Source organism: Candidatus Galacturonatibacter soehngenii (assembly GCF_008830185.1).
Lineage (GTDB): Bacteria > Bacillota > Clostridia > Lachnospirales > Lachnospiraceae > Lachnotalea > Lachnotalea soehngenii.
The window spans coordinates 403,700-461,370 of sequence record NZ_WAGX01000005.1; the positions used below are offsets into that span (position 1 = coordinate 403,700).

The 57,671-nt window shown below is 34.4% G+C and carries 58 protein-coding genes and 3 riboswitches (2 of these 61 running past the window's edge); of the genes, 12 read left to right on the forward strand and 46 right to left on the reverse strand.

What is annotated here, in order from left to right:
- The 3 genes in view from F7O84_RS09370 to F7O84_RS09380 are tightly spaced (at most 18 nt apart) and all read left to right on the forward strand, a layout consistent with a single transcriptional unit that may run on beyond the window.
- Positions 1-201: the 3' portion of a sensor histidine kinase gene (locus F7O84_RS09370; protein WP_151144329.1), read on the forward strand. The gene continues 1,578 nt to the left of window position 1, outside the view; the window shows 201 of its 1,779 coding nt (coding positions 1,579-1,779); its start codon lies beyond the left edge, outside the window; it ends in the stop codon at positions 199-201.
- An 18-nt stretch (positions 202-219) separates the two neighbouring features.
- Positions 220-1,782 carry a response regulator transcription factor gene (locus tag F7O84_RS09375; protein ID WP_151144330.1) on the forward strand — a complete coding sequence of 521 codons (1,563 nt, stop codon included), beginning with the start codon at positions 220-222 and terminating at the stop codon, positions 1,780-1,782.
- Positions 1,783-1,790: 8 nt separating this feature from the next.
- Positions 1,791-2,540 carry a Fic family protein gene (locus F7O84_RS09380; RefSeq protein ID WP_151144331.1) on the forward strand — a complete coding sequence of 250 codons (750 nt, stop codon included), beginning with the start codon at positions 1,791-1,793 and terminating at the stop codon, positions 2,538-2,540.
- Positions 2,541-2,616: 76 nt separating this feature from the next.
- On the opposite strand, the gene F7O84_RS09385 is transcribed toward F7O84_RS09380, so the two are convergent.
- Positions 2,617-4,758 (reverse strand): glycosyl hydrolase, encoded by a 2,142-nt coding sequence (locus tag F7O84_RS09385; protein ID WP_151144332.1) that lies wholly within the window; start codon positions 4,756-4,758, stop codon positions 2,617-2,619.
- Between the two features lie 139 nt (positions 4,759-4,897).
- On the opposite strand from F7O84_RS09385, the gene F7O84_RS09390 reads away from it, so the two are divergent.
- A complete protein-coding gene (locus F7O84_RS09390; RefSeq protein ID WP_151144333.1) occupies positions 4,898-5,953 on the forward strand; it encodes an AraC family transcriptional regulator in 1,056 nt (351 codons plus the stop codon).
- Between the two features lie 22 nt (positions 5,954-5,975).
- Here the strand turns inward: F7O84_RS09390 and F7O84_RS09395 are convergent, their stop codons facing one another.
- Positions 5,976-7,682 (reverse strand): ribonuclease J, encoded by a 1,707-nt coding sequence (locus tag F7O84_RS09395; RefSeq protein ID WP_243140853.1) that lies wholly within the window; start codon positions 7,680-7,682, stop codon positions 5,976-5,978.
- A 149-nt stretch (positions 7,683-7,831) separates the two neighbouring features.
- Between F7O84_RS09395 and F7O84_RS09400 the strand changes: the two genes are divergently transcribed.
- Complete coding sequence (locus F7O84_RS09400; RefSeq protein ID WP_151144334.1) at positions 7,832-8,506, forward strand: Crp/Fnr family transcriptional regulator; 675 nt, start codon at positions 7,832-7,834, stop codon at positions 8,504-8,506.
- A gap of 65 nt (positions 8,507-8,571) precedes the next feature.
- Here the strand turns inward: F7O84_RS09400 and F7O84_RS09405 are convergent, their stop codons facing one another.
- The 15 genes from F7O84_RS09405 to F7O84_RS09480 form a co-directional block, all read right to left on the reverse strand.
- Entirely contained in the window at positions 8,572-9,879 is a 1,308-nt protein-coding gene (locus F7O84_RS09405; protein WP_151144335.1) for a redoxin domain-containing protein, read from the reverse strand.
- A 301-nt stretch (positions 9,880-10,180) separates the two neighbouring features.
- Entirely contained in the window at positions 10,181-10,492 is a 312-nt protein-coding gene (gene trxA / locus F7O84_RS09415; protein WP_151144336.1) for a thioredoxin, read from the reverse strand.
- 128 nt (positions 10,493-10,620) lie between these two features.
- Complete coding sequence (locus F7O84_RS09420; protein WP_151144337.1) at positions 10,621-11,169, reverse strand: folate family ECF transporter S component; 549 nt, start codon at positions 11,167-11,169, stop codon at positions 10,621-10,623.
- A 68-nt stretch (positions 11,170-11,237) separates the two neighbouring features.
- Positions 11,238-11,336: riboswitch (THF riboswitch) on the reverse strand.
- A gap of 63 nt (positions 11,337-11,399) precedes the next feature.
- Positions 11,400-11,756, reverse strand: a complete 357-nt coding sequence (locus F7O84_RS09425; RefSeq protein ID WP_151144338.1) for a metal-sensing transcriptional repressor — start codon at positions 11,754-11,756, stop codon at positions 11,400-11,402.
- Positions 11,757-11,894: 138 nt separating this feature from the next.
- Entirely contained in the window at positions 11,895-12,398 is a 504-nt protein-coding gene (locus F7O84_RS09430) for an HD domain-containing protein (protein ID WP_151144339.1), read from the reverse strand.
- 130 nt (positions 12,399-12,528) lie between these two features.
- Entirely contained in the window at positions 12,529-13,077 is a 549-nt protein-coding gene (locus F7O84_RS09435; protein WP_151144337.1) for a folate family ECF transporter S component, read from the reverse strand.
- Between the two features lie 68 nt (positions 13,078-13,145).
- Positions 13,146-13,244: riboswitch (THF riboswitch) on the reverse strand.
- A 63-nt stretch (positions 13,245-13,307) separates the two neighbouring features.
- Positions 13,308-13,664 (reverse strand): metal-sensing transcriptional repressor, encoded by a 357-nt coding sequence (locus F7O84_RS09440; RefSeq protein WP_151144338.1) that lies wholly within the window; start codon positions 13,662-13,664, stop codon positions 13,308-13,310.
- A gap of 138 nt (positions 13,665-13,802) precedes the next feature.
- Positions 13,803-14,306, reverse strand: coding sequence for an HD domain-containing protein (locus tag F7O84_RS09445; protein ID WP_151144339.1), 504 nt, complete (start codon positions 14,304-14,306; stop codon positions 13,803-13,805).
- Between the two features lie 131 nt (positions 14,307-14,437).
- On the reverse strand, positions 14,438-14,995 hold the full coding sequence (locus F7O84_RS09450) for a chromate transporter (protein WP_151144340.1): 558 nt from the start codon (positions 14,993-14,995) through the stop codon (positions 14,438-14,440).
- Positions 14,992-15,573: a chromate transporter gene (locus F7O84_RS09455; protein WP_151144341.1), complete on the reverse strand. Its 582-nt coding sequence runs from the start codon at positions 15,571-15,573 to the stop codon at positions 14,992-14,994. The genes F7O84_RS09450 and F7O84_RS09455 overlap by 4 nt, the downstream gene beginning before the upstream one ends.
- 206 nt (positions 15,574-15,779) lie before the next feature.
- The gene (locus tag F7O84_RS09460; RefSeq protein ID WP_151144342.1) at positions 15,780-17,981 is read right to left on the reverse strand and encodes a transglycosylase domain-containing protein; all 2,202 of its coding nucleotides are present in this window, start codon (positions 17,979-17,981) and stop codon (positions 15,780-15,782) included.
- Positions 17,982-18,159: 178 nt separating this feature from the next.
- Positions 18,160-18,933, reverse strand: coding sequence for an EFR1 family ferrodoxin (locus F7O84_RS09465; protein WP_151144343.1), 774 nt, complete (start codon positions 18,931-18,933; stop codon positions 18,160-18,162).
- A gap of 106 nt (positions 18,934-19,039) precedes the next feature.
- A complete protein-coding gene (locus F7O84_RS09470) occupies positions 19,040-20,323 on the reverse strand; it encodes a glutamate-5-semialdehyde dehydrogenase (protein WP_151144344.1) in 1,284 nt (427 codons plus the stop codon).
- Between the two features lie 26 nt (positions 20,324-20,349).
- On the reverse strand, positions 20,350-21,477 hold the full coding sequence (locus F7O84_RS09475; RefSeq protein WP_151144345.1) for a tocopherol cyclase family protein: 1,128 nt from the start codon (positions 21,475-21,477) through the stop codon (positions 20,350-20,352).
- Between the two features lie 37 nt (positions 21,478-21,514).
- Positions 21,515-22,459, reverse strand: a complete 945-nt coding sequence (locus F7O84_RS09480; RefSeq protein WP_151144346.1) for a tRNA dihydrouridine synthase — start codon at positions 22,457-22,459, stop codon at positions 21,515-21,517.
- A 141-nt stretch (positions 22,460-22,600) separates the two neighbouring features.
- On the opposite strand from F7O84_RS09480, the gene F7O84_RS09485 reads away from it, so the two are divergent.
- The gene (locus tag F7O84_RS09485) at positions 22,601-22,963 is read left to right on the forward strand and encodes a NifB/NifX family molybdenum-iron cluster-binding protein (RefSeq protein ID WP_151144347.1); all 363 of its coding nucleotides are present in this window, start codon (positions 22,601-22,603) and stop codon (positions 22,961-22,963) included.
- A gap of 117 nt (positions 22,964-23,080) precedes the next feature.
- Here the strand turns inward: F7O84_RS09485 and F7O84_RS09490 are convergent, their stop codons facing one another.
- The 3 genes from F7O84_RS09490 to F7O84_RS09500 form a co-directional block, all read right to left on the reverse strand.
- A complete protein-coding gene (locus tag F7O84_RS09490; RefSeq protein WP_151144348.1) occupies positions 23,081-23,542 on the reverse strand; it encodes a DUF134 domain-containing protein in 462 nt (153 codons plus the stop codon).
- On the reverse strand, positions 23,512-24,015 hold the full coding sequence (locus F7O84_RS09495) for a C-GCAxxG-C-C family protein (protein WP_151144349.1): 504 nt from the start codon (positions 24,013-24,015) through the stop codon (positions 23,512-23,514). The genes F7O84_RS09490 and F7O84_RS09495 overlap by 31 nt, the downstream gene beginning before the upstream one ends.
- A gap of 326 nt (positions 24,016-24,341) precedes the next feature.
- Complete coding sequence (locus F7O84_RS09500; RefSeq protein ID WP_151144350.1) at positions 24,342-25,586, reverse strand: cation:proton antiporter; 1,245 nt, start codon at positions 25,584-25,586, stop codon at positions 24,342-24,344.
- Between the two features lie 147 nt (positions 25,587-25,733).
- Positions 25,734-25,862, reverse strand: a riboswitch (cyclic di-AMP (ydaO/yuaA leader).
- 310 nt (positions 25,863-26,172) lie between these two features.
- Between F7O84_RS09500 and F7O84_RS09505 the strand changes: the two genes are divergently transcribed.
- Complete coding sequence (locus F7O84_RS09505; protein WP_151144351.1) at positions 26,173-27,474, forward strand: IS3 family transposase; 1,302 nt, start codon at positions 26,173-26,175, stop codon at positions 27,472-27,474.
- 90 nt (positions 27,475-27,564) lie between these two features.
- Here F7O84_RS09505 and F7O84_RS09510 read toward each other — a convergent pair whose 3' ends face one another.
- The gene (locus tag F7O84_RS09510; protein WP_151144352.1) at positions 27,565-28,911 is read right to left on the reverse strand and encodes an alanine/glycine:cation symporter family protein; all 1,347 of its coding nucleotides are present in this window, start codon (positions 28,909-28,911) and stop codon (positions 27,565-27,567) included.
- A gap of 227 nt (positions 28,912-29,138) precedes the next feature.
- On the opposite strand from F7O84_RS09510, the gene F7O84_RS09515 reads away from it, so the two are divergent.
- Together F7O84_RS09515 and F7O84_RS09520 are read left to right on the forward strand one after the other, a co-directional pair.
- On the forward strand, positions 29,139-29,555 hold the full coding sequence (locus F7O84_RS09515; RefSeq protein ID WP_243140855.1) for a cytochrome b5 domain-containing protein: 417 nt from the start codon (positions 29,139-29,141) through the stop codon (positions 29,553-29,555).
- 90 nt (positions 29,556-29,645) lie between these two features.
- Positions 29,646-31,211, forward strand: coding sequence for a glycosyl hydrolase family 18 protein (locus tag F7O84_RS09520; RefSeq protein ID WP_151144353.1), 1,566 nt, complete (start codon positions 29,646-29,648; stop codon positions 31,209-31,211).
- A 121-nt stretch (positions 31,212-31,332) separates the two neighbouring features.
- On the opposite strand, the gene F7O84_RS09525 is transcribed toward F7O84_RS09520, so the two are convergent.
- The 11 genes from F7O84_RS09525 to F7O84_RS09575 all read right to left on the reverse strand — a co-directional run bounded on the left by F7O84_RS09525 (position 31,333) and on the right by F7O84_RS09575 (position 42,716).
- Complete coding sequence (locus F7O84_RS09525) at positions 31,333-32,181, reverse strand: AraC family transcriptional regulator (protein WP_151144354.1); 849 nt, start codon at positions 32,179-32,181, stop codon at positions 31,333-31,335.
- A gap of 98 nt (positions 32,182-32,279) precedes the next feature.
- Entirely contained in the window at positions 32,280-33,941 is a 1,662-nt protein-coding gene (locus F7O84_RS09530; RefSeq protein ID WP_151144355.1) for an ABC transporter permease, read from the reverse strand.
- Position 33,942: 1 nt separating this feature from the next.
- Positions 33,943-34,731, reverse strand: a complete 789-nt coding sequence (locus tag F7O84_RS09535; protein WP_151144356.1) for an ABC transporter ATP-binding protein — start codon at positions 34,729-34,731, stop codon at positions 33,943-33,945.
- Positions 34,732-34,979: 248 nt separating this feature from the next.
- Entirely contained in the window at positions 34,980-36,674 is a 1,695-nt protein-coding gene (locus tag F7O84_RS09540) for a [FeFe] hydrogenase, group A (protein ID WP_151144357.1), read from the reverse strand.
- A gap of 14 nt (positions 36,675-36,688) precedes the next feature.
- The gene (locus F7O84_RS09545) at positions 36,689-38,560 is read right to left on the reverse strand and encodes an NADH-quinone oxidoreductase subunit NuoF (protein WP_151144358.1); all 1,872 of its coding nucleotides are present in this window, start codon (positions 38,558-38,560) and stop codon (positions 36,689-36,691) included.
- Positions 38,557-39,036, reverse strand: a complete 480-nt coding sequence (locus tag F7O84_RS09550) for a complex I 24 kDa subunit family protein (protein ID WP_151144359.1) — start codon at positions 39,034-39,036, stop codon at positions 38,557-38,559. Before F7O84_RS09550 ends, F7O84_RS09545 begins: the two co-directional genes overlap by 4 nt.
- Before the next feature lie 276 nt (positions 39,037-39,312).
- Positions 39,313-40,287, reverse strand: a complete 975-nt coding sequence (locus tag F7O84_RS09555; RefSeq protein ID WP_151144360.1) for a serine hydrolase domain-containing protein — start codon at positions 40,285-40,287, stop codon at positions 39,313-39,315.
- A 10-nt stretch (positions 40,288-40,297) separates the two neighbouring features.
- Complete coding sequence (locus F7O84_RS09560) at positions 40,298-41,131, reverse strand: MerR family transcriptional regulator (RefSeq protein WP_151144361.1); 834 nt, start codon at positions 41,129-41,131, stop codon at positions 40,298-40,300.
- Positions 41,132-41,297: 166 nt separating this feature from the next.
- Positions 41,298-41,582: a DUF2325 domain-containing protein gene (locus F7O84_RS09565; protein ID WP_151144362.1), complete on the reverse strand. Its 285-nt coding sequence runs from the start codon at positions 41,580-41,582 to the stop codon at positions 41,298-41,300.
- A 72-nt stretch (positions 41,583-41,654) separates the two neighbouring features.
- Complete coding sequence (locus F7O84_RS09570; RefSeq protein ID WP_151144363.1) at positions 41,655-42,086, reverse strand: flavodoxin; 432 nt, start codon at positions 42,084-42,086, stop codon at positions 41,655-41,657.
- A 12-nt stretch (positions 42,087-42,098) separates the two neighbouring features.
- On the reverse strand, positions 42,099-42,716 hold the full coding sequence (locus F7O84_RS09575; RefSeq protein ID WP_151144364.1) for a DUF3793 family protein: 618 nt from the start codon (positions 42,714-42,716) through the stop codon (positions 42,099-42,101).
- A 256-nt stretch (positions 42,717-42,972) separates the two neighbouring features.
- Between F7O84_RS09575 and F7O84_RS09580 the strand changes: the two genes are divergently transcribed.
- Both F7O84_RS09580 and F7O84_RS09585 read left to right on the forward strand, forming a co-directional pair.
- Complete coding sequence (locus F7O84_RS09580) at positions 42,973-43,356, forward strand: BlaI/MecI/CopY family transcriptional regulator (protein ID WP_151144365.1); 384 nt, start codon at positions 42,973-42,975, stop codon at positions 43,354-43,356.
- 16 nt (positions 43,357-43,372) lie between these two features.
- The gene (locus tag F7O84_RS09585; RefSeq protein WP_151144366.1) at positions 43,373-44,938 is read left to right on the forward strand and encodes a M56 family metallopeptidase; all 1,566 of its coding nucleotides are present in this window, start codon (positions 43,373-43,375) and stop codon (positions 44,936-44,938) included.
- A 67-nt stretch (positions 44,939-45,005) separates the two neighbouring features.
- Here the strand turns inward: F7O84_RS09585 and F7O84_RS09590 are convergent, their stop codons facing one another.
- The 4 genes from F7O84_RS09590 to F7O84_RS09605 form a co-directional block, all read right to left on the reverse strand.
- A complete protein-coding gene (locus tag F7O84_RS09590) occupies positions 45,006-45,497 on the reverse strand; it encodes a Fur family transcriptional regulator (protein ID WP_151144367.1) in 492 nt (163 codons plus the stop codon).
- A gap of 50 nt (positions 45,498-45,547) precedes the next feature.
- Complete coding sequence (feoB, locus tag F7O84_RS09595; RefSeq protein ID WP_151144368.1) at positions 45,548-47,740, reverse strand: ferrous iron transport protein B; 2,193 nt, start codon at positions 47,738-47,740, stop codon at positions 45,548-45,550.
- A 97-nt stretch (positions 47,741-47,837) separates the two neighbouring features.
- Positions 47,838-48,059, reverse strand: a complete 222-nt coding sequence (locus F7O84_RS09600) for a FeoA family protein (RefSeq protein WP_151144369.1) — start codon at positions 48,057-48,059, stop codon at positions 47,838-47,840.
- Positions 48,060-48,105: 46 nt separating this feature from the next.
- The gene (locus F7O84_RS09605) at positions 48,106-48,315 is read right to left on the reverse strand and encodes a FeoA family protein (protein WP_151146631.1); all 210 of its coding nucleotides are present in this window, start codon (positions 48,313-48,315) and stop codon (positions 48,106-48,108) included.
- 213 nt (positions 48,316-48,528) lie between these two features.
- On the opposite strand from F7O84_RS09605, the gene F7O84_RS09610 reads away from it, so the two are divergent.
- Positions 48,529-48,894, forward strand: a complete 366-nt coding sequence (locus F7O84_RS09610; RefSeq protein ID WP_151144370.1) for a metal-dependent transcriptional regulator — start codon at positions 48,529-48,531, stop codon at positions 48,892-48,894.
- Between the two features lie 41 nt (positions 48,895-48,935).
- On the opposite strand, the gene F7O84_RS09615 is transcribed toward F7O84_RS09610, so the two are convergent.
- The 10 genes from F7O84_RS09615 to F7O84_RS09660 form a co-directional block, all read right to left on the reverse strand.
- Positions 48,936-49,700 carry a DODA-type extradiol aromatic ring-opening family dioxygenase gene (locus tag F7O84_RS09615; RefSeq protein ID WP_151144371.1) on the reverse strand — a complete coding sequence of 255 codons (765 nt, stop codon included), beginning with the start codon at positions 49,698-49,700 and terminating at the stop codon, positions 48,936-48,938.
- 18 nt (positions 49,701-49,718) lie between these two features.
- Positions 49,719-50,882, reverse strand: coding sequence for a class I SAM-dependent methyltransferase (locus tag F7O84_RS09620; protein ID WP_279237994.1), 1,164 nt, complete (start codon positions 50,880-50,882; stop codon positions 49,719-49,721).
- 175 nt (positions 50,883-51,057) lie between these two features.
- Positions 51,058-52,350, reverse strand: coding sequence for a phosphopyruvate hydratase (eno, locus tag F7O84_RS09625; RefSeq protein ID WP_151144372.1), 1,293 nt, complete (start codon positions 52,348-52,350; stop codon positions 51,058-51,060).
- A 217-nt stretch (positions 52,351-52,567) separates the two neighbouring features.
- On the reverse strand, positions 52,568-53,080 hold the full coding sequence (locus F7O84_RS09630; protein WP_151144373.1) for a ferritin: 513 nt from the start codon (positions 53,078-53,080) through the stop codon (positions 52,568-52,570).
- A 36-nt stretch (positions 53,081-53,116) separates the two neighbouring features.
- On the reverse strand, positions 53,117-53,656 hold the full coding sequence (rbr, locus tag F7O84_RS09635; protein WP_151144374.1) for a rubrerythrin: 540 nt from the start codon (positions 53,654-53,656) through the stop codon (positions 53,117-53,119).
- A 128-nt stretch (positions 53,657-53,784) separates the two neighbouring features.
- A complete protein-coding gene (locus tag F7O84_RS09640; RefSeq protein ID WP_151144375.1) occupies positions 53,785-54,189 on the reverse strand; it encodes a hypothetical protein in 405 nt (134 codons plus the stop codon).
- 183 nt (positions 54,190-54,372) lie between these two features.
- Positions 54,373-55,539, reverse strand: coding sequence for an endo-1,4-beta-xylanase (locus F7O84_RS09645; protein WP_151144376.1), 1,167 nt, complete (start codon positions 55,537-55,539; stop codon positions 54,373-54,375).
- Between the two features lie 185 nt (positions 55,540-55,724).
- Positions 55,725-56,525 (reverse strand): ABC transporter ATP-binding protein, encoded by an 801-nt coding sequence (locus F7O84_RS09650; protein ID WP_151144377.1) that lies wholly within the window; start codon positions 56,523-56,525, stop codon positions 55,725-55,727.
- Positions 56,526-56,566: 41 nt separating this feature from the next.
- Positions 56,567-57,580, reverse strand: a complete 1,014-nt coding sequence (locus F7O84_RS09655) for a FecCD family ABC transporter permease (protein WP_151144378.1) — start codon at positions 57,578-57,580, stop codon at positions 56,567-56,569.
- Positions 57,577-57,671: the 3' end of a FecCD family ABC transporter permease gene (locus F7O84_RS09660; protein ID WP_151144379.1), read on the reverse strand. Its footprint extends 934 nt past the window's final position; 95 of the gene's 1,029 nt are visible here — the last part of the coding sequence; its start codon lies beyond the right edge, outside the window; its stop codon occupies positions 57,577-57,579. The genes F7O84_RS09655 and F7O84_RS09660 overlap by 4 nt, the downstream gene beginning before the upstream one ends.

Consider the following 57,671-nt stretch of genomic DNA (forward strand, 5'->3'; position numbering starts at 1 on the left):
ATCCTTACGTTAGAAAAGAGTTTTCAAGAAACCGCTCACTTTACAGAGCTTGGGCATCGAAACAAACATAGCATCGGACTTAAGAACATCCATACAAGGATTGCCCTTTATTATGGACAAGGCTATGGCCTATCCGTACAAAGCTCATTGCAAGAAGGAACCATTATTACAATAAAACTTCCGCTATTATTTCAAGCGTAGAATTTAAGGAGGTCGCACATGTATACTTATATTGTTGTAGACGATGAAAGTCTCATACGAAAAGGAACGATTAAAAAATTAGAAGCGCTAAAGGATTGCATTACTTGTATCGGAGAAGCCGCTAATGGAAATGAAGCGCTTGCGCTAATTGCCAACAAAAATCCTGATATTATCATAACAGACATGAATATGCCTATCATGGATGGGACACAATTTCTTCCTCTCCTTGCAGAGAACTATCCTGATAAGCGACTGATTGTCATAAGTGGATATAAAGACTTTGAATACACCAGACATGCAATTTCTGCGAAAGCCATTGATTATATCTTAAAGCCATTTAGCAAAGAGGAAATCCAGGCAACCGTAAAAAAAGCAATTAAGCAAATTGAAGACAAAGATGCCTTACTAAACAAAATTGATTTGAGCGAATCGGAAAAAGAGCGTGCACGTTATGAATATGACATTCAGATGTTAAAGAATATGATTCTTGGTTATCACATCGCCTCTACTTCCATTACCTCAAAGAGACTTAAATTTATTGAAACCACACATGATTTCGTGTTAATTACGATTCGTTCCTCATCTCCTTTGATGGAAGAATCCATGCAAAACTTTCTTTTGGAAAATGGATTTGGTGATTTGGCGATTTACTTACAACATATTCATTGCAATAATCTAGGATTTTTTATTCTTTTTATCCCAGAGCAAGCTGCAATCTCTGTTGAGGATTTGTGTAAACAAGTAGTAAATAGCCTCTACTCCCATCTAAGCACGCAAAACATTGATTCGTTTTTTGGCATCAGCAATACACACTCGGACCTTAATTCGTTAAACAAAGCCTTTTCAGAGGATGTTGTAGCGTTAAATTCAAGAGAAATTGTCTCGAGTCAGCGATATACCTTCTATCATTATGTCACAAACGAGCCTTTGACTATCAACTGGGAAAAATACGAAGAGTTTTTATTTCGAATTGAGTCTGGAATGACCATGCAAATAATTGAATTATTAGAGGATTTATTTTTATATGTAAAAAGCTTAAAGCATGCTACCTTATCTGATGTGAAATACTATTGCTTTCAATTAGCGGATAATGCTAAACTAATTATGTCAGAGTATTTAGAACAAGTTAATACCAATACGGTATCTGCCAGTATGCAAAACATATTAAATACCATGTTTTCGCTTGATGAACTTAAGCAATATTACGAGCAGTTTTTTACAAACATCTCTGAGATATTAAAATCAAAAAGTATTTATGCCTCCAATGATGTTATTGAAAAAATGCAAATTTATGCCAAACGAAACTATTATAAGAATTTAAATGTTGAATTTTTATCCTCTTTGTTTTACATGAATCGTAGTTATTGCTCACATCTTTTTAAAGAGAAAACAGGAATTAACTTTGTAGATTTTGTTAATCAAATTCGCATTGAAAAAGCCAAAGAGCTTCTAAAAAATACCGATAAAAAGATGTATCAAGTAAGTAAAGCAGTCGGATATGATAATGTAAAATATTTCTTTCGGATTTTTAAAAAAATAGAAGGAATTACACCCGAACAATATAGAAAGAATCAACAGTGAGGTGCAACATGCAAGAATTAAAAGAACTGATACAAAAAGCGGATTCCTATAAAGAAAAACGGTTGGCAAATACGTTTTCTTTGGAAGAACAAAACAAAATAAACGAATTATTAAAGATTAAATTTATCTACAACAGCAATGCGATAAATGAGAATTCACTTACTCTTTTTGAAACAACAAAAATATTAACTACAAACTCCTTAACCATTCCATCACACAAAGATTATAAGGAGGTACTAGGGCATAGCGCTGCTTATGATTACATGCTTTCTTTATCACAGCAAGAGGAATTGATTATAACAAGAGAAAACATACTAAAATTACATGTTCTCTTATACGGTCAAATAAAAGCTCAAAGTGCCGGAACCATTAGAACAACTATGGTAGTTCCAAAAGAAAGTAACTATGTAGTGCCAAGTCCAGATGAACTAGACCATCTTATGAATCATCTGGCAGATCAGCTAGACTCCTCAAAATATGCACTTCATCCAATTGAACTTGCCGCACTTGCGCATAAGCGCTTACTCGATATCTATCCGTTTCTCTATGGTAACGGGCAAGTTGCAAGGTTACTTATGAATCTAATTCTAATTCATGCAGGCTATGGAATTACAATCATTCCTTGTGAGAAAAAAGAAGATTATTTCAAAGCTTTGGCTACATCAAGAAAGCTATATAATCCTGACCCTATCACAAAACTCATTGCAGAATGTATCGTAAATACAAACGCTACTTACTTTGAACAATTAAACCAGTAAGTTCAAACCTTTTGTTTTTTGTGTGATATCATAACAATTGCAAAGCAACTTTATGATATCACACTTTCCAAACTTCTTATTTGTCTGTAACTACAAAAAGTGTACGATTCTTTGGTATTGTTAATTTGAATTCATAGCCGTCCTTGACCTTCTTTGCGTCACTTAAGGTTATTATCTCTCCATTTTCTGGATTGCATAGGATTGGCACACAATGTGACACTACATAAATGATTAAATCCTCATCTTTTTCATTGTAATTAGTGAAATTAAAGATTCGTTCTTCGCCTTTAACATATCTGTTTACTCCCACTCCGTATAAGCTCTCCCCATCATGTATATAAGGGTCGATAAGCCTTGCTTCATAGCTTGACTTTGTATGAGCCACCTCATCTACTCCACAAAGAATTTCATAATGTGGGTTGATATTCTCTTCGCAGTATCTAACTACCTCTACTATTTTTTTCTTAACAATATGGTTATGCTGTTTTAATTTCTCGCATGGGTAATTCCTCATATGAGCGCCGTCTTTTCTTACTACTGTTTTGACATCACTTTGATAGCTGACAATAATTCCCCCTGCCTCACTAAATTCATTCAAAAGTAAAACCAAATCTTCGGTCAAAACTTCGGTTAAAGGTAATACAAATATTTCATAGCTTGCTTTTGTTTTTACATTTACCAAACGTCTTCCTTCTACTTTAAAATTCTTAGCAACGTCTGCTCCAAAGATATGAAAGTCAAGGTTACGATCAATTAGCTTATTGCATAAAAGCTGAAACTGATTGTCAATGAATTTGGCATTTTCATCTGTAATCCAAGGCCCTTCATTCCAAAAGCCTGTTTTTACCTCTAAATCTGGCTCAAAATAATTCCAAAAGGTTTCCATTGGGGCATATACTAAAACTTCACACTCTTGCCTTCCATTACTAAGCATCTCCATCATGCGATTTGCCATTTTTACATACATTGGCATATGATCCCAGTACTTCCATTGATAAAAATAGGAAGGTGGAAAATCCTTGCTACGCTCTTCTCTTATGGAATAGTAGAATCCATGCATAATAATTAGATTGATTCCTTGTTGAAACAGCCAATTTGATATCTTAACCATCTCTTCAAAATTGATATCCCAACCAGATGCACCAAATGCTTCACAGGCAATTCTTGTTTTCCCGTAATGATGCGAAGCACTTACTGCAAATTTGGCATCTAAACTTCCGATTCCATTTCCAAGGTGATCGATTCCAGGAACATGAAAATATTGATATCCTCTCATCATATCTCCTCCAAAATAAGATTGGGTAGCAAGCGTCTCTTCCCCTAGAAAATGACCAATGGTAAGCAGATTATTCTTTTCACACCAATCATATACCTGTAAAAAGGTAGCCTCTGTATAAAGGTCTGATACCACATCATAATAATCATAACGTACATAAGCGGATTGCTTTGTTTTTTTCACTAATAAAGGAAGATATTTCGTAATGTCATAGCCCTTTCTTTTCTCAAACTCTTCCACAAATGTTTTCGTCCAAGGCATGGCATTACAAAATCTTGTTTCATCCATAAAGATTCCAGTTATAAATTTTCCAAATTCTTTGCTAAAATGCTCTTTGTATTTTTCGTGTGTGCTTTCTAAGAATTTTTGAATGGCTTCTTTGCTTAAGTAATCGACGCAAAGTTTTCCTATCGGCTCATATGCATCGACATCAACATACACTGCATAAACTTCTGCTTTTTGTTCGGAAGAAAAAACTAGGGTATCCTCTTCATCCCTTAACAATTCTATTTGCGTTCCATCTTCTAAGTAAGCGGTAATGGTCAGGTAATTTTTCTCATTTTTATTTATCTTAAGTTCTTCTTTTTCTTGTAGCTTTACTATATCAAATTGTAAAAAATGTTCTCTATACTCTTCATCCATTGTAATGGTCCAAGAACAATTTCCGCTTGGCCAGTTATTTTCATCATATAACCATATTTTTTGATTGTTTTGTTTGCACACATCAATTACACTTTGAATACGTTCAAACCAATCATTGCTTAAATACTCGTTCGTTAATCCAAAACGAGAATGTACAACTGGTTGATTTGCTCCAATTCGCTTCATCATATTCATCTGTTCTGTTGTTTTATCGTCTGTGATGGTATCATTCCAAAACCAAAATCCCGAAACACTGTAATCTGGATCTGTAAGTGGATTCTTAAAAAATTCCTGATTCATAAAAACACCCTTCCTTTGTTACTAACGTATTTTATAATGTTAGGTTACCTTGTTTTTCTTTTAGTTTCAATTCTTAAATTTAAGATATTATATTGATGTTTTTAAAGATTTGGGGCATACTGTTTGTAGAGGTGATTCTATGACAAAACAAGAGCTTATGACAAAGCTTCATCAATATACAAAACATGAACAAATATATCGGACATATTACGAATTGAATTCTGAAGATGAAAAACAAGAGTATCTTAAGGATTTACAAGCTTCTGATTTTGCAAAAGAAAATCTTTGGCTTCCTGGATTTTTTGAAAATCAAAATCGAATGCTTTCTGAACAAGTCTTATTTCAAGAAAATCAAGACGTAAGCAAAAATATTGTACTTCAAAAACATAATCGTTTTACGCCTGCCTTTCAACATGAACATGAGTTTTTTGAAATGATTTATGTATATTCTGGATGTGCCAAACATGAAATTCAAAATACAAGCCAATCCATTATAGAGGGTGATGTCCTTATCATCGCACCTGGTGTCAAACATGCTTTGTCGGTTTTTGATGATAGTATTATAATTGATGCCTTGATACGAAAAGGTACCTTTTTAAACCAGTTTTTTGAATTTCTAAAAAAGGATAATATTTTATCCTCTTTTTTTCAACGTGATTTGTATTCCAGACAACATCAGCCTTGTATTACGTTTCATACCAATAAGGATCTTGAATTAGAAAACCTTTTATTTGATATGTTTTTAGAGCATTATAAGGATGATGAATTTAGCACTGATATTTTAAGTAATTTATGCCGCGTATATTTTGCAAAGCTCGTAAGGCTTCATCAATCACACGTAGAAATCTTTTCACCCATCGCAAAGGAAAACGAACAGCTTTTTCGTATCCTTACCTATATTCAAAATCATTATGACCAGGTGACGCTGACAAGTGTAGCAAAGCATTTTCATTATGCTCCTGCTTATTTTAGTAATTATCTAAAAGAGCATACTGGTACTTCGTTTATCAGTTTGGTAAAAGAGGCTAAATTAAGTCGTGCCGAGTATTTATTAAGAAGCAGCAACTTGTCCATTCAAGAAATATGTCAGACAATTGGTTATGAAAGCCCTGCTCACTTTATTCGCTTGTTTAAAGATAAATATCAAGAATCTCCTGCAAAATATAGAAAGAAGTATAGCAGTCCTTTTTCCTAAGGACTGCTTTTTTGTTGATACTTTATGAGTCTATTTCTATGATGATAGGTAAGATTAATGGCGCTCGTTTCATTTCCTTCCATAAAAAGTCGTTCAAATCTTCTTTGATTGCTGTCTTTATTTTTCCCCAATCAGAAATATTTTTACTCAAACACCGATCCACACTTTTAAATGCTAATTGCTTTATTTTCCCCATTAACTCATCCGCCTCTCTTACATAGACAAAACCTCTTGATATAATATCTGGGCCTGATAGGATTTGATTGGTTGTTTTTTGTAATCCAATTATGATTATAATAAGTCCATTTTCTGCTAATATCTGTCTGTCCTTGATAACGATATTTCCCACATCACCAATTCCCAGCCCGTCTACGTAGATTTCTCGTGCTTTTACCTGACCTGCTATGTTTGCTTCTTTTTCTGATAGCTCTAATACATTACCTGATTGCAAAAGAAAGATATTCTTACTCTCAATCCCCATGGCTTGGGCCAAATTTTGTTGTGCTTTTAGATGTTTAAATTCTCCATGTAATGGAATCGCATATTGAGGTCTAACTAATGCATAGATTAGTTTGATTTCCTCTTCACATGCGTGTCCCGATACATGAGTATCTTGGTATATCACTTCTGCGCCTTTCATGGCAAGTTCATTGATAACTCTAGATACCGCCTTTTCGTTACCAGGTATCGGTGTGGAACTAAATATAATCTGATCTCCTGGTTTAATGGATATCGTTCGATGAGTTGAATCCGCCATGCGAGAAAGTCCTGCCATAGACTCCCCTTGACTTCCTGTTGTAATGATGACTAGCTGTTCATCTGTATAACTTTTCATCTGATCCACATCGATAATCGTTTGATCTGGAATCGTAAGGTATCCAAGCTCTGATGCTACTTGGATTACATTTACCATACTTCTGCCTTGGATGACAACTTTTCTATTAAACTCATAGGCCGTATAAATAATTTGTTGTACACGGTCTATGTTCGATGCAAAGGTTGCTACAATTATCCGATTTTTCTTATTTTCAGAAAAAATATTGCGAAAGGTTTTAGCTACTAGTTTTTCAGAAATTGTAAATCCTGGTCTTTGTGCATTGGTGCTATCGCAAAGAAGTGCCAAGACGCCCTTTTTTCCAAGTTCTGCAAAACGTTGCAAGTTTATCGTATCCCCAAACAATGGTGTATAGTCAATCTTAAAATCCCCCGTATGAACGATAATACCAGCAGGTGAAAAAATTGCTAGTGCTGAAGCATCTGCAATACTATGATTTGTCTTAATAAACTCAACGCGGAAAATACCTAGATTTATCGATTGTCCATGCTTTACTACTTTTCTTTTGGTTGAATGTATGAGATTATGTTCCTTTAACTTTAAATCAATTAATCCTAGCGTTAATTTTGTTGCGTAAACTGGAACATTTAAATCCTTCAATACATATGGTAAGGCTCCAATGTGATCTTCATGCCCATGCGTAATAAAAATTCCCTTAACTTTATCTTTGTTTTCAATCAAAAATGTAACATCTGGAATGACCAAATCTATTCCAAGCATTCCTTCTTCTGGGAATGAAATACCACAATCCACAACAATAATCTGATTGTCACATTCAAAAGCAGTGATATTCATTCCTATTTTCCCAAGACCTCCAAGAGGTATTAACTTTACTTTCTTTTCATTGGCTTGTTTTAATTCCTTCATATTTCCCCTGTCTTTCTTATCTTTCATACATACAAATCTATTAGATTTTAACTGCAACGCTTAGCCATGCCACCTCTGGCTGAACTGTTACATATTATTCCCTTAAACACTTAGAATGATACTGTTTTTTTATCTAATATTTGTTATAATAAAAGGAAAAAGATAGGAGGGTTACTATGCTTGACAAAGAGGCTCTGGATTATGTGACATCTCGCTTAAGCTTTTGGGATAAACTTGACAGTGATGAAAAAAATATACTTTCAAACAATATAACAAAGATTAACTACCGTAAAGGTAGTAAACTATATAGTAAAAATGGAGAGTGCTTAGGTGTACTTCTCGTTCATACGGGTGAGTTACGTGTTTATATCTTATCAGAGGATGGTCGTGACGTTACTTTATATCGAATACTAGAGGGGGATTTATGTGTTTTATCTGCTTCTTGTGTTTTAAATAGCATTACTTTTGATGTAGAAATTGAAGCAGAGGTTGATACCGAAGTTTATTTATTAAATATTCAAGCTTTTAGTAAGCTTGCTAGCCAGAATATATATGTAGAAAATTTTGCATATAAGAATGCAATTGAACGTTTTTCTGATGTAATGTGGTCAATGGAACAAATATTGTTTATGCGCTTTGATAAGCGACTTGCCATTTTTTTGCTGGATGAAATGGCAAAAAATAATTCTTATGACTTAAACTTAACACAAGAACAAATTGCCAAATATGTGGGAAGTGCAAGAGAAGTGGTTTCAAGAATGTTAAAGGTATTTCAATCACAAGGAATACTAGAGCAATCCAGAGGGGCAATTCATATCATTGATCGAGATAAATTAATGGCACTTATATAACATAGGGTTAAAAATACTGATTTATAAAAGCGATTGCTTTCATAAATCAGCATTTTTTTATTCTTCTAATTCGTTGATTCAAGTACCTGATTAATTACATTTTGCATAATGTCCTTTGTCATCATACCTGGTACATAACCAGCCACATTACCGTTTTTATCAATCATAAATGTAGTTGGGAATGCGGATATATAATAGGACTGAAATAATTCTCCACTTTCATCAAATACCGTTGGGAATGTGTATCCATTTTCTTGTAAAAAATCAGTGATTTCTTCTTTGGTAACATCCTGATTATTTGGATAAGTGTCACTTTTGGGATTGGTGACTCCAAGAAATACCACGTCCTCCTCATTTAAATTATAATCTTGATATAACTCTTCAATATGAGGCATTTCTTCTTTACATGGCGGACACCAAGTAGCCCAGAAATTAAGGAAAACCACTTTACCTTTGTAATCTGATAAGGTATGCTCGTTTCCATATTGATCGGTCAATGTAAAATCAATCGCAGGTAATGTCTCATTTTTACTCTCTTCTTCTTCTGCCGTTTCGCTTTCTTGTTTTGTTTCCTTTGTTTGCGATTCCTTTGTGGTATTTTCTTTAGCAACTTCTTTTTCAACGTTTTGCTGCTTTAAAGTTATCGAATTTAAATAACTAGATATTCCATTCATCCAACCAGTAAAAGTCATAATTCCCATAATAAGTAAAATGACTCCACCCGCTTTTATCGCATACTTAAGCAGACGTTGTTTTCGCTTTAAGAAATTAAGTGCTTGCGTTGTAAATAAACCAAGTATCAAGAATGGAATTAAGAAACCTAATGCATATACGAAAACAAGTAAATTACCTGTTGCTGCAGTTTTGGCTCCTGATGCCATAATTAATACTGACGAAAGTGCAGGGCCAATACAAGGAGTCCAGGCAAAGCTAAAGGTAAATCCCATCAAAAGTGCCATGATAGGGTTCATTGTTTTATTCGCAAAATTAATATTTATTTTTCTCTCTTTTTGTAAGAAGGCAAAATCAAAAATACCAAGTTGAAAAAGTCCAAGAAATATAATTAAAATTCCACCTATTCTAGTAAACAACAATTTGTGACTACTAAAAAAATTACCGAGTACTGAAAAAGACATACCTAATATAAAGAAGGCAAATGAAATTCCTAGAACAAAAAATAAAGTATGTGCAAAAACCTTTTTTCTTTCGTATGTAACAGTCCCAAACTCATCTGTTCTTTTTGCATTACCAGCTAATACACTCATATAAACTGGAATTAACGGAATGACACAAGGTGAAAAAAAAGATAAAACTCCTTCTAAAAAAACAAGTATAAGACTAATGCTATTCGTTGTTACGATATCTGCGATCATTCAAAACTCCTTTCATACTATGAAAAAGATAATACGACTCCAATTACTGTTGTTACAACGATAAGTCGATAGAAAACCATTCCTATACCATATGGATGAATTAAAATTGCCATATAACATTCTCCTCTTATTTTTTTCACAACCTAAGTAAGTTGATATTTGACAACTTTAATTATAAAGATAATTTCATTTATCTCTGTGACTATATCACAAACGATAATATAATATACTATTTTATGATATAAAATACTCCTCCTTGTAATAACTACAAGGGGGAGCATCCCTTAACACAGATTGAATTTTATTGAATCATTGCTAAAATATTTTGTTTGGATTGAACTCCAACTGCACTTTGTACTACTTTTCCATCTTTGATTACAACCAAAGTAGGAATACTCATTACGTTGTATTTTTGAGCCAAATCACGCTCTTCGTCCACATTCACTTTACCAACTTTTGCCGAATCTCCTAATTCCTCTGCTACCTCATCTACCACTGGACCAACCATTCTACATGGTCCACACCAATCTGCCCAAAAATCTAATAAAACTGGTTTATCGGATTGCATTACTTCTGAATCGAAATTATTTTTTGTTATTTTTAGTACACTCATATGAATTCTCCTTTGTCAATCATTTTATTTAATTTGTCCTACTTATATTTTAATATATTTCAGTACGTTTTTCTGTGATTTAGTCACATAAAATTCAATTGTATGATTACGATTTAAACCTTTAGACACTACTTCATGTGGGGTTTTATTAATTTAACGGTATAGGTTAGTATAATAAACAAAATGATTGTATCAATTGGCCACATAATCAGATTCTTAATTACTCTGGCTGAAATCAATATCATAAATCCTTTGCCATAAAGTATACTTAGCCAAATTGTATTAAGAATACAGTTTACGATTACTTTATCAACCAAACCTGCAATTGCTATACGTGTCAATTTTACTGGTTTCTTATAAAGAAAGATACCATAAATGATTCCACTTGCAATTTCACTGATTGTAAATCCTACAAAAAAAGGTCCAGTCGGTCTTACGAAATAACGGATGATATCAAGTGTACCACCAAAAATCCCTCCGACAATAGGTCCAAACAGTAATTCAATTACTCTGTTAGGAATTCCCCAAAATCCAATTTTTATGTACGGTCCAATTTGAATGGTTGTAATAAAGGTTAGAATAACAGCAATTGCAGCCATTAACCCACAAAAAATGACATTTCTTGTTTGTTTAAACTCGTACAAGGTTTCTTTGCTTACTCTTAGTAGCTTATTCATAAATTGCCTCCTTTGTTGCAGTAATTTCCTAATACTACATAAAAAAGGCAATATAAGCCTCACTATGTAGCAGCGGGATGCGAACTTCGTACCGCAAGTTTTCACTTTTCGTCCAAATGACAACTCCCTGTTCACTTGGCACTTAACGCACAAAATTCTACTCTGCTTTGTTGTATTGTTTTACCATAGTTGTTCTTGTCCTATGGATTTATACATTTCATTACTTTTGATTATTTAATGAAGCTATCAATCGCTTTATTAAGATTATCAATGGCTTCTTTATCTCCTGATTCCACAGCATCTACGATACAGTGTTCCAAATGGTCTTTTAAGATCACCTTACCTGTATTATTAAGAGCTGCAATAACCGCCGAAAGTTGAATCAAAACTTCACTACAATCTTTTCCTTCTTCTACCATACGACGAACTGATTCCAGATGTCCACTGGCACGAGCCAATCGGTTGATAACAGCCTTTGTATGCCTGTGATTATGATTATGCCCTTTGTTTTCCTTATCCATATGACTATGCTCATATGTAGTACCATCCAATCTTTTATGAATATGTACTTGTTCTCTTTCTTGCATAATCTTAATCCCCTCTTATTTGTTGTAGGTAAGCCTTGTGACTTCTTTCAGTACAAAAATAATGAAATATATATCATTTTAACTAATTTACAAAAAAATAGCAAGAAAAGGTTTGTTAATAGATTTGCTTTGTTATTACTACAAAGGTTTGATATACATTTGTTCTAATAATTTTTTTCCAGTTTCCGTTCGAAAAAGTTTATTTTTTACCTTTTCAATCGCTACATCATCCATATTATCTTCATACGCATTTACTAGAAAATCTGCTTCCACCAATATCTGATAATCCATTTCCACTATATTGTGATACGTATGATGGTGTGCAATCAAATAGCACACTCTCTCAATTATTTCACTCTCAATATTCAATGAAGATAATAGTTCTTTTGCCTCTGGAGGGCCCTCAATCTGCTGGTAATTTCCAGCACAACTGTTATACTTTTGTTCGCTTATTTTAATACCGATGTCGTGTGTAACTGCTGCTATTTCTAAAATGTTTTGTGTTTCTTCTGTTAGATTTTCCATCTCTCCAATGGTTTTTGCAAAGCTATAAACCTTTAAAAAATGATTGATTCGACGAACATCACCGCTATAATAAGAAATCATAGCATTTATTACTTCACCAATTTTACTTTTTGTCATCCTTGCCCTCTACTTTCTATCACAAAACAACTAATTTGTCCTACTTATATTTTAATATATTTCAGTACGTTTTTCTGTGATTTAGTCACATAAAATTCAATTGTATGATTACGATTTAAACCTTTAGACACTACTTCATGTGGGGTTTTATTAATTTAACGGTATAGGTTAGTATAATAAACAAAATGATTGTATCAATTGGCCACATAATCAGATTCTTAATTACTCTGGCTGAAATCAATATCATAAATCCTTTGCCATAAAGTATACTTAGCCAAATTGTATTAAGAATACAGTTTACGATTACTTTATCAACCAAACCTGCAATTGCTATACGTGTCAATTTTACTGGTTTCTTATAAAGAAAGATACCATAAATGATTCCACTTGCAATTTCACTGATTGTAAATCCTACAAAAAAAGGTCCAGTCGGTCTTACGAAATAACGGATGATATCAAGTGTACCACCAAAAATCCCTCCGACAATAGGTCCAAACAGTAATTCAATTACTCTGTTAGGAATTCCCCAAAATCCAATTTTTATGTACGGTCCAATTTGAATGGTTGTAATAAAGGTTAGAATAACAGCAATTGCAGCCATTAACCCACAAAAAATGACATTTCTTGTTTGTTTAAACTCGTACAAGGTTTCTTTGCTTACTCTTAGTAGCTTATTCATAAATTGCCTCCTTTGTTGCAGTAATTTCCTAATACTACATAAAAAAGGCAATATAAGCCTCACTATGTAGCAGCGGGATGCGAACTTCGTACCGCAAGTTTTCACTTTTCGTCCAAATGACAACTCCCTGTTCACTTGGCACTTAACGCACAAAATTCTACTCTGCTTTGTTGTATTGTTTTACCATAGTTGTTCTTGTCCTATGGATTTATACATTTCATTACTTTTGATTATTTAATGAAGCTATCAATCGCTTTATTAAGATTATCAATGGCTTCTTTATCTCCTGATTCCACAGCATCTACGATACAGTGTTCCAAATGGTCTTTTAAGATCACCTTACCTGTATTATTAAGAGCTGCAATAACCGCCGAAAGTTGAATCAAAACTTCACTACAATCTTTTCCTTCTTCTACCATACGACGAACTGATTCCAGATGTCCACTGGCACGAGCCAATCGGTTGATAACAGCCTTTGTATGCCTGTGATTATGATTATGCCCTTTGTTTTCCTTATCCATATGACTATGCTCATATGTAGTACCATCCAATCTTTTATGAATATGTACTTGTTCTCTTTCTTGCATAATCTTAATCCCCTCTTATTTGTTGTAGGTAAGCCTTGTGACTTCTTTCAGTACAAAAATAATGAAATATATATCATTTTAACTAATTTACAAAAAAATAGCAAGAAAAGGTTTGTTAATAGATTTGCTTTGTTATTACTACAAAGGTTTGATATACATTTGTTCTAATAATTTTTTTCCAGTTTCCGTTCGAAAAAGTTTATTTTTTACCTTTTCAATCGCTACATCATCCATATTATCTTCATACGCATTTACTAGAAAATCTGCTTCCACCAATATCTGATAATCCATTTCCACTATATTGTGATACGTATGATGGTGTGCAATCAAATAGCACACTCTCTCAATTATTTCACTCTCAATATTCAATGAAGATAATAGTTCTTTTGCCTCTGGAGGGCCCTCAATCTGCTGGTAATTTCCAGCACAACTGTTATACTTTTGTTCGCTTATTTTAATACCGATGTCGTGTGTAACTGCTGCTATTTCTAAAATGTTTTGTGTTTCTTCTGTTAGATTTTCCATCTCTCCAATGGTTTTTGCAAAGCTATAAACCTTTAAAAAATGATTGATTCGACGAACATCACCGCTATAATAAGAAATCATAGCATTTATTACTTCACCAATTTTACTTTTTGTCATCCTTGCCCTCTACTTTCTATCACAAAACAACTATTTTAACTGATAACTATTACTATTATACATACCGTACATACAGATGGCAAGAGTGAAGAAATAGAGAAACTTTAATTACCACGACACTTTTGTTCCAATTAGGAAAATACTAACATACCAACCAAACCTGATAACAGCATAATGAAGATTGGATTTGCCTTGTATCTTCTTAGGCCTATCAATGCAAAGGTAAAAATGACGATAGATGCATAATCGATTGAATGAAACCGAAGTAAATCCTGTCTTTCAAGACCAAATGAAGCTTGGCATAGAGAAAGTCCTGCTGATAAAACAAGAGCAATTACAGCTGGCCTTAATCCTTTTAATATCCCTTGTATCATGGAAAGTCCACGATATCTATAATACAAAGTAGACAATATCATAATTATGATACAGGAAGGCAAGATACAGCCAGCGGTTGCAACAACGGCTCCCAAAACACCTGCAACACGAAGCCCTACAAAGGTAGCACTATTTATGGCAATCGGACCTGGTGTCATCTGAGATACTGTTATAACATCTGCAAACTCCTTCATACTTAACCACCCATGAAGGTCAACGATTTGGTTTTGAATAAGGGGCATCGATGCATACCCTCCACCAAAACTAAATAAACCAATTTGAAAAAAACTCCAAAATATCTTTATATAAATCATAATCTTTTACCACTTCTTTTTCTCTTCTTTTGATATTCATTTATTCCTCCAGTGAAAGCTGCTCCAATAATGATAAAGGCTACATTTATCTGAAAAAGAAAGGACGCTAAAAAAGCAGCTACCAAGACAATATAAAATGTGTTATTTCTTTCTTCCTTGCCTTCTTTTACCATGTCGAGTACAACCGATAAAATCACCGCAGCAACTCCTGCCTGCATGCCTTTTAACATACCATTGATATAAGTGTTTTTTATGAAAGAAGAGTATATCGTAGAAATTATGGATAATATGAAAAATGGTGGTAAAATAGTCGCAAGAATTGTTACAATTGAACCAACTACCCCTTTTAATCGATACCCAACTAATATAGCAACATTTACTGCCAACGGTCCTGGTGATGCTTGAGCAATCGCTATCAAATCAATCATTTCCTCCTCATCAATCCAGTGATACCTATCTACAAATCTTTTTCTTAGTAAGGGTACAATCACATATCCCCCTCCAAAGGTAAATAAGCTGATATAAAAGGTCGACCAAAATAACGTTGCATAAAATTTCAAATTTTCTCTCACAATCATTACCTCCAAATATCTCTATTATAATACTTGTCGATTCATAAGTAAAATTGTATACGTTAATTACATGATAGTCTTCTTTTCTTAAAACTCTACAGGCATTACTACTTCTTCCTCCAGACTGGCACATAAGGACAAAGTTATTTGTGACTGAATCACAAAAATAATCGGTTACAAAACATTCGTTTTGTAACCGATATTGGTCTATCTTATTCGGAAAGAGAGCCAAATGCTTCGCTAACCTTTTGACTCATCTCAGCTCTTAAGGTATCGCTAGAAATTTGATTTACCTTTATCATTGCATTGTCATACATTGAATTTGCATAAGCTGGCCAGTTTGGATCGGCCGTATTAATGGCATACATATTATTTATAATCTCTTGAACGGATTCGGCAACAGCTAAATCGCTATCTGTTGCATCATCATAATTAGACAACTCTTCTTCATTTTGCTCAAAAGTACCATCAAAGCTTTTAGCCGGTAAATCTTTGATATACTCACTCATTGCTTTGTTCCAGATTTTTAATGGGTAGGAGGCTCCGTATAGTCCTGTCATAGCCTTTGGATTGTCATATCCAACCCACACTGAAATCGTATAATACGGTGTCACACCACTAAACCAACCATCTTTATTGTCATTTGTTGTTCCTGTTTTACCTGCTGCTTGTGTCTTACTTGACCATCCAGCTGACCTAGCAGTACCTTTGGTAATAACACCTTTTAAAACATCAATCATTCCAATCGCTGCATTTTCTGTATAAACCTGTCTGGTCTGTCTTTTGTCTTCATACACTTCTTTTCCGTCTTTATCTATGATTGATACAATGCAATCTGGTTGTGTATACACTCCTTTGTTCACGAGTGTATTATAAGCGCTTGCCATTTCAACGGTAGATACACCATAAGTAAGTCCTCCAAGGGATGCAGATTCATAAAAATCATTTGGTACTATTTTTGCAAAATTCATACTCTGTAAATAGCTTAATGCCTTTTTCGGTGTGATTTCTAGCATTAGTCCCCATGCCGCACCATTTTTTGATTGTTCGACGGCGTTACGAAACTCAATCGGACTTCCTGTCACTTCTTTTGATGCTTTCCATGTGTCAATATTAATGTCCGTAATTGTACTGTCTGGATTATAACCCATCTCTAAAGCAGGCGCATAAACTATAAGCGGCTTTATTGCACTTCCTGGCTGTCGATAACTTTGGTAAGCTCGATTTAAATATGTTGTAATCTCTTGAGACCTACCACCTATGATTGCAACTACTTTATTGGTCTCATTGTCAATACAAGTTGCACTACTTTGCAACGAATAGATTCCATTCTCATTCACATCCTCACTAAAGCTTAAAGCCGAGTCAATGGATTCTTGCAAAATTTCTTGCATATTCGAGTTGAGTGAAGTATGGATTTGATATCCACTCTTATACCATTCATTTCTTGCCTCTTCATAACTTACATTATAATTTTCAAGATATGTATTGTAAGCATCCATGCTATCAAATACATATTGGAATTCAAATCCATTGCGTTCCATAAAGTATCTGGTCACACAATCGATCGCGTAGCTTGCTGCATAAGGATTGGATTCAATGTTTTTAGCACTCATATCTAAAACAATATCTTCTGTAGTTGCAGCTTGATAATCCGATTCCTTAATATAACCCATTTCCTTCATGTCTTTTAAAATTTTATCTCTTCTTGTTAAAGCATTATCTGGGTTCTTAATCGGGTCATAGTAGGTCGGCGAATTAGGAATTGCACATAAATAGGCCATTTGACTCAAACTTAATTCTGATGCGGACTTATTAAAATATCCTTTTGCTGCAGCTTCAATTCCATAATAACCATTCATGTAATAAATATTATTCACATAATATTCCATAATCTGCTTTTTTGTGTAATGCTTTGTTAATTCCATTGCATAACACATTTCTTTTAATTTTCTCTCCAATGTAACTTCACTGGTAATATAGACTTTACGAACCAACTGTTGGGTAATCGTACTTGCACCATGCATTTGTTCTCCGCCAGTACGAACGTAATTATAAATAACACGTAGAATTCCTTTTAAATCCACACCACTGTTCGTCCAAAAAGTCCTATCCTCAATGGCTATGAATGCATTGATGACCTCTTTTGGTATTTCATCGTAGCTTAAATAATTCGTATCTTTTTCGTTCTTAATTTTCTTAATGATATTACCTTCATCATCATATATATATCCCGTTAAAGAAGAATAAAAAGCTTCATCTCCCATGGATTCGATATCTTGCTTTGCTTTTGTTGTATATTCTTGATATTTTGGAAAAAGTGCAAAGAATGGTACTAATATAAACACTATAATTAAAATAGTACCAATTATAAACCCTCTTCTAAAAGCACGTATGTATGTTTTTTTCTTCATATCTTATACCCTTTCGTTATACTATTTTTTTATTATAATACATTTCCACTCATTAATCTGCAAGTTTTATAAAATGTAAATAAATATTAAAATATTTAATAGTAATAACATATTTGTTTTTAATCGTTTCTGGCTATATAACGAAAGGAAGCCTTGTGGCTCCCCTCCTGCAATCTGGCTAATACTCACTTTTTATTGCTTGATATTGCTTACATGATTTACGGTTGTAAAGAATAGCGTTTTTGGGACAACTATTAATACATCTCATACAAAAAATACACTTTTTATCAAATTTAGGTATTTTTTTACACATTTTTATATTGCCAACAGGACATTTCTTTGCGCATAGACCACAGCCGTTGCACGATTGAGACGTAGAATATTTTACTCCAAACCATGCAAATAATTTCGTAAACAGATATCCCGATGCAAAGGTTACTTGGCTATACAATGGTTTCATTGTTTCTTTTGATTCTTTCCCCGTCAAAAGACAAGTAATCAGATGCTTCATTTCGCTTTCAAGCTTCTCTAGATTCTGTTTTACTTTCTCAGGTTTTGTTACGGGAAAGGAGTCAAAAATAACCATATTATTTGCTATGGGAATGCTTTTTGTTACAAGCAATCGATAGTTTTTTCTCTTTAGAATCTTTTCTATCTCATTAAAATTAGTTTCTAAGTGCGCTACCTGCGTACAAAACATCATAACTGGCACTCTTTTGTGATTCGTTGGCAGATAATCTTTTATGTATTTAATAAACTCGACTACTGGATATTCATAATACTTGGGGCAGCCAAGTATCAAAATATCAAAAGAATTTGCGTTAATTGGTGATTTCTCTTCAATGGAATGTATTTCGGTTGAACAATTCTTTTTGTTTAACATATCACTAATCTTTTTTACTACATAAAATGTATTCCCTGTACCACTAAAGTACAGTAGATATGCCTTCATTTAATCTTCATTACTCCTTTTAAGAATATTAACACAATCTGTTATTTTTATACATATGATTTATTAACAAATTATACGCCTATTTAAAAAGCTTTCCTTTATCTAACTATATCGTAATATCTTTAAAATGAAATGTCTTATTTCCACTCGCATAATCTGTTACGGTCTGCCCTGAGCCAAAAATCTTATACTTATAGCTTAATAGCCCTTCTAATCCAACAGGCCCTCTCGCATGAAGTTTGCTAGTACTAATCCCTACTTCTGCTCCAAAGCCGTAGCGGTAACCATCTGCAAATCTCGTAGAACAGTTATGATAGACATTGGCAGAATCAACCATCTTCATAAAAACATCAACAGCCTGCATATCTTCTGTGATAATGCAATCGGTGTGATGTGAACCATAATAATTAATATGATGAATGGCCTCCTCTACAGATTCTACCGTCTTAATCGCCAAAATGTAATCTAGATATTCCGTTTCATAATCTTGATCACTTAATTCATTGCATTCAATGAGTTCACATATATCCTTGCTTGCTCTGATTTCTACCTTCTTTTCCTCCAAAGCTATCTTCAAATCTTTTATAACCTCATGCATGATATCTTTGTGAATTAATAGTGTCTCTACTGTATTACAAGCAGATACATATTGAGTCTTAGCATCTACAACAATTGGGATTACCTTACTAATATCTGCTTTCTTATCCACATAAATGTGGCAAATTCCATCTGCATGCCCCATAACAGGTATCTTGGTATTGTTCATAATATATTGTACAAAGGAATTAGAGCCTCGTGGTATCAATAAATCAACGGATTCATGGCAAGTTAGAAGTTCATTAATCTCACTTCTTGCTTCTAACAACATCATACTGTCTTTAGGCAAATTAGCCAAACATATTGCATTTTGAATTATTTGAAACAAGATCTTATTTGTCTTCATTGCCTCGCTTCCACCCTTTAAGATAATGCAGTTTCCGCTCTTTATACATAAGGTAGAAATCTGAATCAAGGCATCAGGGCGCGCCTCAAAGATAACACCAATTACCCCAATTGGACAAGTCTCTTTATAAAGCTTTAATCCTTCATCCAATTCTCGTGCCAACTGTGTCTGAAACAATGGATCTTTCATTTTAATCAAGTCCTGAATTCCTGTTATGACATCTTGTAACTTTTTTTCATCAAATTTTAGTCGTCCTAAAACTGCCTTTTCAATGTTATTTTCAATGGCAAGTTCCATATCCTTATGATTTTCTTCTAAAATTTCTTCCTTGTGTTCTAATAACGCTTTTATAATTTCTTCCAATGCCTTATTTCGATTCTCTATCGACGTTCCTTGCAATTGTATGCTAGCTTGTTTTACCTTTTTAATATCCTCTTTTAAATTCAAGTTAACTCATCTCCTTAATCTTTGACTTACTTATCATATTCTCCATATTCACAACCAGTGTTTCGAAACTCTATCTCATCAATTAATACTTTAAAATCATTTGTTTTCTCATACAACTTAATTCTACCAAAACCCGTTCCACCATTCCACAAACGATTGTGACGTTTCTTACCGTTTGGTGCTTCATAATTAATCTTTAACATCTCATCTTTTTTACACTTTAGCACCAAATGCATGACTGAATGATGATTCTGGGCAATTAATTTCCAAGTGTGATAGATTTCACCTTCTTCAAAGCTAAAATCAATGCGAGAACCCGTCCAGAATTTCGAGAAATTATAGTCATACATTTTTCCTTCGTAGTACAATCCACCAAGTAATCTTCTATTTAATGTAATACCAAATACCTTTGGTCTACCACCGCCAAATTCAACCGCTGAATTGGCAAGAACCTTTCCAGTAAGTAAACTTTTCATATTACAGCTACTGATCCAAAGCCAAGGGGAAGTAAAATCAGCTCCCCAGTTTTTGTCTGCATATCCAAAGGATTTATCTGGTATGATATCATAAACTTCATTGTCATATTCGACAACTCCACTATATTTTGTCTTAATTCCCTCTGCATGCCAAAACATTTCAAACGCATTTAATTTTCGAAATAGCTTAGAAGCACCATATCCTACATGATACGATATTTGTTTGTCTATTTTTAAATCCCATTTCATGCTTCCTGCATCACACATATATTCTGGATGAAGGATTGCTTCTTCTTTTGATACCTCACAATAACCTTCCATATGCTTTTCTGTTAGGATGCAATCACCAATTTGAATGGAAAGGTTTTTTTTCTCAAAAGTAAAATCCGAAATGGGATAAAAATTATGAATTTGCTTTGGGTTTTCTCCCCAGCTTCCAACCTTTATCATAGCATAAGAAGGCTTCTTTCCAAGCTTTTGATTGTTTTTCTCTTGTCCAAGTACAGGAATCTCTTCTCCTAATGCAGGATTACATATAAAATACTCAATAAAAAACGCCTTTTCTTTTCCCGTTTTTCTATGATACCCAGTAAAATTATGCCACCACCAGTCATATCCTTTTTTTCTTAAGGGACCATTTAACATATAAAAATTACGGCTTATATCACTCTTGTTCATTTTGTCATCCTTTCAAAAAATCTATTGTCCCATGCACTTATAAACAACTTATTGTCTCCTCTTTAAAAATACTTTTGACAACCGCATCATATTCATATAACTTTTGCGCTTTTTTTATCTTTTTTACGTATTTATCAGGGTTAGAAAACATGTGACCAAAATAATGCCAAAACTCTTTCATTTTAAACAATACATTTTTTTCACCAAATAAAACACTTTGATAATCGGTGTAAATCTTATTATGAAACTCCCATAACTGATTCTTATCGAGATCTTCTTTTCCATTTATCTGACAAATCAAAAAAGGATTATATAGCAAACCTCTTCCAAGCATAACGGTATTTATGGTAGGAAACCTCTCTATTAATTTTTGATAATCTATCAATGTATGAATATCCCCATTGTAACATATAGGATTCTTGCTTAATTTTAGTGCATCTTCAAATATGAAAAGATTCGGTTTGTTATTGTAATAATCTGCTTGAAGCCTTGGATGAATGATTAATTCTTTGATCGGAAATTGATTGTAAATATCCATTAACGCATAAAATTCTTCTGGATCTTCCATGCCAATTCTTGTTTTAATCGATATTTGCGTGACCTTGCTTTCAAAAACCTCATCAAGAAATTCCTTTAATTCTTTCGGCTTTGCTAAAAAACCTGAACCTCTATATTTTGTGACCACTGTTTTAGAAGGACACCCAAGATTTAGATTTATTTCTTCATAGCCAAATTTGTGTAACTTAGATGAAGTATGAAGGAAATCCTTTGCCCTATTTGTCATGATTTGAGGAATTAGATTTATGTCTTTATTATTTTCTGGGAAAATATCATTTAATTCACGACTCTTAAAGCTTTCACTTAAATTAGCATTGATAAAAGGCGCAAAATATTTATCTACATTATTTCCACAAAAAGCATGATGTGCATTTCTATAAATATATCCTGTAATACCCTCCATTGGTGCAAAATAAAACTTCATATCCTTCTTTCTCCTTATCTTAAGTGTTTCTATTATACCATTTCCTTTGTATCAAATCTATAAAAATTATTTTAGTTATTGACATATGCCCATAATAATTTTAAGATTATACTAACTACAAATTCAAAAGGAGAAATGAAAATGAAAATTGCACTACCAACCAGACAAAATAACATTGACGAACATTTTGGACATTGTGAATACTACACAATCTATACCACGAATGAAAAAGCCATCTTGTCGGAGGAAACGTTACCTTCGCCAAAGGACTGTGGATGCAAATCTGGTATTGCAAAAACTTTAGCTGATCATGGAGTCACTGTAATGCTAGCGGGCAATATGGGAGAAAATGCAACAAGTATATTAAATGCAAATGGAATTGAAGTTATTAGAGGGTGTTTTGGCAATGTAAAAGAGGTAGCTCAATCTTGGCTTTCTGGTAAATTAATTGATTCAAAAGAATCCTGTCACTCACATGAATGTGGCGACCACGAAGCATACTAAAATAGAACATCTGCTTTGCTAACTTTTAACCAAGGTCTAAGGCAATCCCCATGGAAAAAGCGCAAAATGCTACAAGATTACTTGTTTTGCATTGTGCGCTTTTTATTTAATCTTAATCTATTGCTTATGACACATTCTTTTACTACATAATTTCTCATTACAATTTTTCTTACAGCACACTTTGAATGAACCACATTTGGGGCATGTATAATTTTCTTTAATTGCCTCTAAATTTTCAAAGCTATCTGACCATTCTTTCCCACATTGTACACAGTGAACAGGACATACCTTTCGGGTAAAATTTCCTCCCTCAATGTGCAATGCCTTTCCATTAACCAAGCAATCGGCTACCTTTTCTCTCGCAGCTAGAAGAATTCTTTGAAAAGTGGCCCTTGATACCTCCATTCTCTTTGCACATTCCTCTTGCTCAAAACCTTCTAAATCCTTTAAACGTATTGCTTCTAATTCCTCAAGCTTTAAAATATTTTCTGGTATTATTTCAGCAGAATTACTGGAAGGTATAAAATAAGATGTTGTAGGAATATGTTCTATTCTTCTCCATTTTGTTGGTCTTGCCATACTTTTTCCCCTTTTTGCTCCATGATATATTCATCCAATATCTCTGCTGCCATAGATACAAGTTCAAAACACGGTCTTTTTTTATAATATTCTTTTGTCCTTTCTTCCGGGACGGGTATATCTCTCTTATTATCAATTCCAAGCAATTCTCTACAAATGATGGAGTTGTTTTTCTCTTCAAATTTCTTAGCTAAATACTGTACACGAGTATAATGCTCGGACTTTTGTATTTGATCCCTTGGATTCGTATAACCAAATATCATACCTGCCGCCATAAACATTCCAGTTACAGCTCCGCAGACCTCTCTAAGTCGGCCCATTCCGCCTCCAAAGGAAGAACTAATTCGAAGTATTGTGTCTGAATCTAAATCATATTCATCCGAAAATGCTAGAAATACTGATTGTGCACAGTTGTAGCCTTCCATAAAATAATTCTTTGCCTGATCCTTGTGATTGATTTTAATAGTATTCATTATCTTATCTCACCATGCCCAATCTGTAATATCTTCTGATTTATACTTCTTATTTAATTATACTTTTTTTCTGGCATATGTCAATAATGACACTTTTACACCACTCATAACGATAAGCCTCTTTCATTCACCAGGCTTTAGTGATAAACTTTTCCTGCTGGAATAGTAAACATAAATCCTACACCAATACCTGAATCTTCATCAATTGATTCGTTTACTATTGACACTGCTCTACTATCTTTTCATTTTCAAGAACAGTAAATATAGTTTTACTAAATGGATGAGAATCACCAATAAGCATATGTAGGATGTTAAAAAAAGGAATGTTATCCTTCAGACACTGGTAAAGCAGCATGCGCTATATTATTTTTCTTTTTGTTATATTCTTTTTTCTTTTGATCCAATCCATTTATTTCTCCTGCTTTTTGTATTGCAAGCTTTGCAAAGATAGGTCCTGATATTTCGTATATCAACACACTAAACATAATTATGGTACTAATCTCTACGGCAAAATCTGGTATTTGTTGACGTACCAATACTAGAAGTCCAATAGATATACCCCCTTGTGGAAGTAAAGCAAAGCTAAGATATCTCGTAACCATAGGATCGGCTTTTACAATTTTTGCGCCACTCCATGCACCAAGCATTTTCCCTGCTGCTCTTGCTAACACATATGCAAAACCTACGAATCCAACTCGAATCAAAACATTTAACTCTAAGCTAGCTCCAGCTAATGTAAAAAACAAAATATAAACTGGAGATACAAAATCATTTAAAGAATCAAAAACTCTCTTAGAATTTTTTGTAATATTTACTACCGTTGCACCCATTACTATGCAAACTAATAAGGGGGATAAGCCCAAATAATTTGCAATTCCGGTTGCAATTCCGATTGCCGCCAAAGATACTGCTTGTAACTCATCACGAGCACTCGATTTTTTTAAGACTATGATATAAAGCAACCCCATAATTAACCCTATTACGATAGACCCTCCTATTTCAATAGCTGGTTCCATGAACAATTGGGCTACAGAAAATGTATGTTGGCCAGATGAAAGTTTTGCTAAAGAAATAGCAATCCCGAACGCAATAATACCAAATACATCGTCTAATGCAACTACAGGTAAAATTGTTCTAGTTAATGGACCATGTGCTTTATATTGTTTTATCACTAACATAGTAGCTGCTGGTGCTGTAGCGGCTGACATAGCTGCTATTACAATACTAAAAGCAAAGGGCTGATGGAATAAATAGTACATGATTATAAAGACGATTCCAATAGCTCCTATAACCTCTGTAAGAGTTATAATCACAATAGATTTACCTAATTTTATCATATCTTTAAGAATGAATTCATTCCCTAAAGTAAATGCTATCGTTGCTAATGCCAATTCATTAACAACTGAAAAAGATTCCATATCATTTGAATTAATGAATTTAAAAAATGTAGGTCCTAGAAAAAGACCAGCAACCAAAAAACCTGAAACATTAGGAAGCTTAAAATGTTTCGCTCCTCTTCCACCAATAACTCCAACAATTAATACAATGCTAATTTTTAATAATAAACTCAATTTTTTCCTCCAAATTGTAATTTTAAACCTTATGACATTGGCTTAACGCTTTATATAATCATAAACATCTAAATTACTCACAATCCCTCCTTATTGATATATTTTATGCATTAAAAAAGCGGATAAACTAACTCACTATGAGCTTCGTCATTCGCTTGGTATTCTCCTATGGGATTAGCTGACGGGTTAGGGCTTCCAAGTCGCCCTTCAATATTTCGGATTCACCCCTTAAATAGGTTTTCCCACTACAGTATTTGTATTCGGATTGTTTCACACAGTTTAGCATGGACCGAGTGAATAGTCAAATTGGCGTCTTTGCAATTAACGAAAAATGTAAATTTCCTTCAAAAAGAGCAAGTTTAAAATCATATGGTGCGGAGAAGTAATGGGGTTCTAGGAGCAGTCCTTGGATCTGTTGATTTTGCTGGTGGTAATGTAGTTCTATGAATTAAAGGATGTAGTACGTATGCAAACGAATCAGCATGGACCTGAAGCGATTTATTTATAACCAAAAGAAGGTGCCACACACTGAACTGACCCCCATAAGTTAGACATAAAAATCTAGCTTAAGGGAGGTCAGTTTTTTATGGCAAAGTACAGTTATGAATTTAAGTTACAAGTCGTACAAGATTATTTAAGAGGTATAGGAGGACATAAGTATCTTGCACAAAAGTACAACATTCCTTCTTACAGCAATGTCCAGAAGTGGATTAATGCTTACAATGAGTTTGGAGCAGATGGATTGATGCGTTCTAGAAAAAATGAAACATATACTTTTGAATTTAAACTTCATGTGGTAGAGTTATATTTATCAACAGAGGTCTCTTATCAGGAGTTGGCTCTATCAGTTGGCATAAACAATCCACCTTTAATTACTAAGTGGGTAAATGATTTTAGAATTGCTGGTCCTGATGCTTTACGACCCAAACGAAAGGGGCGGCGTACCAAAGTGTCTAAGCCAAAGGAAAACAAATCTAAAACCATTGAAACGGTTAGCAATAATTCAGAGTATTTAAAACAACTTGAAGATGAAAATCTTAAATTAAAAGCTATTCTCGCATGCACAGGTTTTCCTAAAGCGACATACATGTACTGGCAAAAACGCTTTGATAGGGAAAATCCAAACGAGGATCTTGAGCAAAGAATCCTTGAAATCAGAAAAGAAAACAAAGATTTTGGCTATCGTCGTATTTATGGAGAATTAAGAAAACAGGGACTCATTGCAAACAAGAAACGTGTTCAACGAATTGTTCAGAAGCTAGGTCTTCAAGTTACTTCGTTCACAAGAAAAAGTCGCAAATACAGTTCTTATAAAGGCAGGGTGGGTAAGGTTTCTCCTAATAGAATTCACAGGAGGTTTGAAACTAATATTCCACACCAAAAGATTACAACAGACACCTCTGAATTTAAGTATTATGATATAGATAACAAAGGACGAATGATCATCAAAAAACTCTATCTGGATCCATTTATGGATATGTGCAATAGAGAAATAATTAGTTATGGTATTTCAAAACGACCATCAGCTGAAAGTATAATGAATGCTTTAAATGAAGCCATAATAATTACAAACGATTGTAAATACAGGCGTACATTTCATTCAGATCAAGGATGGGCTTATCAGATGAAGGCTTATAGATATAAGTTGACAGAAAATAAAATCTTCCAAAGTATGTCCCGGAAAGGTAACTGCCATGATAATTCTGTTATGGAAAACTTCTTTGGGATTATGAAACAAGAGATGTACTATGGCGAGGTTTATTATAGCTATGAGCAACTGAAAGATACAATAGATAAATACATAAAGTATTATAATGAGAAACGAATTAAAGAGAAACTAGGATGGATGAGTCCTGTAGAATACAAGCTCAGCCTCTTGGCTGCATAAAATAATTGCGTAGCAGTTAAAAACTACTACGCAATAAAGTCTAACTTATTGGGGTCACATCACACAATTTAAATGGTGGGCACCTTCTTTTTATTTGAGTGCTAGAAAAAAACTTTTTGTTTCTGATGCAATTACCTTTCTAAGTCCTATGATACCGATTAAGTTAGGAATTGCCATCAAAGCATTTACAATGTCAGCAATCACCCATACAAGTTCAAGCTTTAAATAAGGTCCTACTGCAACAAGAAGTATAAAAATATACCGGTATATCTTTATTCCTTTTACGCCAAATAAATACTCTGTACACCTTTCACCATAATAATTCCACCCGATAATCGTTGTAAAGGCAAAGAATACCAAGCCAATTGTTACTATCATTTTACCTAAAGAAACACCTGGTAGTGCAGTGGAAAAGGCATAATTGGTAATTGCTGCCCCTGCAAGATCCATATTCCATGCGTCTGTCAAAATAATAACCAACCCTGTCATAGTACAGACAACAATCGTATCAATAAAAGTACCAGTCATTGAAATCAAGCCTTGTCGAACACATGACTTTGTCTTTGCAGCGGCGGCTGCAATAGGAGCACTTCCAAGCCCAGATTCATTTGAAAAGACTCCTCTTGCCACACCATTTTGAATTGCCTGCTTTACTGTTGCACCTAGAAATCCTCCTGCTGCTGCCACTGGTGTAAAAGCACTTTTCACAACAAGGAGTACAGCATTTGGTAATAAATCAATATGTAAAATTAAAATAATAACAGAACCTAAAATATATAAAACTGCCATGATAGGAACAATCAACTCTGCAACCTTTGAAATAGTTTTGATTCCATTTATCGTTACCAATGCAACAAGTATTGTAATTAATGTTGCAGATACGACAATCGGAACATTAAATGCGACTTGCGTAGCCTGCGTTATGGAGTTAATTTGTGCAAAAGTTCCTATTCCAAAGAAAGCAACACCAATACCAAATAGTGCAAAAAGCTTTGCAAGCCATTTAATACCTAAGCCTTTCTCAATATAATACATTGGACCACCTGACATTTGTCCGTTTTCATCAATAACTCTGTATTTAACCGCTAACAAACCCTCTGCATACTTAGTTGCCATACCAAAGAAGGCTGCCATCCACATCCAAAATAGTGCACCAGGTCCTCCTACTTTAATAGCAGTTGCAACACCTACGATGTTTCCTGTTCCAATCGTAGCCGCCAATGCCGTACATAACGCCGCGAAGCTACTCACATCGCCTTTTACCTCTTCTCCTACTTCCTTGGAAAAAAGATACTTAAAAGCTAACGGTAATTTAAATATCTGGATAAGTCCTAAACGTATGGTCAAATAAATTCCAGTTCCTACTAATAGTATTAAAAGTGGCGCTCCCCATATAAGAGAATCAATTTTGTTAAAAATTTCAATTAGTTGATTCATATTTTCCTCCAGTAAAATTATAATTATGCCTTTTTATTAATATTCTTTCATCTGAAATATCATAATATATTTTTAAGCAGATTACAATATTTGTTTTTCATTTGTGTATTACATGTTCTATATAAATGAAATGTATTTATTCATTATAACTAATTGATAAATAAAATGATTCCATTTTGGAGAAGATATGCAAATAAGAACTTATTTTTTAATAAAGGAGATTCAAAATGAATAAAACAATTTTTTCTTATCTTCTCATTATCATGATTGGACTTTTACTTGCTAGCTGTTCAAACAAAGCATCAGACAATAACGCTTCCACTCAATCAATTGATCATGAATCCACACAATCTGCCCTAGAAGGAGAAGACATTGCAATTGCGTATGCTGCCACAAATGAACCAAGTAAAATACCCGACAGAGTCTTTACCTTAGAAGAACTAAAAACATACAATGGTGAAAATAATAACCCCGCTTATGTTGCTGTAAACGGCATTGTTTATGATGTCAGTCATGTTTTTGAATGGAGCAATGGCTTACATCAAGGACTAATGGCTGGTAATGATTTGACAGAAGAGTTTTCTAATTCACCTCATGGAATGAGTACCCTCCAATCCCTCCCTATTGTCGGAACACTTGAATAACGGTAAGCATTTTCTTCCACCTCTTCCATATCTATCCGCTATTCTTCCAAAAATTATCATGCTATACTTTTGGAATAAAGGAGGGATCATATGAAAGAAAGAAACATTTACTTCAAACTATTAATTGCTCTTATTATCACCATTGTTGTTACAGGCTTTTTTCCCAATCATCCAATTTCTTATGCAAAAATTGTTGATAAAATTGCACCTACCACTCCAACAAAATTAAAAGCCAGTTCCATTAAAACCACTTCCGTGAAACTAAGTTGGAAGAAATCAAAGGATAATGTTGGAGTAAAGGAATATAGAATTTATCGAAATGGTACATATATAGGAAAAACAAAATCCACAAAATTTACGGTTAAAAATTTATCACCGAATAAAAAATATAAATTCTATGTGAAAGCAAGGGATAAAAAAGGAAATACCTCAAAAAAAAGTAAAAAGATAACGGTTAAAACAAAAGCGGAACCAAAAAAAGCAACAGTCGTAAAACCAACACCCGAACCCGCTCCTACTCCTACTCCTACTCCTACGCCTAAACCAACACCTTCCCCAACTCCTGCTCCTACGCCTGCCCCAACTCCTACACCAAGTGCAAACACAAAAAAAATCGTAGGCTATTATGCTGCATGGGCGGCTTATTCAAAATATTTACCAACAAATATTGATGCTTCAAAACTCACTCATATCAATTATGCTTTTGCCAATATTAGCAAGGACTTAAAAATAACTTTAGGTTATCCCGATATCGATGAAAATAATATCAAACTACTCAATTCACTTAAAACAAAAAATCCAAACTTAAAGACTCTCATTTCAGTGGGCGGTTGGAATTGGTCTGGCAGATTTTCGGATGTTGCATTAAGTGATGCTTCCAGATCTACTTTTGCTGATAGCTGCGTTAGTTTTATCAAAAAATATGGTTTTGACGGAATTGATCTGGATTGGGAATATCCCGTTAGTGGTGGATTATCAACAAATGTAACTAGGTCTTTGGATAAACAAAACTTTACCTTATTGTTGAAAACAATTCGAGAAAAATTAGATGTTCAAGGTAAAAAAGACAATACCCACTACCTACTAACTATTGCGGGTGGAGCGGATTCCTCTTATGTAAAAAATGTTGAATTATCAAAGATTGCACCATATCTTGATTATGCTACGATAATGAGCTATGACTTACATGGTATGTGGGACTCTTATACCGATTTGCATGCACCATTATATAACAATACCGATAGTTCACCACAATATAAAACAAGCGTGGACTCGGCAGTGAATGCATGGCTAAATGCTTCTTTTCCATCGGATAAACTCATACTTGGTATTCCTTTTTATGGTTATATTTATTCCTCAGTAACCAATACCAACAATGGACTTTATCAAAAATACGGTGGAGCAAATTCAATCAGCTATCAACTAATCGTAAATAATTACTTGAATAAACAAGGCTATACAAGATATGTTCATTCCCAATCACTTACTCCTTGGTTGTTTAATGGTTCTGTTTTTATCAGCTATGAAGATAAAGAATCCATTTCTCATAAAATGGCTTATATTAAATCAAAAAAACTTGGTGGAGCAACTGTATGGGAACTTAGCCAAGACTCAAACGGTGTACTTTTAAATGCTATCTATAATGGCATAAAATGATATCAAAGTCACAAGATGAAGGTTTTTACATCCTTGTAACAAAAGGCATAACATAGACCTCATATAAACGAAAGATACCAAGATGTGCGTTGTGCATCTTGGTATCTTTCATTATCTCTTGTTATTTCTTAACAATAGGTATCCATACTTCAAATTTTGCATTTTCAGGATCGGCATTCAGATATACTTCAATATCAGCTGCATTCCCGTATTCATACCCAGAGGTTGGAAGCCACTCTGTTACAATTCTCTTTTCTAGCTCCTGTATGGAGGTATTCTTTCCCTCTCCTGAAAAAATAGCCCATGTTGATGCTGGAACCATATATTCTTCCAGCTCTTGATCCAGTGCTTTTTGACTAGCAACTGCTATATAATATTTCCATTCTTCTTCTGCATTGCAAGCACTGACTCCAAGTAGTCCCATTGGTACTCCTTCCATAAAAGATGCAAGTCTTGGTATTGTACCATCTACCGCTGCTTTTTGCCACATTTGTGGTACAACAGCAAAGTTTTTTTCAATTTCTTTTTCCAAAGGCATGGAGATTCCAACCACACGAAAAGCCTCTTTTTTTTCAATTCTGTAATTCATTTCGCAGTCTCCTTTTATTGTTATTCGGAAGCTGATAGGCGGATATGCTTTTAATATGACACCACTCTCTCTTACTTTTGATGGTGCAATTCCATGAATGCTCTTAAAAGCTCTATTAAAGGCAGTGGGGGAATCATATCCATATTTTAGCCCTATATCAATCACCTTATTATCCTCCTCTTGCAAGTCAACTGCTGCCAGAGACATTTTTCTTCTTCGAATGTATTCAGATAAAGGCAGTTCCGCCATATACGTAAACATCCTTTGAAAATGATAAGTTGAACACCCTGCGATTTTTGCAACCATATCGAAATCAATTGTATCCGTCATATTTTCTTCCATGTAGTTTATTGCACGATTTAATCGTTCCATCCATTCCATATCTTTCGCTCCTTACATAACAATACGATATAATTCATTTACAAACCTCTCTTATTGTGAACGAATATAGAGAGTATCAAAAATTCTTTGATTTATTTCTACATCTCAATTTGCTTCCATGAAAAGCGAAACGTAACCTGCCAAAGCACTGCAACTATAACGAAGGATATCGCCAAATTAATATAGATAGCCATCGGATGAATTAGTATTGCCACAATGTGTGCAGCTGCAAAAATTCCACTTAGTAAAAACATAAGAAGGACACGGGCCGCATTGTTACCATTTTGAGCATATTGAAAATCTAAATAAAACGGCAACTCTTTTTTCCCCATATGAATTGATAATATAATGATAAGCATCATATTCACAAACATTAAGAAAAGATCTGGTAATATTCGTTTTCCAAACAATAAAACAAATAAGATACTTATAAATAAAAAGGCAGGAATAATAAATTTAAGGATAAAAGCCTTTAGTGCACCTTTTATAATTTTACTTGGTTGGTCAATTGGTAGCACCTTATAAATCCAAGCACCTTGATAGTTCTCACTTAAACGAATAAACGAAAACAAAGAGGATAAAATTGCTACGCTATAATATAAATTAAAATAATTTAGTCCATCTCCAATTTCCTTAATCGAATCATAAAAGGAGGCATCAAAATCAATCTGATTCATTATAAAGATGATTGGAAAAATATATGCAAAAGCAATCATTGGATAGATACGAAGCTTTAATTTTCGTTCGTTTCCAAGCATTGCATAAGTAAATCCAAACATAGATTTTTCCTGTGCCGATTTGCATACGAGTTGTCCTACTTTGTTAGAGAGCAGATTCCTTCCTAACCTTGTTGTATTTCCAACTCCATTTAATTTGTTTAATCTTTGCTCAAAATGAGGTATTACCAACCTTTGATACAAAATCATCATAATAACAGGAATAAAAATTCCAAGTAACGTAAGAACGATTATGTGTCTACTTATGTTATGCTCTATGACAAGACTAAAGGGTGCTGCAAACCAAGCGGTGGGAAGTAAAAAATCCCAACTATTTGGCTTCGTATCTATTGATATGGCTGATAAATTATAAATACGACCAATAAACTGGTAAATGATTGTCATAAAAATCGTAAGCGCAATCTGAAAATAATTAATGATATCTTTTAACTTCTCTCCATTAAAGAAAGATAGAATTGCATAATAAAATACAGATGTAAAAAATATTACTAATCCACACATCAAAACCAATTCAATTAACAATAATATGCTAAATAAAACACCATACAAAACCGCCCCACAAACTAAAGTACCTCCAGAAATCGATAGGGTAATGCGAAACAAATAGTTAATAATATGAATCAATTTAGCCGCACTTAAGGTTTTGGAATCAACAGGTCTTGATAACAAAATATTCTTATCCTCTACATCAAGTAATACTGCAGAAAAATCAGAAATCATAGTTGTCATAATCATAAATAAAAGCATAGCAATTATGATATTCATTTTAGAAAACATAGGAATCGGTATGAATATAAACCCGCCGATAAAAGCTCCCATAAATAGATAAACAAACAAAGAAGAACGAAAAGTGTTTTTCTTTTCTGATGCCTTCTTTTCATTTACTAAAACCGTTGGAACTCTTCTTTCATCCATAACTAATTTAAGCTGTAAAATTCTCCTCATAAGAGGGTAGTCAACACCCATTTTTATAAAAATCCAACTTATCTTATCCAGTAATTTTAATATTTTGAATTCCTTCATATTATCCCTCTTTTAATACTGAAATAAATGATTCAGCAATCTCTTTATATTGATTAAAGCCTGTTAATTGGTTGAATATTTCTTCTAAAGAGCCTTCTTTACTCATAGCCTGAAGTTCTTGGAAAGAACCATCTGCTACAATTACTCCGTCTTTAATTAAAATGATGCGATTGCTTATCTTTTCTACTACATCCATAATATGAGAAGAGTAAAATATTGTTTTTCCTTGCTCTGCCAATTCTGTTATGATTTCTTTAAAGATCATAACACTATTTGCATCTAGACCACTGAGTGGCTCATCAAAAAACAAAATATCAGGATTGTGAATCAGACTTGATATAATCAAGACTTTTTGTTTCATTCCTTTTGAAAAAGAAGAAATTCTAGCTTCATAAGCATCACCAATCCCAAAAAGCTTCATCAATTGCTTTGCTTTATAATCTACCAATTCATATTTTAATCCATAAATTTCTCCAATAAATGTAAGATATTCTCTAGCCGATAACGTATCATACATTTGAGCAGTTTCTGGTACATAGCCAATTTTCTTTTTATATTCTACAGGATTTACATTAATGTCATTCCCAAATAGCTTTATTTCACCTTGGTATCCATTGATTAATCCTAACAGTATCTTTAAGGTGGTACTTTTACCTGCACCATTTGGCCCAATGTAACCGATGATCTCTCCCCCTTGAATCTCAAGATTGATTCCCTTTAATACTTCCTTGCTACCATAATTCATTTTTAAATCTTTAATTGAAATTACACTTTGCTTCCCGCTATCCATTATATACACCTCTCAAATTATTCCATTTTCTTTATTTTAAAGTATTTTAAATTGATTCACAATACTTGTCTCCTGTATCATTTCTTACAATTCTATAACAAAGTGTTCTTCTAAATATTATTCCTAACATGTGATGCCTTACTAAGTTAGGGTAGTTCATACAACTACTTCCTATTATATGAAAATAAGTGTGAGCACTGCCCACACTTATTTTTAACAGAAAGTAACTTGTCACTTCTTTATATTTCTTATTTTTCTACCATATGTCTATGGAATAATTTGTGCTCTTTTCCTTTAATAGTAGTCTCATACATTTGTAGTAAGACTGGATTCTCATCTGGATAGCGTATATTAGACATCGTATCTGCCTTATATAGCCCTTCCATACGTTTTTTCTTCGTTCTTGCTCCTGCAAAAGGCGGCTGTCCTCCACCCATGATACAACCTCTTCTACAAGCCATTACTTCAACAAAGTCATATTCCACTTCTCCTGCTTTTACTTTGTCAAGCAATCTTCCTGCATCTGCAAGACCATGAACAACAGCAATCTTTACTTCTCTGTCTCCAAGCATTACGCTAGCCTCTTTAACAGAATCTTCTCCTCGTACACCAACATAGCTTATATTGGACAAGTTCTGATAGCTTTTATCTTTTGCGAGTCGTCGAAGAACAGCTTCTGTTACACCTCCAGTTGTACCAAATATAGTACCACCTCCTGATGCAACTGCAAATGGCATATCTGCTGCTTCTGCTTCCAAGCTCTCAAATTGAATGCCCACTTGTTTAATCATACGAATTACTTCTTGTGTTGTGATAACGTAATCGGTATCTTGCATTCCATCCGTAAAATTATCAGGACGAAGAATTTCACCTTTTTTTGCAGTACAAGGCATAATCGATACAACAATCGTTTTCTTGTTTTCTGCCTCGTCTTTATCTTTAAAATAATCCTTAATCAACGGTGATAACATTCCTTGTGGGGAACGGCAAGTTGATATATTATCTGTTAAATCTGGATATCTGTTTTCACAATATTTTACCCAGCCTGGACAACAAGATGTAAATAATGGTAACTTTTCATTCTTTTCTAAACGCTGTGCTAATTCCTTGGACTCTTCCATTACAGTCAAATCCGCACCAAAGCTCGTATCATATACTTCATCAAATCCCATAATGCGTAGTGCTGTTACCAATTTACCAAAACTATTCTCTCCTTTTGGGATATTAAAGCTATCACCTACAGCCACACGTACTGCTGGAGCTACTTGTACAACCACACGAATGTTAGGATTACCAATCGCATCCCAAATCTCGGTTACATTGGTTCGTACTGTAATGGCTGCTGTTGGACAGACTACCGCACATTGACCACAACCAACGCAATCCGTATCAGCTAAATCACGATTAAACGCTGGCATTACCTGTGTCTCTGAACCACGAAATGCAAAATCAATGGCACCAATTCCTTGGATTTCATCGCAGGTACGTACACAGTCACCGCATAAAATACATTTGTTTGGGTCTCGAACAATGGATGGGGAACTCATATCAAGTGGTATCTGTTTCTTGTTATTTAGGAAACGAACCGCATGTACGCCAACTCTGTATGCTAAATCTTGCAAAGAACAACTTCCATTTTTCTGACATGTCGTACAATCTCTGCAATGAGATGAAAGTAATAGCTCTATTATTAATCTACGATAAGATTGTATTTTTTTTGAATTGGTGTGAATGACCATACCGTCTCTTGGCTGTTCGGAACAAGAAGCAAAGATACGTCCTCTATCATCCTCTACTACACACATTCTGCAAGCTCCATAGATGGAAAGCTCAGAATGATAACAAAACGTAGGCAAATCAATCCCTGCCTTACGAATTAAGGAAAGAATATTTTTTTCTCCCTCGATCGGTACACGTTTCGTATCTATCGTTATATATTCCATGTTAAACCTTCCTCCTAGTTTTCTGTATAGATCGCACCAAACGGACAGTTATCAATACATGCTCCACATTTGATACACGTTTCAGTGTTAATTACAAATGGCTCTTTTACCTTACCGCTGATTGCATTCACTGGACAGTTACGAGCACATTTGGAACATCCTTTACATGCTTCAGGTTGGATAATAAATCGAATCATTGCTTGACAATTTCCTGTCCTACAACGTTTATCAACCACATGTTCCTCATATTCTTTACGGAAGTTCTTTAATGTACTAAGAACAGGTAGTGCTGCACTCTTTCCTAAACCACAAAGTGATGTTGCTGTAATTGCCTCTCCAAGCTCTTCTAGCAAATCAAGATCTTCTAATGTACCATTTCCTGCAACAATACGTTCTAAAATCTCTAACATTCGTTTGGTTCCTTCACGACAAGGTACGCATTTTCCACAACTTTCGTTTTGCGTAAAATTCATAAAGAAGCGAGCAACCTCAACCATACAGGTTCCTTCATCCATAACAACTAGCCCACCAGAACCTATCATAGCTCCAAGCTTTGTTAAAGAATCAAAATCAAGTTTTACATCCAAGTTATCGGACACAAGACATCCACCTGATGGTCCACCAATTTGAACTGCTTTAAACGCTGCATCGTTTTTGACTCCGCCCCCGATGTCATAAACAATTTCACGAAGGGTAGTTCCCATTGGAACTTCAATCAGACCAGTATTATTCACGCTACCAGTAATAGCAAATGCTTTGGTTCCTGGGCTACCTTGTGTTCCTATCTCATGATACCAACTTGCTCCATTTGTAATTATCATCGGTACATTTGCATAAGTTTCTACGTTATTTAATACCGTTGGCTTTGCAAAAAGTCCTTGCTCCACCGTTCTTGGTGGTTTTGTTCGAGGCATACCTCTTTCACCTTCAATGGAAGCCGTTAACGCACTTCCTTCACCGCATACAAAAGCCCCCGCCCCGCGGTTGATATGAATGGTAAAGTTAAAGCCAGAACCTAATATATCTTCTCCTAAAAGACCAAATTCTTCTGCTTGTTTAATCGCCATTTTTAAACGCTTAATAGCTAGCGGATACTCGGCACGTACATAGATATAACCTTCCTGTGCTCCTACCGCATAGGCAGCTATCGCCATACCTTCTAACATTTTATGAGGGTCACCCTCCATAACGCTTCGATCCATAAATGCTCCTGGATCACCCTCATCACCATTACAGACTACATATCTTATTTTTTCTTGTTGTCTTGCAACTTGCTTCCACTTATATCCAGTCTGAAAACCACCGCCCCCACGGCCACGCAGATTGGATTCTGTAATTTGGGCTATCACATCATCTGGTTTCATCTCAAATAAAGCCTTTTCTAACGCTTCATATCCACCAGCTGCAATGTATTCATCTATATCTTCTGCATTAATATGCCCACAGTTTTTAAGTACAAGTCTTGTCTGTTTTGCATAAAAAGGAATACTTTCTTGTTCCTGATAAACATTATCCTCTTGATGATACATCAAATGCTCTACAGGCTCGCCTCTTAAGACAGTTTTTTGAAATATTTCTTCACAATCTTCTTCTTTTACTTTTATGTACAAATAATTCCATGGCTCAATTCGAACCAAAGGGCCCATTTCACAAAAACCATGGCATCCACTTGGATGTACCCCTACGTGTGCAGCTTCCTTTGCAAATTCAAGCGTAACACCTTCAACTTCCTTCGCCATTTCCTTTAATTTGTTATATATCTTCTCTGAACCGCCTGCTAGACAACCTGTACCAGCACATATAAGAATACGGCAGTTTTGCTTTTTGATTTTATTGATTGCATTTACTCTTTCTTTTTGAAGGTCTTGTCTTGTTAATAATTTCATTGCTCTTCCTCCTTCAATTTTGCTATTAAGGCACTTACTTTTTCTGGAGTCATAGCTGCATGTACCTCATCATTTACGGTAAGTACTGGTGCTAAACCACAAGCTCCTAAACAAGATACCGTTTCCAAAGTAAACAGCATATCTTCTGTCGTATGTTTTTCCTTTGATAAGTTCAATTCCTTATACAGCTTGTCTAAAATCAATGTGGATTTCCTCACATGACAGGCTGTACCATCACAGACGCGGATGACGTATTTTCCTTTTGCTTCAAAGGAAAAATTCTCGTAAAACGTTGCTACGCTATATGCCTTCGCTTCATTAATCCCTAATTGTTTCGCAACGTAACTTAACAATTCGGCAGGTAGATACCTGTAGCATGATTGAATGTCCTGAATAATAGGAATCAAAGCTTTTTGTGTTCTACCATGTTGTGAAATAATTTCATCTGCTTTGCTATAATACGATTGTTCCAACATTTTATACCTTCCTTCCCAAAATATAAGTTTATTTTACTATATAATCATGAATAAATAAAGTATAATTTATTAAAAATATATCAATTTTTTCGTGTTTTTGCATATTAACGAATCTTTTTTATTCAAAACACTGGAACTTATAGCACTTCGCCACTTGATGTTTTATTTTAACATTTTAATTTTTCACAATTTTCTTCTTAATTTTCACCATTTTTTGCATATGTATTTGTCTCATCTAATTGCAGTTATTCTATTAGAACTAATCAAGTATGATGATTAGTCCTCAAATATCGGTTCCACATATTGTTTGATCCATTCAATCCGATCCTTTACTTTTGGTACGAACAGACTTGCAATTGACACCACTTGTTTTTTCTTTGTATTGACATAAATTACATTGCCGCCATCGCCCATTGCTAAAAATCCATTTTCCTTTTCTACCCACCATAAGTATCCATAAGAAAGATTTTGCTTTTCCCATCTGCTGTGTTCCTTTGTGCTTTCTTCAATCCATTTCTTCGATACAATTTGCTTTTCCTTCCACATTCCACCATCTAAGTACAATTGACCTATTTTGGCCATATCAAGCGGGGAAAGTGTAAGCCCCCATCCTCCTGTATTTACGCCAGTCGCATCTGCTACCCAACCACTAATATTGGTTGCTTTATTAAAGGCAAGCTGCTCCTCTTTACTTTGAAAAGTGATTGATTTTTCGACTGTAATTCCAAGCGGAGTAAATAAATGCTTCCTAGCAAATTCTAAGACTGATTGATTGGTCGCATTCGTAAGTATGCCTGACAAAATATCAGGCCCAATAAGTGGCGTATATCTAAAATCACCGACTTTTCCTTTTCCACCTAATAAATCAAGCGTAAAGGTCACAAAGTCGTTACTGGTAAAATATTTGATGTAAGGTGCAAACTTGTATTTGTAAGGTGCTGTCATTGTTAATAAGTGCTTAAGAGTAATACATTGAATTGTTTTTTCTCTTTTTTTCACGGTATAATCTGGAAAGAAGTCTAGTACGTTTTGATCCACATTTTTAATATACCCTTGGTCTATGGCTATTCCAATTAAAATAGAAAGAATGCTTTTTGTTACGGAATATATATGAATTCGACTCATTGAGGAACAAGTATGAAAGTAATTTTCATAACGAATCTCACCATCTTTTAATACTACCATACCAGTTATGTTTTTATGTTCCTCTTGAATTTGTTGTTCCATTTTTTTTAATTTTTCTTGATTCATACTTTGCCTCCTAGTTAGTTTTTGCTTTCTTTCTCACTGGATAATAAACTTCTGTTATAAGTTCGCTTTCGCTTTCCACTTGGGATGGGTCGGTTATATAAACTTCGTAAAGGGCATTACTGCTTTCATACCCTTTTGTTTCTGCCCATTCTCGTTGTTTTGCATAGACAGAAGACAAGTTAGAATACGAGCCTTTTAGAACTGTTTTTAAGCATAGTCCTGGCGTAAAATCCCTTGTTCCTTTTGCATATTCTACTATTGGAATTGCAAATTCCGTATCTAAACCTAGCGGACTAAATTCTGCACTATGAAACAGAACCATTGGCGGTGCATACATTGTTAAATTTTTATTTTGAATTTTTTGAAACAGATTACAAAAGCTATTCTTGTATTCGTCAGCAAACTCATATTCGTGTACCATTTTACGAATCGACATAAGATACATTTTTGGCACTTCTACAAGCTGTACTTCTATCTCTTCTAGATATGACATAATCGATTTTCCTTGTTTTAAATGAGCTAAATCATGGTCTAATTGTTGTAATGTTTTATCTAATTCTTTCGCTTTTTGCTCCATGTCTTTTTTCTTATGCGCAAGTGCCAAAAAAAGTTTTTCCTCAATTTGCTCTTCTGATTTTAGAATTTCTTTTATTTCCTCTAGAGAAAAATGATATGATTTTAGTCGATTGATAAATAGCATTTTTTCTAGTTGCTCAATGGAATAATATCGATATCCATTCTCTTCATTAATTGCATCAGGCAAAATCAACCCGATTTCCGCATAGTAGCGGAGTGTTTTCGTCGACACTTTACAAATATTTGAAAACTCTCCTATTGTTAGCATAAATTATCCTCCTTATGTTTCTTGTCTAGGTCTATCTTACACCTTTCCCTTAGGGTAAAGTCAATTGTCTATCTTAGGAAGTTCATAAAACTTTCTTATAACACAAAAAAGCACCCATCATAAATGAGTGCGATTGACTTAAATAACTACGATTCTTTTCTACTTCTTAGGCTTTGCAAATATTTTCTAAAATATCATTTAAAGCATTTCCACTACTTGAATGGCAACGAACAACATCTGTGTTTCTTTTTTCAGCTTCTGCCAAAGCAGAGCGAACCATCTTATGGGAAACCGTATTCGTAAACAATATGATAACATCTGGGCTTCCAATCTGCTCACCAAATTTACCAGACATTTTAGTAAATATTTTTGCCTTGCATTTATATTCCTTGCAAATCTTCTTATATTGACATACCATACGGTCATGTCCACCAATGATTACAACGCTCATAAAGACCCCTTTCGTATTTTCATCAAAGTAGCAAACCGTTACTTGCTAGATTCTAAGTAACGGCTTATCCGCTTATTTTGCCGCTATTTGTTTTCCTAGTTCAACACATTGTGCTAACAAAGCATCATCTGGTGCCTCGTTACAAATAAGGCCAGCTCCTCCAATTAAGTTAGCACCTGCTTCTTTCATTCTCGCTTCCCAGTCACGCATCCATTCGCCATCGCCCCATCCATAAGAACCAAATAATGCAATATTCTTACCTGATGCAAATTTAGCAACTTCTTCTACAAAAGGCTCCATTTCGTTTTCTTCAAGTACTTCTGCTCCCATAGCAGGACATCCAAGTGCAAACACACTCGCCTCTTTTAGCACATCCAAAGATGCTTGTGAAACTTCTAATACTTCTGCTTCTTTTCCTGAAGCGGTAATTCCCTTTGCAATTGCTTGAGCCATTGCCTCTGTATTACCTGTTTGTGTCCAATAAATAACTTGAATTTTACTCATCCTTTTATCCTCCTAAAACGCTACTCTTTGTAACTTCTTTTTATGATACATTTCTATTATCTCTAGAATACTTACTCCATTTGAGATGAAACGAATCGTCATTTCTTTTGCCAAATCATATTGGTCAAATAGCTTTTGTTTTTCTAATACATTTGCGTATACTTTCCAATAACCAATGCTTAAAAAATTCTGACCTTTATTCACAATAAAGCCATATACATCTTCAACTGGATAACCAAGCGCTAATCCCAGCTCATGAGGAAATGAAAGTCCCTCTTTCATATAACTTTCATACTTGTCTCTTAGTGAGTGAAGAAAATACTGCACGTCTTGGTTTTGATAACCCAATCGATACAATAATTCTTTTACATTTGGTTTCGCTAAATAACTGATTAACTCCGTTGAACGGTATATTAAAAACGTCGTTTTTTCTCTGGTAACACAAAGAATAAAAAATGAGATCTCAGTATCTTGAAATAATTCCATAACATATTTGCTATTTTCATTATGAACAATAAGTAGATTAGATATTTTTATTCCAGTAAGAACGGGGGCACATTGAATTGCTAACTGGATTTCTAATTTTTTAAGGTTCATACTTTTCATTAGTTGAAATACTTCGTGGCTCATTTTTTCTCCTTCTAGTTAGTTATTGCTAACTTACGTTTATATTATCTAATTTATTTGTTTTTGTCAACGCTTCTATTGGTTACATTTTATCAATAAGATGTTCTTTCTTTTTCTTAGTTTGTGTCCAATTCTTTCAAATATCCTTCCTTTATTAAAATTTAGGAATCAATCATGTAAAAAAATATTATGGTCTTGACAAGAATAAAAGACAGTTGTAGAATTTAATAAAGACAATTGTAGAATATGGAGGTTATTTATGAATACATTAAAAAAATTACCAGATGCGGAATTCGAAATTATGAAGGTTGTATGGGCGAATGAACCTCCCATTACAACAAGTATGATTATGGAAGCACTTGGTAAAGAAAAAGAGTGGAAACCGCAAACCATTCTTACGCTTATGGTTCGCTTAGTTGAAAGAGGATTTTTGCGAACAGAAAAAAAAGGAAAAGAGCGGATTTATTTCCCTATTGTTAACCAAGAAGAGTATCTAAAATTTGAAACAGTAGATTTCATCGACCGCTTTCATGGTAATTCATTTACCAGCTTGATTACAACTTTATTTGATGGAAAGAAAATGAAGGATAGTGATCTTGATGAACTAAAAAAATGGTTAGACGAACGGAGGGATTCCTATTAAAACACTTATTATTACATTGATACAATGTTCAATTTCTATGTCATTTATTACACTTATGTATATGATAGCTTTGCCAGTTCTTTCAAAGCGATATTCTCCAAAGTGGCGCTATCGAATTTGTCTTGCGATAGGCATTGGTTGGCTGATTCCATTTCGACCTTTCATTGAACTCCCCATTTTACCTTTAAAACGTAGTCAGAGCCAATTGATACTAACGCAATCTCCTTTGTCCTATCCATTGACTGATTCTCCTCTTCCAGTTATTTCATCAGGTAATAGGGAGTTATTAAACAATGCATCATCTTTTTCGATTTGGAAACTCGTTTTTCTTATCTGGATAATAGGCATTTTTACCATGCTTACCTATCACCTATTAAGACATAGACATTTTTTGAAAATGGTAACTCGTTGGAGTGAAACAGTTGATTCACCAGAAATCATCACACTTTTAAATTCCTTAAAAAAAGAGCAGCAAATTGATAAAAATATCTCTTATAAGATTTGCTCTGTCATTGCAAGCCCGATGATGATTGGTTACTTTCATCCTGTTATTCTTATGCCTCCACTCAAACTTTCTGATAAAGAATTAACCCTAATTCTTAGACATGAGCTAATCCATTATAAACGAAAGGATATCTGGTCCAAAACAATGCTTCTTGCTGCAACAATTCTGCATTGGTATAATCCCGTTGTTTATCTCATGGCAAAAGCAGCTTCACTTCAATGTGAAATATCTTGTGATGCTCTTGTATTACAACAGGAAAACAAACATACACGCATACAATACGGAGAAACAATCCTTTCTGTCATACCTTGTGTAAATTCACAACAAACTATTTTATCTACTAATTTTTATGGAGGAAAAAAAGAAATGAAACAACGCATCCTATCCATGCTAGACGATACCAAGAAAAGGAGCGGTATTTTTTTATTTATACTTGCAGCGCTTAGTATTATGCTTACGAGTACTACCCTTATATCGAGTGCAGAACAATTGACTTATATCGAGAATACTGCATTTACAAAAGAGGAATATGATAAACTTCTTGCTCTACGCTTTGACGGTTATCAAGATATGAGTATTGCAGATTTTAAGCAAGCTGTAAGCTCAACCGTTGATACACCTGAATATATGGAGCTACTAGAACGATTTTATAATGATGAGCAGTTAAATGGAATGAAAGACACCAACGAAATTGCTGCTTTTTTATTCTATGAATTATTGCCTTTGACTACCGAAAAATGGGATACAAGATATTATTTTTTCAACAGTTTTACTATCCGTGTAGAAAATGCTGATCCAGCTTATTTTGAATATACCTTGTCACTTTCAATCAAGAATGATCAGCAAAGTGTTAAGACTTATAGTAATACGCGTAAAGCAATCATGGAGGAAATGAATGCTTTTATAGAAAATCAACCCGAATCAAATTTACATGATAGATGGTCTGTAAGTAATGCACTTCAACCTATTATATCAGACTTGTTTGATCGATTTCAGAATAATGACTTAGAAATTCAATTAGGTTATTGTTTTGTACCAAGAGGAGAATATGACGACAATAAACTAACGTACCAATGAAAGAAGAATAAATAATAAAGGCAAACTGCATTGCAACAGTTTGCCTTTATTATTTATTTTATTTTCTTTATCTGCAATTTTCTCCATTGCATTCGCATTGCTGTACAGTGACATTTTGAATATTTTGCGTATTCAAATAACCGCATGCCTTTAGACCTTCTTTTACAACGTTATACCAATTTTTCGCAGAAAAGTGATAGACTGTATTATCGTCTAATTCAATGGTACATGCATTTTCCATTTCGCATTTATCAGAACATGCCAACTTATACATATTCTTACGATTAATTGCACCAATTTCCTCTAGTTTATTAATCATACGGTATACGGTTGCAGTTCCAATACTTCGATCTATGCTTGATGCCTTGTAATATATTTCTTTGGAGGACGAACACTCATTTTCTAAAATAACATCTAGCAACAACAGCCTTTGTTTCGTAATTCTACAGCCGTTTTCCTTTAATCGTTCAATGATCATATCTTTTTGCATCTGTGATTGTAGATAACGATTTGTATTTTGATTAGCCTTTTTTACTGTACTGTTTTTAATTTGGGTCATTCAAATTCCTCCCAATATCGCCTTAGCAAACTACCGCCAAGTCTCTTAAGTTATTTCGCATTTGCTACCTTTTTTATCTCAACATTTTGAGCTTTGATTTGTTTATCTGGCTTCAATAATAGATAAACAAAACCAATTATGATCAAAAATGCTACTACTGTTCCTATTCCAAACGCTCCTGTAGATATAAGACTTCCAATCTGGAATACACATAATGATACAATGTAAGCCAATAGTGTTTGATATCCAACAGCGAACCAGAACCATTTTACATTGTTCATTTCTCTTTTAATTGCTCCCATAGCCGCAAAACATGGTGCGCAAAGAAGATTAAAAATCAAAAATGAATATGCTGCAATCGGAGTCAAGCTTTGTGCAAGTGTTCCCCAGATTTCAACTCCATCTTCTGCAACTTCTGCAAATCCGAATAATACACCAAATGTACCTACTACATTTTCTTTTGCAACAAGTCCAGTCACTGCTGCCACAGAGAACTTCCAATCTCCCCAGCCTAGTGGTGTGAAAATCCATGCAATAGCGCCTCCTACGGCTGCTAAGATACTATGGTCTAGTTCTAATGTATCTAACATTCTAAATTGACCATCTACAAAACCAAAACTCATGCTAAACCAAACTACGATTGTGGAAAGAAGAATGATAGTACCTGCTTTTTTTATAAAAGAGGAACCTCTCTCCCACATACTTCTTAGAATATTTCCAACCGTTGGCATATGGTAAGCTGGTAATTCCATAACAAATGGTGCCGGATCACCTGCAAACATCTTTGTTTTCTTTAATATAATACCAGAGCAAATAATAGCTGCAATACCAACAAAATAAGCACTTGGAGCAACCCACCATGCGCCACCAAACAATGCACCTGCAATCAACGCAATGATTGGCAATTTCGCACCACATGGAATGAAGGTTGTTGTCATAATGGTCATTTTACGGTCACGATCATTTTCAATAGTTCTTGATGCCATAATTCCAGGAACACCACATCCACTTCCAATTAACATTGGAATAAAAGATTTTCCTGATAAACCAAACTTGCGGAAAATTCGATCCATGATAAAAGCAACTCTCGCCATATATCCACATGCCTCTAAAAATGCGAGGAAGATGAACAATACAAGCATCTGAGGTACAAACCCAAGTACGGCTCCTACACCAGCAACAATACCGTCAAGGATTAGACTGTTTAGCCAGTCAGCCGTTCCAATCGCTGTCAAAAATCCTTCTATGATAGCAGGAACACCTGGAACAAAAATTGATTCTATCCCAAATAGATTCCATCCATCCCCAAACAAGCCTTCATTTGCCCAATCGGTTGCCCATGTACCAACTGTCGAAACGGATACGTAATAAACAATAAACATTACTGCTGCAAAAATAGGAAGTGCAAGCCATCTGTTTGTAACAATCTGGTCAATCTTATCAGACGTTGTTAATTTTTTTGATTTATTCTTTGTCACACACTGGTCAATAATAGAGGAGATATAAACATATCTTTCATTTGTGATAATACTTTCTGTATCATCATCAAACTCATTTTCTAATCTATTGATTTCTTCTTCTACATTAGGCACTAGAGTCAAAAGACTTTCAATCTTTTCATCCTTTTCAAGTAACTTAATTGCAAAGAATCTCTTCGTTTCTTCCAATACGTCAGAGCCAAGCTTGCTTTCTACCTGTGCAATAACTTCTTCTACTCCTTGTGCAAACTCATGAACTGGTACTGCCAAATTCTTTCTTTTTGCTATATCTACTACCTTATTTGCTGCCTCTTTAATGCCTGTACCTTTTAAAGCAGATATTTCAACTACTTCACAACCTAATTTTTTACTTAACTTATCAATATGTATCTTCTCTCCTGTTTTCTCCAGTACATCAATCATGTTTACTGCCATGATAACTGGAATACCAAGCTCCATAAGCTGGGTGGAAAGGTATAGGTTTCTTTCAATGTTTGTACCATCTACAATATTAAGAATTGCATCTGGTCTTTCATTAATGAGATAATTTCTGGCTACGACCTCTTCTAACGTATATGGGGATAAGGAATAAATCCCTGGTAAGTCCATGATAATAACGTCCTTATTTCCTTTTAACTTACCTTCTTTTTTCTCAACTGTAACACCTGGCCAGTTTCCTACAAATTGATTCGAACCTGTTAGTGCATTAAATAATGTTGTTTTTCCACAGTTTGGATTACCTGCGAGTGCAATTTTTATTGACATTTCAAAACTCCTTCTGCCCTATGGCTATATTTGTTATCCCTATCACATGTTTGTCTTTACTTTATTAGGTTAGTTTAGGCTAACTATATAACAAAAATTATTCCACTTCAATCATCTCAGCATCTGCTTTTCTAAGAGATAATTCATATCCTCTTACTGTCACTTCAACCGGATCGCCAAGTGGGGCTACTTTTCTCACATATACTTCTACACCTTTTGTGATTCCCATATCCATAATTCGTCTTTTTACAGGTCCTTCACCTGTTAACTTTTTAACCCTTACAGTCTGCCCGCAAGATATCTCTTTTAATGTCTTCATGAAAGGCTCCTTCTTTCTCCATTATATTGATAATTTCATTATTACCTTAAACAATTATTTTATTGGCCATGTCTTTTCCAATTGCAACTCTGGAATCCTTTACGTTTACAATCATATTTCCACCAATTTCAGAAATAACTGTAACAATTCCACCTGTTACAAATCCAAGATTCTCTAAAAATCGTTTCGTCTCTTCTTTTCCGCCTACTTTTTTGATTACATTAGGTTCTCCTGCTTTTACCATTGTTAAAGGCATAGTTCTCATCCTCTTTCTCATTTAAGTTGATAATGATTATCATTTTCTTATTATTTAGTATATTCTAACTGGTATTAGTTGTCAAGAACGTTATTGATAAATTTTATCAATAGCTTATGCCGTTTTTTTAAAAATTTGAAATTATCCTTGTCTTATGCTATACTAAATTAGATTCTATAAATAAACTTATAAATAAAGGTCGGGGTATCTAATATGATTAATGAATCTGCTGAAAATTATTTAGAAACGATTTTAGTCCTAAGCAAACAACTACCTGTGGTACGTGCCGTTGATATTTCGAATGAGCTTGGGTTTAAAAAATCTAGTGTAAGTATAGCGATGAAAAACCTGCGTGAAAAGAATCACATTACCGTTACTGACGCTGGTTTTATTTACTTAACTGATTCTGGAAAAGAAATTGCTGACATGATTTATGAAAGACATCAGCTACTCTCTAGTTGGTTAATGCAACTGGGAGTTGATGAAGAGATAGCACTAGAAGATGCTTGTAAAATCGAACATGTAATAAGCAAAGAAAGTTTTGACGCTATAAAAAAACATGTTAACATATCTTTGTAGTTAAAAGGAAGCATTTATTTTATGTAATGCTTCCTTCTTTTTTAAAATTCAAATCCAATGTAACTTAATGTACCATACACATAGCTTCTATGCATGAGTCTTGGTCTTTCCTTATTCCCACTTCCCAGTGCGATAAAAAGAGGAACAATATGCTCTTCACGAGGAATTGCATGCTTTGCATTTGGCGCAAATTTCTGGTAATTTTTAAGTGCATCAACATCATTATCCAACACCTTTTCTATTAACCAGTCATCAAATTGCACTGCCCATTCTTTTGGTTTTGTCGCATTCCAGTCTACCGTTGATAAATTGTGTACGGTTGACCCACTTCCAATAATCAATATATCTTCTTTTGGAAAATCCTGCAACGCTTTTCCTATGTTGATTTGTTCTTCTTTATCAAGAAATGGATTAACAGAGACCTGTACAACAGGTATATCCGCGTTTGGATACATTAGATACAAAATATCCCATGCACCATGGTCGAGTCCTCTTTCTTCATCCAGTTTGCAAGGAATACTTGCCTTTGCAAATTGTTCTTTTATTCTCGATGCTATTTCTTTTGATCCCTTTGCAGGATACTTCATACGATATAATTCTTCTGGAAAACCATAAAAATCATAAATCAATTTATATTCACCATCTATTGATGATATCGCTGTAATCTCATTTTCCCAATGTGCTGTAAAAATAATAATAGCGTTTGGCTTGTTCTTTCTTGCATATTCTTTTAGAAAATCAATATATTCGTTATCCTCTATAACAATTGAGGGTCCACCATGACATAAAAAAATAGGATTCATCATACTATCCACTCTCCTCTCTTAATACCACCTAGTCATAGGAAAATCGTTATTGATTCCTTTGCTTATTAGTATCTGATGCAAATCAATAATCCCGTTGTGAAACGTTGCAGCACATGCGCACAAATAAAGCTCCCACATTCTAGTAAACTCAGTACCCATCATGATTTCAATCTCGTTTCGATGTTCATTAAAGTTATGATACCAGTGCAACAGTGTCTTGTTGTAGTGTCTTCGCAAGCTTTCTACATCTAACGTATAAAAATTATACTCTGCGCATATGTGTATAATTTCTCTAAGACTTGGTACCATTCCTCCTGGAAAAATGTATTTTTTAATCCACGCATCTCCAGGATATTCTTTTAATGCACTAATATAATGCAATAAAAAGATTCCTTGTGGTTTGAGTACCGAATTTACATTGGACAAAAACAAATCATAATTATCTCTTCCAACATGCTCAATCATTCCAACACTTACAATACGGTCAAATTGCCAGTTTTGCTTTTGCAAGTCACGATAATCTAATATTTTTACGGAAATTTGACTTGTTAAGCCTTCTTCCTTTATTCTTTTTGTAAAACCATTGTACTGTTCTTGACTTAAAGTAATTCCCTGTCCTGTTACATTATACTCCTTTACCGCTTGAATTAATAAGCTTCCCCAGCCACATCCAATGTCTAATAACTTCATTCCAGGTTTTAAATCTAATTTCTTTAAAATTCGCTCAATTTTATTTTGCTGCGCCTCATTTAACGAGTCTGTATCATTTTTAAAATACGCGCAAGAATAGCTTAAAGAATCGTCAAGCCATAGTTTATAGAAGTCATTTCCAATATCATAATGCGATGATACTTCTTTTTTTTGATTTCTCTTTGAATTTGATGAGAAAATGAGTTTTTTTAAACTTTTTTTATCGGTTTGAAATTTACTCATTTGACCCAAAAAACAATCTAGTGCGTGATACAAATCGCCTTCTATTATAAGATCACCTCTCATATAAGCTTCACCTAAAGCAAGAGAGGTACTTTGCATTAAATCAGTTATCGACAGTTCTTTCTTAAACTTAACTTTAAACTTGGGCTCACCTTCACCAATTAAATATTCTTTTTCTTTTAACTCAACACAAAACGGATTCTCGTCAAACTTTTTTAAGAATTCTATCATTGTAGTACTAAATGACATTTTATACTCCTCCTTTTTTGTTTAACCTTTGTATACAGATATATTTATACATCTCTTTCCATTTTGTGAATATAATTAGTAAATTATTCATATTTTTTTACATTTACTTACAAATAGAAAACAAGGCAAGTCTCATTACAGTGCCTGCCTTGTTTGTTATTAGAATTATATTTAATTATCGAATATTAAATGCTCCAAATCCAGGATAAACGCTTCCTGTTCCAAGTTCTTCTTCAATGCGAAGCAACTGATTGTATTTTGCAACACGTTCACTTCTACTTGGGGCACCAGTCTTAATCTGACCGGTATTAAGAGCAACTGCTAAGTCTGCAATTGTTGTATCCTCTGTTTCACCAGAACGATGTGAAGAAATTGCTGTATATCCTGCTTTGTGAGCCATCTTAATCGCTTCTAGAGTCTCGGATACTGAGCCAATCTGATTTAATTTAATTAAGATTGAATTACCACATCCTAATTCAATTCCCTTTTTAAGACGTTCTGTGTTGGTAACAAATAAGTCATCGCCAACCAATTGAACTTTATCTCCAAGTTCTTTGGTCATTAATAACCAGCCGTCCCAATCTTCTTCATCTAGTCCATCTTCAATCGAATAAATTGGATACTTTTCACAAAGTTCTTTCCAATGTGCAACTAATTCAGCAGATGTATATTTCACTTTACTCTTTGGAAGGATATATTCACCCTTTGTACCACTCTTCCATTCACTAGCTGCTGCATCCATAGCAAGTACAAAATCTTTTCCTGGTTCATAGCCTGCTAATTTAACAGCTTCTAAGATATAGTCGATTGCTTCTTCATCACTAGCAAGATCTGGTGCAAATCCACCTTCATCTCCAACAGAAGTTGCTAATCCTTTGGATTTTAATAAACCTGCTAATGCATGGAATACTTCGGTACACCAACGTAGACCTTCTTTAAAACTTTCTGCGCCAGCTGGCATAATCATAAATTCTTGTACATCAACGGTATTGGCAGCATGAGCACCACCATTTAAAATATTCATCATAGGAACTGGTAAACGATTTGCGTTGATTCCGCCAAGTAAACGATATAATGGAATATCCATTGAAATAGCTGCTGCTCTTGCACAGGCAATTGAAACTGCCAAAATTGCATTGGCTCCAAGCTTAGACTTGTCCTTCGTGCCGTCAAGTTCAATCATCGTCTTATCTATTTTGTAGATATCTGATGCATCAAGTCCTACCAAAGCGTCATGAATCAATGTATTAATATTCTCAACTGCTTTTGATACACCTTTACCGCCAAATCTTTTTTTATCTCCATCTCTTAATTCCAAGGCCTCAAATTCGCCTGTAGATGCTCCACTTGGTGCTGCACCTCTTGCTATGGTTCCATCAAATAAATGAACCTCTGCTTCAACGGTTGGATTTCCTCTGGAATCAATAATTTCTCTACCTATTACTTTTTCAATCTCTAAATAATTCATTCTAACATCCTTTCTTTAGATTCTCTTATCACCTTACTGTGTCGGTTAAGATGATAAGAGTCTAAAATGATTTATTCACGAAGTTAGCACCGGCTAACTTCTTTCAATGTAGCATATCTTTTGTGAAAAAGCAACCTATACTTTCTTTACCGAAAATTTTTATCGTTACACTAAGACGCTATGCAAATTCAATAGCAATTCATTATAACCTTGAGACTTATAATACAAGTGATGGTGCTGCATAAACCCGGCTAGCAAGTTCAGAATCCAAGAGATACAAACTTTTAGGATCATTTCCAAACAAATCATATTTCTTAATGATATCCTCAGTATTCTTTTCTTCTTCGTTTTGTTCCTTTACAAACCAATCCAAAAACTGCATTGTTCTAAAATCTTTCAATTCATACGCTGTCCCATAAATATCATGAATACGTTCCGTTACTGTCACCTCATGCTCTAATGCTAGAACTGTAGGATGACGAAAATCCGTATAAGTAATATCTGGCGCTTTAATGTCCGAAAGCTTTACCTTTGCACCGTTATTCAACAGATAGGTCATAAAAAGCATTGCGTGATCACGTTCTTCTTGTGTCTGGATGCGAAACCAGTTCGCAAAACCGTCCAAATTATTATCTGCATAATAATTGGAAATATCCAAATAAAAATAAGCAGAATATAATTCATAATTAATCTGTGCCGTAATTTTATCTACAATTTCTTGCTTTAACATAAGTAATACCTCCAGGTTTTAGTTTCGCCCTTTATTTTAGTAATTTTCGGCTTTGATTTGGAAGTAAGCCTTAGGATGTTCGCACACAGGACATACTTCAGGTGCTTTTTTACCTACTACGATATGTCCGCAATTTACACATTGCCATACCATATCTCCATCTCTTGAAAATACGATACCTTCTTCAATATTAGCAAGTAATCTTTTGTATCTTTCTTCATGTTCTTTTTCTATCTTAGCAACTGCCTCAAATAAATATGCGATTTTGTCAAATCCTTCTTCCTTTGCTTCCTTTGCAAAGTTCGCATACATATCGGTCCATTCATAGTGTTCTCCTGCTGCAGCATCTGCTAAATTAGCTAGTGTATCTGGAATCCCATCCTTTAATAATTTAAACCATATCTTTGCATGTTCTTTTTCATTATTTGCTGTTTCTTCAAATAATTCAGCAATCTGTACATATCCTTCTTTTTTCGCTTTTGATGCATAGTAAGTATACTTGTTTCTTGCTTGTGATTCTCCTGCAAAAGCAGCCATTAAATTTGCTTCGGTTCTTGAGCCTTTTAATTCTTTCATTTTACCACTCCTGTTCTTCACAATCATAATTTATAGTTGTCTATTCTGCATATCGCAGAAACTGGCCAAACATCTTACTGCTTATCCACTTGGCCTTGTTTACATTCTAACATTTTATGCCATCAGATTCAATCATGAAACGTAGTGATTTTTTCTTGTCTCATCACATTTCCTCCCTCCTTTGCTGCTTTTGGTCCTAGTTCAATGAGCCAATCACAATTTTGTCTTATTTGCTTATTATGGTCAATTAGTACAATTGTATTACCAAAATCAACTAATTTTTGAAAAAGCAGGATAAGTTTTTCAATATCTGTAAAGTGCAATCCTGTAGTTGGTTCATCGATTAAATAAATCGTATTTTGTTTTTGTTTTATCATTAATTCCTTTGCAAGCTTTAATCTAGTTGCCTCTCCACCTGATATTTTCACAAGATTTTGTCCTAGTTTTAAGTAAGAAAGGCCCACCTCCATTAATATACTTAGCGGTGTTGTAATCTCTTCTATTTCTTTAAAGAAAGCAAGCGCCTCTTTCACACTTAACTGCAATACATCAGAAATAGGATGGTTATATTAAAAAGCATGACCATTGGCCATGCTTTTTAAAGTCTCTAGATAAAATAATTCTCTTCGCCTTATTCACTGCAGCGGGGACATATCCTACTATTTATTATAGTATATGTTTACAGTTTTGCTCACCTCATAAAATTGTTCTTCTCATTAAAAACCTGCATCCGTGTATGCTTGAAGAGCTTTATAATAAGAAGCCTTTGGAGAATACAATGAGCTAAATAGCAATGGTTTGTCTGAAGAGCGCCATGAAACACTGTCATATAGTCCCCACCAAGTAATGCCAGTAATTTTTGCCCCTGATCTTTTCGCTGAAAGAATCGCCGTCATCAAATCATATACATAGTTAGCCTGTACATTCTCAGAATTGTTTTGCACATCAAGTTCGGTAATCTGTATCTCGAATCCTGCATTTGCAAATTTTTGTAAGGCTGTCTTATACAATGCAATCGATGGATAATTGGTACTTAAGTGAGACTGCATACCAACTCCACTACAAATCTTTCTACCTGAATTAATATAATTGATGAGTGAAACAATTTGATCAGGTATCATATATTCATTGTAATCATTGTAGAATAAGCCAACAGAATTTGCTAGGCCAAAATAACTTAACGTCTCATATGCGTATTGAAACGCTTGCTTTACGAATGCTGGAGATGTTCCCAGATTCGAACCATATATTCTTGACCAGCCAGAAGGATTTGCATGTAGATATTCATTTACAACATCCCAAGCATATACTGTGCTTCCATAACTTCCAGTATATACATGATTCATGACTGTCTTAATATAAAGCTCCATTCTAGCATTCATAACAGATTGGCTTACATAAGCACCATTTGCACTATAGCCTGTTTTAAAGAACCAATCAGGTGTCTGTGCATGCCATATCAAAGTATGGGCTCTTACCTTTAATCCATTGTTCGCACAAATTCTTAATACAGCATCCATCGTATTAAAATTAAATGTTGGCACTGTACTTTCTGTGTATCCAGAAGGTATGTAATATCCCTTTGCTCTTGCTTGAGATACCGATTGTAACGATGGTGACCCTCCTAATATGGCATCTGGCTTCATCTCATTCTCAAGTGTTATACTATTGTACTGCGATTTTATCACATTAAGAGTCGATGAATTATTCAGCTGACTATAAGTGACAGCCGCACCCGAGTAAGAGAATGTCTTCCCATAGGTATTCAATAAAGTATTAGCTGCAAAAACAGAATTCATTGGCATTCCCATGACACACATCATAAGAAGCGAGATACTTACTGCAAAAAATCTTTTAAAACTACTTTTTTCCTTTCTAAACATATTATCCCCTCCAAATTTTTATTAACATAAACAGACCCCCGCTCATCTGTAATGTCTAGCTTTAGTAACTCGTTTCCTTATATATTATTATGTCTACTTTATTAGTTTACTATATTTATAATCATACTAAACTTTTTTCGTTTTTGCAACATTTTTTATTCGTTTTTTACAATTTTTTACCTTAATTATGAAATCGCCTTTTCCTTCCATATCTCATAAGTAATACAAACTGGTCTCTTAGAACGAGGTTCGTATACAATTTCTGCATCAATGGAAAAAGCTTTCTTTAATACTTCGGCCTTCATGACTTCCTCTGGTGTCCCACGACTGATAATACTACCATCACGAATGGCTATCATATAGTCGGAAAATCGAGCGGCAAGATTTAAATCATGAAGTACCATAGCAATGGTACAACCTTGTTTCTGATTCAAGTCTTGTAATAGCTTTAGAACTTCTAATTGATGTGCCATATCAAGGTAAGTGGTCGGTTCATCTAAAAGAATCAAATCTGTTTGTTGCGCAAGTGCCATTGCAATCCAGACTCTTTGTCTTTGCCCTCCTGAAAGGGTGTCGACTTCTCGATGTTCAAATCCATTTAATTTTGTTACATCAATTGCCCATTGTACAATTTTTTGATCCTCTGGGGTTAATTTACCAAACCCACTTTGATGTGGAAATCTTCCGTAGGCTACCAACTCACTAACTGTTAAGCCACTTGGAGCTGTAGGTGTCTGTGGAAGAATCGCCATCTTTTTTGCAATCTCTTTTGTAGACAATGTTTTGATTTCTTCTCCGTTTAAATATACGAATCCCTTCTTTGGCTTCAATATTCTTCCAATGGCTTTTAACACGGTAGATTTTCCACAGCCGTTTGGCCCAATAATGGAAGTAACCTTGCCATTTGGTATTTGCATATTTAATTCTTTTACAATCGTTGCCTCATCGTATCCAATGTTTAAACCATCTGTCTTAATGCTATCCATAAGTCCTCCTTTGCAATACTTGTTGAATTTCTATTCCTTTATTACCCTGCTTTTGCAAGCAAATATAAAAAGTATGGTGTACTTAATATCGTAATTACAATACCTGTTGGCATATCTGTACCAAAGCTGATGGTACGAACGATAGTATCTGCAAGTAATACAATAATTGCTCCTGCAAAAGATGCCGCTGGAAGTAATCGCTTATGATTTGGACCAACCAAACGTTTTGCCATATGAGGTGCAATCATACCTACAAAAAAGAAATTTCCTCCAAGGGCTACACTTCCTGAGGATAATGCTACTGATACCATGGTAAGTGCAATAAATTCTTTTTTTACAGACAATCCAAGTCCCGTTGCCGTTTGATTTCCCAAATGTATCACATTAAGCTTTCTTGACTTATAGATTACATATAGAAATAAAATCAACACCCAAGGGCCTAACACTGATAGATACTTCCAATTATCTCCCCAAAGGCTGCCAGCATACCATCTTTGTACAAATTCCATTTGACTTTCATCTAATTTAAGTGTCAATAATGTGGTAACGGCACTATAACCACTTCCTAGTGCAACACCTGTTAGTATGAGTCCTGTTGGCGATACTTCTTTTCCTCTGCGATACGATAGAAGAAATATCAATAACGCAGCTGTCATCCCACCAACAAATGCTAGTAATGGCATAGCAATCGCCGACGAAATTCCACCTGACGAAAACACTACAACATATAAAATAACAAATAGTCCTGAGCCTGAACTAATACCAAGTGTACCTGGACTTGCCATATCATTGCGTAGTAAACTTTGCATGATACATCCAGAAGCCCCCATTCCGATACCTACCAATATGGAAAGAACAATTCGTGGAAGCCGAAACTCAAAAACAATAAGATTTTGTTTATCCGTTCCTTTTCCTAATAAAACATTGAATACTTCATCTGGTGTAAGATTCATTTTACCGCTATTCATACTGACCACAACTAAAGCTAAGATCATAACAAGCATAAGTACCAGCACAAATAATCCTCTTTGTGGAGTAAATCGTTGCTTTCTCATTCAAACTCCCTCCTTTGCTTTCTTGCAAGATATAGGAAGTAAGGAACTCCTATAATAGAGAAAATAATTCCTATCGGAGTCTCATAAGGTT

Excerpts from the sequence above, each read along its gene's own strand:
- F7O84_RS09375 (WP_151144330.1), top strand. The coding sequence starts at position 220 with ATGTATACTTATATTGTTGTAGACGATGAAAGTCTCATACGAAAAGGA.
- F7O84_RS09380 (WP_151144331.1), top strand. The coding sequence starts at position 1,791 with ATGCAAGAATTAAAAGAACTGATACAAAAAGCGGATTCCTATAAAGAA.
- F7O84_RS09385 (WP_151144332.1), bottom strand. The coding sequence starts at position 4,758 with ATGAATCAGGAATTTTTTAAGAATCCACTTACAGATCCAGATTACAGT.
- F7O84_RS09390 (WP_151144333.1), top strand. The coding sequence starts at position 4,898 with ATGACAAAACAAGAGCTTATGACAAAGCTTCATCAATATACAAAACAT.
- F7O84_RS09395 (WP_243140853.1), bottom strand. The coding sequence starts at position 7,682 with ATGAAAGATAAGAAAGACAGGGGAAATATGAAGGAATTAAAACAAGCC.
- F7O84_RS09400 (WP_151144334.1), top strand. The coding sequence starts at position 7,832 with ATGCTTGACAAAGAGGCTCTGGATTATGTGACATCTCGCTTAAGCTTT.
- F7O84_RS09405 (WP_151144335.1), bottom strand. The coding sequence starts at position 9,879 with ATGATCGCAGATATCGTAACAACGAATAGCATTAGTCTTATACTTGTT.
- trxA (WP_151144336.1), bottom strand. The coding sequence starts at position 10,492 with ATGAGTGTACTAAAAATAACAAAAAATAATTTCGATTCAGAAGTAATG.
- F7O84_RS09420 (WP_151144337.1), bottom strand. The coding sequence starts at position 11,169 with ATGAATAAGCTACTAAGAGTAAGCAAAGAAACCTTGTACGAGTTTAAA.
- F7O84_RS09425 (WP_151144338.1), bottom strand. The coding sequence starts at position 11,756 with ATGCAAGAAAGAGAACAAGTACATATTCATAAAAGATTGGATGGTACT.
- F7O84_RS09430 (WP_151144339.1), bottom strand. The coding sequence starts at position 12,398 with ATGACAAAAAGTAAAATTGGTGAAGTAATAAATGCTATGATTTCTTAT.
- F7O84_RS09435 (WP_151144337.1), bottom strand. The coding sequence starts at position 13,077 with ATGAATAAGCTACTAAGAGTAAGCAAAGAAACCTTGTACGAGTTTAAA.
- F7O84_RS09440 (WP_151144338.1), bottom strand. The coding sequence starts at position 13,664 with ATGCAAGAAAGAGAACAAGTACATATTCATAAAAGATTGGATGGTACT.
- F7O84_RS09445 (WP_151144339.1), bottom strand. The coding sequence starts at position 14,306 with ATGACAAAAAGTAAAATTGGTGAAGTAATAAATGCTATGATTTCTTAT.
- F7O84_RS09450 (WP_151144340.1), bottom strand. The coding sequence starts at position 14,995 with ATGATTTATATAAAGATATTTTGGAGTTTTTTTCAAATTGGTTTATTT.
- F7O84_RS09455 (WP_151144341.1), bottom strand. The coding sequence starts at position 15,573 with ATGATTGTGAGAGAAAATTTGAAATTTTATGCAACGTTATTTTGGTCG.
- F7O84_RS09460 (WP_151144342.1), bottom strand. The coding sequence starts at position 17,981 with ATGAAGAAAAAAACATACATACGTGCTTTTAGAAGAGGGTTTATAATT.
- F7O84_RS09465 (WP_151144343.1), bottom strand. The coding sequence starts at position 18,933 with ATGAAGGCATATCTACTGTACTTTAGTGGTACAGGGAATACATTTTAT.
- F7O84_RS09475 (WP_151144345.1), bottom strand. The coding sequence starts at position 21,477 with ATGAACAAGAGTGATATAAGCCGTAATTTTTATATGTTAAATGGTCCC.
- F7O84_RS09480 (WP_151144346.1), bottom strand. The coding sequence starts at position 22,459 with ATGAAGTTTTATTTTGCACCAATGGAGGGTATTACAGGATATATTTAT.
- F7O84_RS09485 (WP_151144347.1), top strand. The coding sequence starts at position 22,601 with ATGAAAATTGCACTACCAACCAGACAAAATAACATTGACGAACATTTT.
- F7O84_RS09490 (WP_151144348.1), bottom strand. The coding sequence starts at position 23,542 with ATGGCAAGACCAACAAAATGGAGAAGAATAGAACATATTCCTACAACA.
- F7O84_RS09495 (WP_151144349.1), bottom strand. The coding sequence starts at position 24,015 with ATGAATACTATTAAAATCAATCACAAGGATCAGGCAAAGAATTATTTT.
- F7O84_RS09505 (WP_151144351.1), top strand. The coding sequence starts at position 26,173 with ATGGCAAAGTACAGTTATGAATTTAAGTTACAAGTCGTACAAGATTAT.
- F7O84_RS09510 (WP_151144352.1), bottom strand. The coding sequence starts at position 28,911 with ATGAATCAACTAATTGAAATTTTTAACAAAATTGATTCTCTTATATGG.
- F7O84_RS09515 (WP_243140855.1), top strand. The coding sequence starts at position 29,139 with ATGAATAAAACAATTTTTTCTTATCTTCTCATTATCATGATTGGACTT.
- F7O84_RS09520 (WP_151144353.1), top strand. The coding sequence starts at position 29,646 with ATGAAAGAAAGAAACATTTACTTCAAACTATTAATTGCTCTTATTATC.
- F7O84_RS09525 (WP_151144354.1), bottom strand. The coding sequence starts at position 32,181 with ATGGAATGGATGGAACGATTAAATCGTGCAATAAACTACATGGAAGAA.
- F7O84_RS09530 (WP_151144355.1), bottom strand. The coding sequence starts at position 33,941 with ATGAAGGAATTCAAAATATTAAAATTACTGGATAAGATAAGTTGGATT.
- F7O84_RS09535 (WP_151144356.1), bottom strand. The coding sequence starts at position 34,731 with ATGGATAGCGGGAAGCAAAGTGTAATTTCAATTAAAGATTTAAAAATG.
- F7O84_RS09540 (WP_151144357.1), bottom strand. The coding sequence starts at position 36,674 with ATGGAATATATAACGATAGATACGAAACGTGTACCGATCGAGGGAGAA.
- F7O84_RS09545 (WP_151144358.1), bottom strand. The coding sequence starts at position 38,560 with ATGAAATTATTAACAAGACAAGACCTTCAAAAAGAAAGAGTAAATGCA.
- F7O84_RS09550 (WP_151144359.1), bottom strand. The coding sequence starts at position 39,036 with ATGTTGGAACAATCGTATTATAGCAAAGCAGATGAAATTATTTCACAA.
- F7O84_RS09555 (WP_151144360.1), bottom strand. The coding sequence starts at position 40,287 with ATGAATCAAGAAAAATTAAAAAAAATGGAACAACAAATTCAAGAGGAA.
- F7O84_RS09560 (WP_151144361.1), bottom strand. The coding sequence starts at position 41,131 with ATGCTAACAATAGGAGAGTTTTCAAATATTTGTAAAGTGTCGACGAAA.
- F7O84_RS09565 (WP_151144362.1), bottom strand. The coding sequence starts at position 41,582 with ATGAGCGTTGTAATCATTGGTGGACATGACCGTATGGTATGTCAATAT.
- F7O84_RS09570 (WP_151144363.1), bottom strand. The coding sequence starts at position 42,086 with ATGAGTAAAATTCAAGTTATTTATTGGACACAAACAGGTAATACAGAG.
- F7O84_RS09575 (WP_151144364.1), bottom strand. The coding sequence starts at position 42,716 with ATGAGCCACGAAGTATTTCAACTAATGAAAAGTATGAACCTTAAAAAA.
- F7O84_RS09580 (WP_151144365.1), top strand. The coding sequence starts at position 42,973 with ATGAATACATTAAAAAAATTACCAGATGCGGAATTCGAAATTATGAAG.
- F7O84_RS09590 (WP_151144367.1), bottom strand. The coding sequence starts at position 45,497 with ATGACCCAAATTAAAAACAGTACAGTAAAAAAGGCTAATCAAAATACA.
- feoB (WP_151144368.1), bottom strand. The coding sequence starts at position 47,740 with ATGTCAATAAAAATTGCACTCGCAGGTAATCCAAACTGTGGAAAAACA.
- F7O84_RS09600 (WP_151144369.1), bottom strand. The coding sequence starts at position 48,059 with ATGAAGACATTAAAAGAGATATCTTGCGGGCAGACTGTAAGGGTTAAA.
- F7O84_RS09605 (WP_151146631.1), bottom strand. The coding sequence starts at position 48,315 with ATGCCTTTAACAATGGTAAAAGCAGGAGAACCTAATGTAATCAAAAAA.
- F7O84_RS09610 (WP_151144370.1), top strand. The coding sequence starts at position 48,529 with ATGATTAATGAATCTGCTGAAAATTATTTAGAAACGATTTTAGTCCTA.
- F7O84_RS09615 (WP_151144371.1), bottom strand. The coding sequence starts at position 49,700 with ATGATGAATCCTATTTTTTTATGTCATGGTGGACCCTCAATTGTTATA.
- F7O84_RS09620 (WP_279237994.1), bottom strand. The coding sequence starts at position 50,882 with ATGTCATTTAGTACTACAATGATAGAATTCTTAAAAAAGTTTGACGAG.
- eno (WP_151144372.1), bottom strand. The coding sequence starts at position 52,350 with ATGAATTATTTAGAGATTGAAAAAGTAATAGGTAGAGAAATTATTGAT.
- F7O84_RS09630 (WP_151144373.1), bottom strand. The coding sequence starts at position 53,080 with ATGTTAAAGCAAGAAATTGTAGATAAAATTACGGCACAGATTAATTAT.
- rbr (WP_151144374.1), bottom strand. The coding sequence starts at position 53,656 with ATGAAAGAATTAAAAGGCTCAAGAACCGAAGCAAATTTAATGGCTGCT.
- F7O84_RS09645 (WP_151144376.1), bottom strand. The coding sequence starts at position 55,539 with ATGTTTAGAAAGGAAAAAAGTAGTTTTAAAAGATTTTTTGCAGTAAGT.
- F7O84_RS09650 (WP_151144377.1), bottom strand. The coding sequence starts at position 56,525 with ATGGATAGCATTAAGACAGATGGTTTAAACATTGGATACGATGAGGCA.
- F7O84_RS09655 (WP_151144378.1), bottom strand. The coding sequence starts at position 57,580 with ATGAGAAAGCAACGATTTACTCCACAAAGAGGATTATTTGTGCTGGTA.